Genomic DNA, 56907 nt, shown 5'->3' with positions numbered 1-56907 from the left:
AGGATTCCAGCGTGGCCAACGTCATGCCGCAGACGCGGCGCTTCACCGTGGCCGGCACGTTTGAAATCGGCCACTTCGAGTTTGATTCCGGCATGGCCTTCATCCACCTGCAGGATGCCGAGCAAATCCTGCACGTCAATTATCCGACCGGCTTGCGGCTGCGGATCGCCGACGCCAACCAGGCACCGCAGGTGGCGCGCGAGCTGAAGAACAGCCTCAACGGCGACTACATCGTCCGCGACTGGACCCAGCGCAACGCCAACTGGTTTGCCGCCGTGCAGAGCCAGAAGCACATGATGTTCATCATCCTGACGCTGATTGTGGCCGTGGCCGCCTTCAATGTGGTGGCCATGCTGGTGATGTCGGTGACCGACAAGCGGGCCGACATCGCCATCTTGCGCACGCTGGGTGCGAGTCCGCCGTCGATCATGAAAATCTTCGTGGTGCAGGGGCTGCTGTCCGGGTTGCTGGGCGTCCTGGCCGGCACCATCGGCGGCGTGCTGATCGCATGGAATTTGCCATCGATCGCCAACGGCATCGAACAGCTGTTCGGCATCCACATCCTGGACAAGAACATCTACTTCATCACCTCCGTGCCATCGCAACTGCTGTGGAGCGACGTGGGCGGCGTGGTCGGCGTCGCGGTCGCGCTGTCGTTCCTTTCCACGCTCTATCCAAGCTGGTGGGCAACCCGCACCAATCCCGCCGAAGCGCTGCGCTACGAATAAACTCTGCGGCTTAGATGCCGCGGGTGTATTCGGTGACCCACTCGATGGCGGAGAGCTGGATCGCGTACAGTTCGGCCGGCCGTAAGTCCAGCTGGTGCAGCATCTGCGCCAGGATCTGGCCGTCGCGGCCACGCTCGATGTGTTCGATCAGGCTGAGCATGCTGCCATAGTCGCCGCTGCGGTGCAGCAGCGCGGCTCTCACTTCGTCCAGCACGTTGACGCTTTCCAGTACGTCGCGCATCTGGATCGAGAACAGGGTGTCCATCAGCGACATCACGCCCACCGTGAAGCCGATGTCGGCACTGACGCGCTGCCCTGGCTTGCGGTGTTCGACCATTAATTCCATGGTCTTGCCGCGCGTGGTGGCCAGCTGCAGTAGCGGTGAGGTGAATTCCTGGGTGCCGCCATTTTTCACGTACAGCAGGATCTGCAGCCAGCGCCGCAACTGACGCCGCCCCAGCACCATCAACGCATGCCCCACCGAGTTGATGCGCTGCCGCGCGCCCACCGCCGGCGTGTTCACCAGCCGCAACAGGTTCAACGTGATCAGCGCATCGTGCTTGACGCTGGTTTCGATTTCCTGGTTGCTGGCATCCTTGTCCAGCAATTCCAGCAAGTGCAGCACGCTCATCTGCGAGGGTGAGATTTTTTTGCCGCTCAGGATCACCGGCCGTGCGAAGTAATAGCCCTGGAAGTATTCAAAGCCCAGTTCCATGCACTCTTCGAATTCTTCGATGGTTTCGACCTTTTCGGCCAGCAGCTTCTGCTTCGGGTTCTTCAGTATCCGCGCCAGCGCCGGCAAGGTGCCGGGCCGCATGTCCTTGATGTCGACTTTGATGACATCGCACAGTGGCGTGAACTTTTGCACGTCGTCCGACTGGCCGATCACATCATCCAGCGCGAAGCGGAAGCCGGCCTGCTTGAGCTCGCGCACGCGCTCCAGCACTTCCGGCGTGGCTTTGACGGTTTCCAGGATTTCGAGAATGACTTTGTCGTTCGGCAGGAAGCGGATGAAGTCGCTCATCAACCCGACCGCGTCGACGTTGACGAAGGCCATCTGGTCGCCCACCACCTGCCCCATGCCCAGCTCGGACGCGTGGGCGATAACGGTGGCGGTCGCTTCGGTATCGTCGGTGACATGCGCGCCGTTGTAGGAAGCGGCGTCGCGGAACAGCAATTCATACGCCACCAGCCGCTGTCCCCGATTGAGGATGGGCTGGCGCGCGAGGAAGAAATTATCTGCCAGTCTGGCTGAGGCCGGTGACACAGCTATCATCATGGGCGACTCCCATTGTCTGTCTCCTGAACACCAGCCTATACCCAATTATGTAGACTTGACAATATTTTTCTTGCGGACAGGTGGGCGACGCTCGCCAGTGTTGCGCGCAGCCGTCGCCGGCGTGCCACTCTCCAGCGTAAAGCGGGCGCCGCTGTCCTTGGCCAGCGCTTTCACCAGCCACGGCATGACCTGTTTCAGCATCGGCTCCAGCGTGTATGGCGGATTCAAAATGAACATGCCGCTGCTGTGCAAACCATCGACGCCGTCCGGCATCGGTTTCTTGATGGTCAGCACCACGTTCAGCCAGTCAGAGGCCGGCAGCTGCTTCAGCTTCTCGGCAAAGTTGCGCGATTCGATGCGCTGCAGCAGCGGATACCAGACCGCGTAGGTGCCGCCCGGGAAGCGCTTCAGCGCATCATCCAGCGCATCCTTGGTTTTTTTGTAGTCCTGCTTGTCTTCATACGGAGGATCGATCAGCACCAGCGCGCGGCGCGATGGCGGCGGCAGCAGCGCCTTCAGCGAGGCGAAGCCGTCGCTCTTGGCGATGATCACGCGCTTGCCGCGCACGGTGGGGCGAATCCCCTGCGCCGCAGCATGTTCTTCCAGCTTGCGGAAGTTATCGGCCAACAGCCTGACGTCGGCCGGATGCAGTTCGAACAGGCGCAGACGGTCCTGCTCGCGCGCCACCTGCTCGGCGATGTAGGGCGAGCCAGGGTAGTAGCGCATCTTGCCGCTCGGGTTCATGGCCTTGATCAGGTCAACGTATTCCTTGAGCGGCGCCGGCACGTCGTCCAGCTTCCACAGCGGGCCGATGCCGGTTTCGTACTCGGCGTTCTTGGAGGCGAAGTTGCCGTCCAGTTCGTAGACGCCAGCGCCCGAGTGAGTGTCGATGTAGCTGTAGGCGGTATCTTTCTGATTCAGATACTGCAGCAACTGGAGGGTGATGAAGTGCTTGAGCACGTCAGCGTGATTACCCGCATGAAAGGCGTGGCGGTAAGAAAACATAAGCTGGTGATCCCGATTGATTCAATCCGACATTATCCCTCAGATCCGCCCGCCCACCAAAAAAGCACACACATCGTTTGCATCAAAGTGTGCGCGAATGTGCTGACTAAGATGGAACTGCCGTGCACGCACCCGCGTGCGCGGCATACTTTCATGGAGGAGATTATGGCTTTTAACAACGTAGGGCCGTTGACCTTTCTCGCACCGGGTCAGGCGGTCACCTGGAGTTATACCTACGGCGCCGATCACGGCACGCAGTTCGCTTCGGCGGACGTGAAGACGCCCAACCAGGGTGCGGTTCACCTGGCCGACCAGCAGCGCAAGCGCAAGGACAACAACGGCAACGCCACGTACTTCGTCACCATCCACAACCAGGGCGTGGGTGGTTGCTTTCACAATCTGCAAGGCGGAGGCATGTCATGAAAATGACCATCGTAACGGACGTGGACGGCAATGTGCTGGGCGCCGTCCAGGGGCACTGCCTGTCGGAGCACAAGGATGGTGTCGAGGCCAGCGTGTCGTTCGCGCCCGGCCACGCCACCTACATGGTGGAAGTTGACGACGACATGAGCACCATCGACGATGTCGATGAATTCCAGCAGCGCCTGCGCCATCATCTGCAGCAGCATCAACAGCAAACACAGCAACAACAGCCATAAAAGGCAAGGCCGCAGCGATTGTGTCGCTGCGGCCTCTGGCGCCGGGCAGTTGTCGCCTGCCCCGCACGTTCTGACTGTTGTTGTTCTTAAGCTGCCATACTCAGCGCCGCGTAACCCTTGCGGACCGCGGCAAACTCCTCTTCCTGCAATTCGACATAGGCCGCCATCTGGCGCCGCGCATAGCCATGCGCCAGCTTGTACATGCCATGGTTCAGCGCCTGCGCGCCGGCCAGCGAGACAAACTGGAACTTGTAGCCCATCGCACCCAGCTCTTTCTGGAAGCGGGCGATGGTGGCGTCGTCCAGGTTCTTTTTCCAGTTGAACGCCGGCGAACAGTGATACGCCAGCAGCTTGCCGGGAAAGCGCGCATGCACCGCCTCGGCAAACGCTTGCGCGAACGCCAGGTCCGGCTTGCGCGTCTCGCACCACACCAGGTCAGCATACGGCGCATAGGCCAGCGCGCGGGCGATCGCCTGCTCCAGGCCGCTGCGGACGCGGTAGTGGCCCTCGGCGGTGCGCTCGCCGCTACAGAACGGCTGGTCGAGCTCGTCGACGTCCGAGCTCAGCAAGCTGGCCGCTTCGGCATCGGTGCGGGCGATCAACAACGTTGGCGTGCCCATTACGTCGGCCGCCAGCCGCGCCGCGCTCAGCTTGTCGATGGCGGCGCGAGTCGGCACCAGCACCTTGGCGCCGCCATGCCGGGCCGAGGCCAGTTGATCGTCGAAATGCACCCCGGCGGCGCCGGCATCGATCATGGCTTTCATCAGCTCGTAGGCATTCATTACGCCAACGAAGCCGGCCTCGGCGTCGGCCACCACCGGCGCGTAGTAATCCAGTTCGCCCTCGCCTTCGGCCCACTGCAGTTGGTCGGCGCGCTGCAGGCTGTCATTAATGCGGCGCACCGCCAGCGGTGCCGGCGGATACATCTCGCCGGACACGTACACGGCTTTGAGGCCGGCCTGCACTTGCAGCACTGCCTGGTCGGCGGTCAGCGCTCCCAGCGCGCCGATGAAGGGTTCATCATGCAGCGAGCGCCACAACCGCTCGGCGCCGCGCTGTGCCAGCGTGTGTTCAATGCTGAGAGAGCCACGCAACCGCACCACGTCGGCGGCGCTGTGACGACGGCTGACGCCAACCCAGCGCGGATTGGTGTCCCAGTCGTTTTGCAGGGCGGCGATGTGCTGTTCGCGGATGGCCATGATGTTCTCTTTCATAAGAGAAATCATAGAAGACATAGTGCCGCGCACCAAGAGTCTTGTATAAGACAAATGAGAAATTAAATCTATCTAAATCAATCACTTGTATGACACATGTCATGATGCGGAATAAAGTTTCTTACCGTGAAAGATTTTCACGCTGCGCCCGCACAGGGAATTTCACAATATAAAATCCAAATTCCGCAACATGAAATCAGGCCGCCACCGCCGCCACGCGGCGATTGTTGCCCACGCCCACCGTGGTCAGGATCACCAGCGCCTGGAAGATGCCGACCACCACAAACACGCCGGCCGGATGATGCGCATCCATCAGCGCGCCAAACATCAGCGGTCCAATCGCCAGGCCGCTGTCCAGGCCCGAGTACACCACGCCAAACACGCGACCGGTGGCGTTGGCGGGCGCGGCGGCGCGTATCATCAGGTCGCGTGACGGACCGGCGACGCCGGTCACCAGACCGATCAGTCCCATCAGTACCACCGCCATCCAGGCCGGCACCAGCGCCGCCGCCAGCACCAGCGCCAATACCGCCGCCAAGGCAAACGCCAGCATGATGATGCGGTCGTGATGGCGGCTGCCGGCGCCGAGGAAGCCGCCATACGCCATGCCGGCCGCAGACGCGAACATATAGCAGGTGTAGGCCGAGGTGGCGGTCGCCAGCGACATGCCGTACAGGCTGACCAGGCTGGTGGCGGCAAAAGTCTGAATGCCGGCCAGCGCGATGGCGGAAATCAGGAAGAAGGCAAAGCACATCCACACCACCTTCAGGCGCAGGAAGCTGAACGCGCCCTCGCCCGCTGTCGCAGCCGCCCCGCCGGCCACCGGCACTGCCGCAGGCTCGGGACGCAGCGCGTGGCGGTTCCAGACCAGCAGCGCCAGCACCGTCAGCGGCAGCAAAGCCGCGCCCAGCAGCGCGGTGCGCCAGTCGGTACGGGCCGCCACGAAGGTCAGGAACAACGGCGACAGCGCCCAGCCGATGTTGCCGCTGATGCCGTGCACCGAGAAGCCATGCGCCAGCCGCGCCTTGGACACGCGCTGGTTCAGCAAGGTGTAATCGGCCGGATGGAACACGCTATTGCCGCAGCCGGCCAGGAAAGCACCCAGCATCAGCTGCGCATAGCTGTGTGCGCTCGACAGCATCACCGCCGACACGCCCAGCAGCGCGATGCCGCTGAACAGCACGGCGCGCGCGCCAAACCGGTCCACCACGAAGCCGGCCATCGCCTGGCCGACGCCGGACACCACAAAGAATACCGTCATCAGCAGGCCCAGCTCCGAGTAGCTGAGTCCGAATTCCGGCTTCAGCCATGGAATCAGCGCCGCCAGAATCACGTGATAGAAGTGCGAAGTGCCATGCGCCAGCCCGACCAGGCCGATCACGCGGGCGTCCTGTCGCCATAAAGTCTTGTCGTTCATACTGCTCTCTCCAGGTTATTTCCTAAAGTGTAAGCAATTTGTCCTAGTCTGATTTAAGATAGAAAGACAATCTTTATCGCATTTCCGCCATGGCCATCCCTATCGTCACCCACACCAGCGTCGACTGGCAACGCGCCCATCCGAGCGCCGCGCGGCCGCTGGTCATTTCCGGCCGCGACCTGCGCGCCACCGCCATGCTGCCGCCGCATCGCCACGACTGGGGCCAGCTGACCTACGCGGTCCAGGGTGTGATGCGGGTCGACGCCAACCACAGCAGCTGGATCGTGCCGCCGCAGCGCGCCATCTGGATTCCGCCCGGCGTGGTGCACGCCGTCACCGTGCTGGAAAACACCCATCTGCGGCCGATGTGCGTGTACGCCGGCCGCGCGCCCTTCGCCGGCGACGATTGCAAGGTGCTGGAACTGTCGCCGCTGTTGCGCGAACTGCTGGCGGCGCTGGAAGCGCACGACCGCGCCGAACAATCGCCGCGCGAGCATCTGCTGATGGAAATGATATTGGACGAAGTACCGCGCTGCGCGGTGCGCGCGGTGCGGGTACCGCTACCAGCCGACAAGCGCCTGCAAGCGCTGTGCGACGCCCTGATCGCCGAGCCCGGCGCCGAGATGACGCTGGCCGACTGGGCCGGCCAGGTCGGCGCTTCCGAACGCACGCTGAGCCGGCTGTTCGAACGCGAACTGGGCATGGGCTTCGGCCAGTGGCGCCAGCAAGTGCGGCTGGCGCACGCGGCGCCGCTGATCGCCGCCGGCATGCCGCTGTCGCAAGTCGCGGCCGAGCTGGGCTATACCAGCCAGTCCGCGTTTTCCGCCATGTTCCGCAAAACCTTTGGTTGCTCGCCGTCGGCCTTCTTTAGATAACAACAATCATGACCGATCGTTAAGTTTTTCTATTTTGTGCCGATAACGCATGCTTGGACGAAAGTACGGTACATTAGTGGAAACTCTTCAATCAGAACAACGATATCGCATGGCGGACCTGTCCCTCTTCTCGAACGAACAGATCGCAGCGCTGCTGGCGGCCCTGCCCGACCCGGCCTTCATCCTGACGCGCAGCGGCCGCTATGCCGCCATCTTCGGCGGCACCGACAGCCGCTATTACCATGACGGCAGCAGCCTGGTCGGCAAATCGGTGCACGACGTGCTGCATCCGGAAAAAGCGGCCTGGTTCCAGGCCCAGATCGCCATCGCGCTGGCGTCGCGCGGCTTGCATGTGGTGGAGTACCCGCTGGCGGCGGACGATGTGAAAGGCGTTGGCGGCGCCGGGCCGATGGAAACCATCTGGTTTGAAGGCCGCGTGCAGCCGCTGGAATACCAGGTGATGGACGAGGACGCGGTGTTATGGGTTGCCAGCAACATCACCGCCAGCAAAAAGCTGGAAGCGCTGCTGCGCATGCAAAGCGAAACCGATGCGTTGACCGGGCTCGCCAATCGTCGCAAGCTGATCTGCAGCCTGACCGAACATTTCGAATTATTCGCCCGCTACAAGACGCCGGTGTCAGTGCTGATTTTCGATATCGACCACTTCAAGAGCATCAACGACCAGTACGGCCATCTGGCCGGCGACAAGGCCATCAGCGTCACCGCCGAGGTGTGCCGCCGTGAGTTGCGTGCGGCCGATACTCCGGCGCGGCTGGGCGGCGATGAATTTGTGGTGCTGATGCCGCACACCGGCAGCGAGCAGGCGCTGCCGATCAGCGAGCGGCTGCGCCAGCACATCGCCGACGCGCTGCAAGCGCTGGGCACGCTGGGTGACGGCGCCACCATCAGCGGCGGCCTGAGCGAGATGGTCAGCGGCGACCTGTCCTATGAAGACGTGCTGAAACGGGCGGACGATGCGCTGTACCGCGCCAAGCGCGACGGTCGCAACCGCATCATCCGCCACGAGCCGGTTAGCTGAATACCAGCTCGCCGTCCCGTGTTTCAACGTGGATGGTGTCCTTCGGTCCAAACTTCCCTTGCAGGATCAGCTTGGACAGCGGATTTTCGATCTGCTGCTGGATCGCGCGTTTCAACGGCCGCGCGCCATACACCGGATCGTAGCCCGCCTCGGCGATCTTGTGCAGCGCCGCGTCGGTCACCTCCATGCCAATCTCCAGCTTGGCCAGGCGTTGCTGCAAGGTCGCCAGCTGAATCCGCGCAATCGCGCCGATGTTCTTCTCGTCCAGGCCGTGGAACACCACAATCTCGTCGATCCGGTTGATGAATTCCGGACGGAAGTGGCTGCGCACCTCGGCCATCACCGCCAGCTTGACCACGCCCGGATCGGAATCCTCCATCGACTGGATCTTATGCGAGCCCAGGTTCGAGGTCATGATGATGACGGTGTTCTTGAAGTCCACCGTGCGGCCCTGGCCATCGGTCATGCGGCCGTCGTCCAGCGCCTGCAACAGCACGTTGAACACGTCCGGATGCGCCTTTTCCACCTCATCCAGCAGGATCACGCTGTACGGCTTGCGGCGCACCGCTTCGGTCAGATAACCGCCCTCGTCGTAGCCGACATAACCCGGCGGCGCGCCGATCAGACGGGCCACCGAATGCTTCTCCATGAATTCGCTCATGTCGATGCGGATCAGCGACTCCTCGGTATCGAACAGGAAGCCGGCCAGCGCCTTGGTCAGCTCGGTCTTGCCGACGCCGGTCGGTCCCAGGAACAGGAACGAGCCGTACGGACGGTTCGGGTCGGCCAGGCCGGCGCGCGAACGGCGGATGGCGTCGGCCACGGCGCTGATCGCCTCGTCCTGACCCACCACGCGCTCGTGCAGCTTCTCTTCGATGTGCAACAGCTTCTCGCGCTCGCCCTGCATCATGCGCGATACCGGAATCCCGGTCGCGCGCGACACCACCTCGGCGATTTCCTCTGCGCCGACTTCGGTGCGCAGCAGCTTGGGCTTGGCCTGCTGATCGCCGCCGGCCGCCGTGGCTTTCTCGGCCTGCTTGAGCTGCGCTTCCAGCTCCGGCAAACGGCCGTACTGCAGCTCGGACACGCGCTGCCAGTTGCTCTCGCGGGTGGCCTGCTCCATCTGCTGCTTGATGCGGTCGATCTCTTCCTTGATGTGCGTGCTGCCCTGCACCACCGATTTCTCGGCCTTGAGGATTTCCTCGAAATCGTTCAACTCGCGCGTCAAGCGCGCGATTTCCTCGTTGATCAGCTCCAGACGCTTGCGCGAACCCTCGTCCTTTTCCTTCTTGACGGCTTCCTTCTCGATCTTCAACTGAATCAGACGGCGTTCCAGCTTGTCCATCACCTCCGGCTTGGAATCGATTTCGATCTTGATCTTGGCCGCAGCCTCGTCGATCAGGTCGATTGCCTTGTCAGGCAGGAAGCGGTCGGTGATGTAGCGGTGCGACAGTTCGGCCGCCGCGATAATGGCGGCGTCGGAGATCGCCACCTGGTGGTGCAGCTCGTACTTGTCCTGCAAGCCGCGCAGAATCGCGATGGTGGCCTCGACGGTCGGCTCATCGACCAGAATTTTCTGGAAACGACGCTCCAGCGCGGCATCCTTCTCGATGTACTTGCGGTACTCGTCGAGGGTGGTGGCGCCCACGCAGTGCAGTTCGCCGCGTGCCAGTGCCGGTTTCAGCATATTGCCGGCGTCCATCGCGCCCTCGCCCTTGCCGGCGCCGACCATGGTGTGCATTTCGTCGATGAAGACGATGGTCTGGCCCTCATCCATGGCCAGTTCCTTCAGCACCGATTTCAGGCGTTCCTCGAACTCGCCACGGTATTTGGCGCCGGCGATCAGCGCCGCCATATCCAGCGCCAGCACGCGCTTGCCCTTGAGCGAATCCGGCACCTCGTTGTTAACGATGCGCTGCGCCAGACCTTCGACGATGGCGGTCTTGCCGACGCCGGGTTCGCCGATCAGCACCGGGTTGTTCTTGGAACGGCGCTGCAGCACCTGGATGGCGCGGCGGATTTCATCGTCGCGGCCGACAACCGGGTCCAGCTTGCCCTGGCGGGCGCGCTCGGTCAGGTCGAGGGTGTATTTTTTCAGGGCTTCGCGCTGGCCTTCGGCGTCGGCGTTATCGACCTTGGCGCCGCCGCGCACGGCGTCGATCGCGCTTTCCAGCGATTTGCGGGTCAGGCCGTTTTCGCGCGCCAGCGTGCCGGCGTCCGACTTGTCTTCGGTCAGCGCCAGCAGCACCATTTCACTGGAAATGAACTGGTCGACGCGTTTCTGGGCTTCCTTGTCGGCCAGGTTCAGCACCGCCACCAGCTCGCGGCTGGCTTGCACGTTGCCGCCGGTGCCGGACACTTTCGGCAAGCGCTCCAGCGCCGCCGTCAGCGCCTTGCTGAGGCCGCCAACATTGACGCCGGCGCGCTGCAGCAGCGAACGGGCACTGCCGTCGTTCTGGTTCAGCAGCGCGGTCAGCAAGTGCGCCGGTTCGATATAGGGATTGTCACTGCCCACCGCCAGACTCTGCGAGTCCGACAGGGCTTCCTGGAGTTTGGTGGTGAGTTTGTCTTGACGCATGGTGTTGCTCCGATAGATTTAACTTATCGTTTACATAGGAGCTACTTCCACTTATTCAAGGCCGCGTCGTCACTAACGCGCGCATCGACCCAGCGCGCGCCGTCTGGCGTCTGCTCTTTCTTCCAGAACGGCGCCTCGGTCTTCAGGTAATCGATAATAAATTCGCAAGCCGCGAACGCTTCGCCGCGATGGGCCGAGGTCACCGCCACCAGCACGATCTGATCCTTGGGCTTGAGCGGGCCGACGCGGTGGATCACCAGCGCGCTGAACAGCGGCCAGCGCTGCTTGGCCTGATCGACAATATTGCTGATCGATTGCTCGGTCATGCCCGGATAATGTTCCAGCTCCATTTCCGATACCGTGGCGCCCTCGTTCAGGTCGCGCACCGTGCCGACAAAAGTGACCACGCCGCCGACCTTGGGATGGTCGGCGCGCAATTGGGCAACCTCGGTGGACAGATCGAAATCTTCGGTCTGAATCCGGACTTCGCTCAGACTCATGCACGCTCCGAGGCGCCGATGCGGCGGAACAGCTGCTCGATGCGGCTGGCGGTGCGGGCATCAGCCAGCGCCGGCATCGCGCACAGTTGCAGATAGGCAGCGCTGGCCGACTGCGGCTTCTGGCCGGATTTCAGCGACGATTGCAGCACCTCCACCTGCATCTTCAGGCGCTCGCGGGCGAACTCGGCACCGCTGTCGACGCCGGCCACGATTTCCAGCCGCAGGATTTCATCCAGCAATTTGCCGCGATTGCGTTCCAGTTCGGCGGCGTAATCGCCGCGCTTGCCATCGGCGGCCGCCAGCGCGGCGTTGAAGCGGCCCTGCAGCGCGCGTTCGTAATCATTGCCCAGCGACGGCAGCGCCGCCCACTTGGCTTGCCAGTCGGCGGCATCGATGGCATCGCCATTGCTGGCCAGCGCGCTTTCCAGCGCCTGGCACAGCCTCAGCTTGTCGCGCAGCGCGTTTGCTTGGGCGGCGCCGGCGCGACGCTTGATCGCATCGGCCTGGGCCTGCACCTTGCCAACCGCGTTGTGATAGCGCTGATTGATGCGCGCCTCGGCCGCGCGCGGCACCGTGCCGCCGGCGTTCCAGGCCGTCGCCGCATCTTTCAGCGCCTTGGCGATGGCGGCCAGCTGGGCCTTGTCCTCGCCGCTGAAGGTGGCGTCTTCCAGTTCCTTGCAAATCGCTTCGCGCGCGTGCAGATGGGCTTTGCGCTCGTGATCGGCGGCCTGGGCGCTTTCCTTGCGCTTGGCGAAGATGGCGTCGCAGGCGGCGCGGAAACGCTGCCACAGCGCCTGCTCCACCTTGCGTTCCAGCGGCAGCAATTTAGCCTGCTCCTGCCAGCGCTCCTGCAGATGACGCAGCTTATCCAGCGTGTGACGGTCGGACGGTTGCAGCGCCTCGGCTTCGGCGATCAGTTGCTCGCGCTTGGCGGCCTCGATCTTGCGCTGATCCGACAGCGGCGCCAGCATGTGCGCCAGCGCCCGGTCGAACGCCTGGTCCAGCTTGCGCTTGTCCTTGCGGTCGATGGTGCCGAGGCGGGTCCACATCTGACGCAGACGCTGGCCGGCGGCGGCCACGTTTTTCAGGTCGGCGCCATTGGCGGCGGCTTCGGTCATGGCTTCGGTTTCCGTGATCAGCGCCTGCGCCTTGGCGGCGTTGTTGTGACGCTCGTCGGCCAGTTGCTTGAAATGGGCGGCGGCCGGGGCGTAGGCGCTGGTGCAGGCGGCGTCAAAGCGTTCCCACAGCGCTTTCGGCGCGTGGCCGGAGACGGCGTCCAGCGACTTCCAGCGGTCGCGCATGCTGCCGACTTTCTTGGCCAGCTCGCTCATTGGCAGTTTCTGCGCCGGCAGCTCTTCCACTGCTTTGACCAATTCTTCGCGCGACACATTGCCGCCCCAGCGCGCCCAGTCGCCCAGGCGCTTCAGCTCGGCGCGGACGTGGTTCAGGTGGTCGGTCTGGGCTGGGCTCAAGCGGGTTTTGTGGTCGCGCAGCCATTTGTCGTGTTCGGCGGCGATGTGCAGTTGGCCCTGCTCCAGCGCGGTTTCCATCGCGTCGAGCGTTTCCAGGAATTTCTTGTCGGCTTCCTTAGGTGGCTGCTTGGGCTGTTTGGCTGGCTTGACGGAGGCCGCCGCGTCCGCTGCTGCCTCTGGCGCGGTGGCGCCCGCAGGATCGGCCGACGCATCGGCGGCAACCGCCGGCTTGGCGGCAGCGGCCGGAGCGGCTTCAGGCGCCGGGGCCGGAGCCGGCTTGACCGGCGCGGTCAGCGCGGCGCGCGCCTGCTCGACTGCCTGGGCAAAATCGCTCAGCAGATGGCGTGGCAGCGCATTGTGTTCGGGGGCATTCTGATAATCGCTTTGCGCGGCGGCGTGGCGCTCCAGCGCTTGCAGCGCTTCTTCCGCCGGCAGGCCAGCTTGCGGCAACTTGCGCACGGCGGCCATGGCGTCGATGATGGTGCGCTGCAGAGTAACCTGGGTTTCCAGCCGGCGGGCCAGCGCGGCGCGGGCGCCAGTGTAGTCGTCGACCACGGCACCGGGATTAGCCACCAACAACCATTGGCGATCCAGCTCGGCAACCTGGTTCGGCGTCAGCTTCTCGTCCTGCAACAGGCGTTGCGCCTGATCCAGGCAAACCTGGGCTTTTTGCAGCTCGGTCTGCTGATAGCGGATCGCGTCCAGCCGCCCCTGCATCAGCTTGGCGACGCGGCGGTCGGTATTACGCACCGCCAGCAGCACCTGTTCCAGCGCCGGCGGCGACAGCACATGTTCGGCCGCGCTCAGGCGCACGCCGGCAAATTCGCTCTCCAGTATCAGGGCGACCGCCGCCGCCTCGTTGCCGTTCAGCGCGGCGGCGCGCTGGGTTTGCTCGTCGCGACGGCCGGCAGCGGCCGCTGCGGACGCATCCTGCTCGTGGCCCGCCGCTGGCGCCTGTGGAACGGCCGAAGTCTCGGTTGCACGCTTAAAGAGGAAATCAAACATGGGGCGCTATGGTGATGGCTAAAACCACCATCATAGCAAAGCAGGGGAATTTTGCCCCGCGAGTACGCTATGCAGGCAGTTATTTCATAATGGCATCGTCCCGCGACAACTGTCGCGCGGACCTCGGCACGGGGGGCGCGGGCAAGTCATCCACACGCACCACCGGTAATACTTGCAGGCCAGGAATGGAAATCTGACCGTCATCCACCTCGTTGCCCGGCAGCGCACGGCGGCGCGCCGTCACTTGCGCGGCCTCGGCCGGTGGCAAACCGGAACGTTTCATTTCATCCAGATGTTTGTCATGCATCATCAACTGATTGGCGATCGAGAACCAGGTTTCGCCGGCGATGGCGTTGCGCGCCAGCGCGAACAGTTCCTGCTCTTCTTTTTCCAGCCGCTTCAGCAGCGCGGCGCAGAAGGTGTCGATGCTGTCGCACACTTCGCTGACTTGCTCGTCGCGCACATCGGCCAGCGCGCCCAGCTTTTCCTGCAGCAGCCGGATCGAGGTCAGCGCGGATTGGTTCAGGCGGTTGAGTTCGTCCAGCAGATGGTCGGCGCGCTCGGTGGCGTCGCGCAGCGCCGGGATCAGATACATCTCGGTCTTGCGCCAGTGGCAGGCTTGGTACAGGGTATTGAGGTTTTCGCAAGCATATTCCAGCTGCGACAAGGTCATGCGGTTCTGCTGCATCAAGGTAGTACGCACATACTTCTGGAATGACTGCAGACTAAGCCGGACGCTCGCCTGCTCGACGGATAGTGCTACCAGAGTGTATGTCGCGGTTAACATTCTGACTCCCAAAACGTAGGTGGAAGTAAAAGTGTAAATATTCCCGACACACGCGCTTTGAGCTAGAACAAACCTGCCCCCGCGTGGCGTTACGCCAATATATCGCAAGCTTGCTGCGAATGCTATATCAAAGGTAGTTGTAAACGCACCATTCCTGTTTCAGGATGCGGCAAAACCACGCCGCCGAAATCGCGTATCAGTTTTTGCACGCCGCCATTCTCGGATAAAGCATCGCCAACGATCTCGCGGGTGCCGCGCGCGCGGAAATAATCGACCAGCTTCTGGAACAATATCCGCCCCAGTCCGCGCCCTTTCAAATCGGAACGCACGATGATCGCAAATTCAGCGGACTGATTATCCGGATCGGTCACCGCGCGCACCACGCCCAGCGTTTCCGACTTGCCCTGCGCATTCGGCCGTGTGGCGACAAAGGCCATGGCGCGGTCGTAATCGATTTGCGTCAGCCGCGCCAGCTGCGCCGGCGGCAGCTCGCGCATGGCCGAGAAGAAACGCAGGCGGATATCGTCCGGCGCCAGCGCGCTGAAGAACTGCTGATGTTGCGGCGCATCCTCGGGCCGGATCGGCCGCAGCAGGATTTGCCCGCCGCCCCAGTCCAGCCGCTCCTCCAGCTCCTGCGGATACGGACGAATCGCCAGCCGCGTGCGCCGCCCGTGCGCCTTGGCCAGCTGCATGCGCGCACCCAGCGCCACCGCGCTGCCGCCCAATGCCAGCAAGGGATTCAGATCCAGCTCCACCAGCTCCGGCAGATCAGCCACCATATCGGCCACCTGCACCAGCATGCGGATCAGCGCCTGGCCATCGGCCGCAGTCTGGCCCTGCGCCAGCAAACGCGAGACGCGGGTGCGGCTAACCATGTCCTGTGCCAACGCCAGATTCAATGGCGGCAGACCGGCCACGCGGTCGGCCGCCACCTCGGCCGCGATGCCGCCCTGGCCGAAGAACACCACCGGCCCGAACACCGGATCGTGCGCGATCTGGATGCGCGCCGCCGCCAGCGTGGCGCCGGCTAGCGCGGCCTGTTGCGGTGTCGCCAGCGCGATACCGTACGCCGCCAGCAGCGCACGCGCATCGCTGTCGGACAGCTCGCTGCGGCCGGCCGTCAGCGCCGTCTGCACCAACGCGCGCCCGGCCGAGCGTTCGCGCGCGCCGGTGGTTGGCACGCCGACCGGCACTTCCATCAACAGCTCCTGATTGCGCCGGTACTGGGCGATCTGCAGGAAGCCGTTAACCGCTTTTTCCGGCGTGTCGTAAGTCGGCAGGCCGGCGTCGGCGAACACGCGGCGCGCCTGCGCCACCGAGGCGCCGCCCAACCAGCAGGACAGCACGTTCTTGCCGGCCGCACGCATCAGCGGTGCCACCGCCTCCGCGATCTGCGCGCTGCCCACCATCGCGGTCGGCGCGTGCAGGAACAGCAGCGCATCGGCCTGCGGTTCGCGCAGCAGCGCCTCCACCGCCCGCGCGTACTGTTCGACCGGCGCATCGGCCAGGAAGTCGGATGGATTGGCTTGCGGCGCGCCGGCCTGCGCCAGCTTCTTCAAGGTCTCCGGCGACAGCGTGGCCAGCTGGGCACCGCTGCTGGCCAGCGCGTCGGCCGCGATCATACCGAGGCCGCCGCCGTTGGTCAGCACCGCCAGCCGCTCGCCGCGCTGCGGCTGCTGGCGCGCCAGCGTTTCGACGGCGTCGAACAAATCCTCGGTGGAGTACACGCGCAGCATGCCGGCGCGGCGTATCGCCGCATCGAATACCAGATCGGCGCCGGGCGCCGCGTCACGCCCGACCTTCAGCACGATCACCGGTTTGCCGCGCGCCGCCAGCCGTCCGGCCGACATGAATTTGCGCGCGCTGCTGACCTGTTCAACGCACAGCAGAATCGCTTCGGTTTCGCTGTCGGCCGCCAGGTAATCCAGCAAATCACCGAAATCAACGTCGATGCCATCGCCCATGGCGACAAAGCGCGAGAAGCCGATGCCGCGCTGGCCGGCCCAATCCAGCACCGCTGTGGCCAGCGCCGCCGACTGCGACACGAAGGCCAGCCTGCCACTGCCGGCCGCCATTTGCGTGAAGCTGGCGTTCAGCCCCAGCGCCGGCGATTGCAGGCCGGCGCTACCCGCGCCCATGATGCGCAACAGCCAGGGCCGCGCCGCCTCCAGCATCGGTTGGCGCAGACTGCGGCCGCCGCTGCGGCCTGGATCGGCCGTCATCACCACCGCAGCCTTGCAGCCGGCCTGCCCCAGTTCAGTGATCAGCCCCGCCACCGTGGCCGGCGGCGTGCAGATAATGGCCAGGTCGGGCGCCGCCGGCAGCGCGCTCACGCGCGGGTAGCAGGTCAGGCCATGCACCGTCTGGTGCTTGGGATTGACCGGCCACACACTGCGGCCGCCGCTGCCCGCGAATGGGCCCTCCAGCAGATTGGCCAGCACCTTGGCGCCAATGCGCAGCGGATTGTCGGAAGCGCCGATCACGGCCACCGAACGCGGTTGGAACAGACGGTCGAGATTACGGATACTCATGGTTCACCAGCGCGAGGAGTGGTCTTCGGTCACGCCCATCAGCCGCGTCACCATGCGTTTGGGCTGATCCGGCGCGGCGCGCACCCAGCCGCTGAAGGTGCCGATCGGCTGCAGATAGCGGCTGGCCGCCACCATCATTTTCTTGTTGTCGCGGCGCGCGCCTTCGGGTGTGAAAATCAAGTCCAGCATATCGTCCTCGGTGAAGATGTGCCACTGCGACAGCGGATCTTTTTTATCGTACAGGAAGTGCGCCGGCCCCAGCGCGATCAGGTCGCCGTCCAGCCACAGCGCGTTTTCGTTGGCGCCGAAGTAGCCGGCCTGCAGATTGAAGCCCAGCTCCAGATTGTGGCCCGAGGCCCAACGCCAGTCGGTGTTACGCGCCAGCAGACCGTTGGAATAATCGAAGCTGGCGATGCCGCCATCCAGTTTGTACTCCTCGCGCCAGGTGCGCAACTCGCCGCGCAGCGGCATGGCGGACGATTTCTGCGTGGCGTGCACCGAACCGCGATCGATCGGGCCACTGGCCAGCAGCAGCGGCGAGGGACCGGGGCCGAAGCTGGCGTCGATTTCCAGATAGTCGCTCTGCAGCGTCAGTTGATAGCTGCCGTCGCCAATCGCGTCGACCGCGATGTGGCAGTTGCGCGCCTTGAAGCGGCTGGAGGCGCCGGCATGGTTGGCCAGCCGCGCCGACAGCAGCGGCACGCCCTCCTGCGAGAAGTTGGCCAACATGTCCTCGTCGTTGCGGTCGAAGGCATAGGCGAACACGCTGCTGATCCAGCCCAGATCGACGATGGCGACGGCGGCAAACACCTGTTCCGTGCACAGCGCCACATAATGCCAGCGCTTGTGGTGAAAGCGCCGCCACAACGCGTTGCGCGCGAACGGCTTGGCCAGATGGCTCCAGTCGATGTCGCCGACCTGGCCGGCGTAGCGGCCAAACAGCGGCTGGCCGTCGGCGCCCAGCAGGCTGGCGGGAGCGGCGGGCAAGGTCATGCGGCCTCCTGTTGCGATGCGGCGGCATCCAGCGCGGCCTGCAACTGGCGGCCGAAGTCTGCCGGCATGGCCTGCGTGATCTGCACGCGCGGGCAGGCGTGCCAGTCGGCCAGGCGTTGCAGCGCGCCGGCGATGTCGCGCGTGAAGCGCTCGCTGACGCGGGCCGATGGCTCCAGCACCAGCGACTTCAGTTCGAACACGCCCTCGCGCCGGTGCGCCTTGGCGTCGACCCGGCCCACCAGCGCGCCGCGCCGCAGGATAGGCAGCGTGAAGTAGCCGTATTTGCGCTTGTCGGCCGGCGTGTAGCATTCCAGCCGGTAGTCGAAGTTGAACAGTTCCAGCGCACGGCGTCGGTCCCATACCACCGGGTCGAACGGCGACAAAATGGTGGTCAGCGTCGGTGCCAACGCGCCGGCGGCGGCGTCTTCCAGCAGTTGCGCGTGATCGGGATGGATGTAGATCGGATCATCCCAGTCTTCCACCCAAGCGCGCAGCAAGGCGCCCTGCTCCACCAGTTCCTCGGGGTCGAGACGTGGTGGCCGCGTGCGGAAGTAGTCGCTGATCCAGGCGCCGCGCGCGCAGCCCATAGCCTTCACCGCCTTCAGCACCAGCTCGCGCCGCACCGCTTCCAGCGGCGGAAGCTGGCTGTCGTCCCAGTGCGGCAGCACGCGCTCGGCCAGGTCGTAGATGCGTTGAAAATTGTGGCGCGCGGCGATCATCAGCGCGCCGGTGGTGAACAGCACTTCCAGCGAGCGCTTCTCCGGCTTCCAGCTCCACCAGCCGCCGGCCTGGCCGTCGGTGCGTTCAAAGTCCGACGAACGCGTAGGACCGTTGATGCGGATATGCTCCAGCACCGCTTCAACATCGGCGCGCCGCTCCTTCATCCAGTTGGCCGAATACTTCCAGCCCATCGCCTCCGGGTCCAGCATGCGGTGCCGATACAGGCCGTAATCCTCAACCGGCACGAAACAGGCTTCGTGTGCCCAGTATTCAAACAGCTCGCCGGCCGCCAAAGCCTGCTCCAGCCAGGACTGCGGGTAGTCGCCCAAGCGACTCCACAGCACCAGATAAGGGCTGCGCGCCACCACGTGGATGGTGTCGATTTGCAGCACGCCCATCTGCCGGATCGCGGCCAGCAGGTCGGGCTGGCGCGCCTTGCGGCGGCGCGGCTGCAGCAGTCCCTGCGCCGCCAGATGCAGCGCGCGCGCGGCGGGCAGGCTTAATATCAGTTCGGTCATGCCCGCCATTCTAATCAAGAAATCAACATTGCCTGTATTCCGGCTGTGGTTTTTTTCGCGCCCTATCCTGCAAACCCGCGCCAAAACGGATATTTCCGTGCAGAATAACTGCACCAGCTTCCGACTTGGATCATCGATTGATGCAGGATTTTTTCCGCCGACTGTACCGCGCGATACTGCTGCCCGCCTTCGGCCTGGCTTTGCTCGTCTTTACGTGGCTCGCGGTGGCCTACCAGGTGCGGCAGGAAAAACAAACCGCGCGTTACGAGGCCGCGCTGCACAGTCAGTCGCTGGCGCGCACGCTGGCCGAGCACACCAACCATTTATTAGTACAGACCGACCACGCCACCCAGCTGTTCCGCCTCAAGTTCGAGGAAAGCGGCGGCGCGCTGCGGCTGGCGGAATTCAGTCGCAAAAACGGCCTGCTCGATTCGCTGTTGCCGACCAAGCTGGATCTGCCGATGGCCATCCTCGACCGCGACGGCAATATCGTCGACAGCATCAACGGCTACTTCGCGCCCGATATGAAGCAGCATCAGGTCTTTCTGCGTCACGCCCGCACCGCGACCGACAGCGTGCTGGTGTCGACGCCGGTGGTCGACAGCCGTACCAAGAAATGGCAAATCCAGCTGACGCGCCGGCTGAACCACGCCGATGGCAGCTTCGCCGGGGTGATGGTGATGATGATCGATCCAGCCTACTTCGTCGAGGACTACGACCGTCTGAGCGTCGATCCCGGCGGCGCCGTCATGCTGATCAGCCGCGAAAACGGCATGTCGGCCGGGCGCGTGAACGACCAGGTCATCATCAGCGACAGCATCGACTTCAACGCCGCGCTGCCGAGCGGGCCACGGCTGGCCGAGGAACTGCTGCTCAAGCGTCCGTTCGACGCCACCGAACGCATTTATGGCTATGCCGAGCTGCCGCGCTTCCTGCTGATGGCGGTGGTCGGCAATCCCTACGATACCGCCATGGCCGGCTTTGTCCACCGCCGCAATATGTATTACGGCGCCGCCAGCGTGGCTTCGGCGCTGGTGCTGCTATTCGTCTACCTGCTGGTGCAGCAGGCGCACCGACTGCGGCGCAGCGCCAGCATGGTGATCGAGGCCCAACTGATGCTGCGTGCCGCCTCCGAAGCCAGCCTGGATTCGGTATTTCTGCTGCAAGCCTGCCGCATGCGCGGCGCGCGGCGCGAGATCCTCGACTTCACCATCGCCGACCTGAATGAACGCGCGGCCCAGCTGATGGGCTACCGCAGCGCCGACATCAAGGGCAAGCGCCTGATCGAAGTCATGCCGGAGCTGCACTCCAAGGGTCTGGTCGAACAATTCCGTCATGTGCTGGAGTCGCGCCAGCCGGTGGCGGAAGAAGTCGAAGTCGATTTCCTGCCCAACCGCGACGTCCATTGGCTGCACCACCAGATTGTGCCGATCACCGATGGCGTCGCGGTCACGGTGCGGGACATCACCGAGCGCAAGGAAACCGAACTGGCGGTACGCCAGAACCAGGCCGAACTCGCCGCCGTCAACGACGCCTCGCCGCTTGGGCTGCTGCGCGCCGACGCCGAGGGCCGCTGCACCTACGTCAACCGCACTTTCGAACTGATTACGGGCTTGAGCCGCGAGGAAGCGCTGGGCGACGCCTGGCTGCGCGCGATCCATCCACACGACCGTCCGATGCTGAAAACCGCGCTGGCGCAAGTAAAGGAAACCCGCGTGCCGTATCAGGATACGCTGCGCTGCGTGCACCCGGACGGCATGATGGTCTGGGTCGCGTTCAAAATCGCCGCCATGGTGGTGGACGGCGAAATGTACGGCTACGTCGGCACGGTGGACGACATCACCCACATCCGCAAATCGGTGATGGCGCTGCGCGAAAGCGAGTCGCGGCTGCGCACCATTGCCGACACGCTGCCGGCCATGGTGGCCTATATCGACGCCGGCCAGGTCTACCGCTTCCATAACCTGGCCTACGAACGGGAATTCAACCGCACCGGCACCACGGTGCTGGGTCGCACCATCCGCGACACCATGGGCGAGGAGCGCCATGCCTTCCTCGAACCCTATGTGCTGCGCGCGCTGGCCGGTGAAACCCTGACCTTTGAGGAAGACGACACCAGCGACATCACCGAGCGCACCTACGAAGTGGTCTACATCCCGCAGATGGACGAAGATGGCGAACGGGTGATCGGCTTCCACGTCATGCGCCAGGACGTCACGGTGCAAAAGCGCGAGAAACTGCGGCTGTTGCGGCTGTCGCAGGTGGACGCGCTGACCGGCCTGACCAACCGCGCCGGCTTCCTGCAAAAACTGCACGACACCATGACCGCCGCTCGCGCCAACGGCAATCTGATGGCGGTGATGTATATGGACATCGACCGCTTCAAGCCAGTCAACGACACCTTCGGCCACGCCGTCGGCGACGCCCTGCTGAAAGCCTTTTCGGCGCGCCTGACCCACACCATGCGCGCCAGCGACACCATCGCCCGCCTGGGTGGCGACGAGTTCACCATCATCATGGAGCGCATCCACCGCATCGACGACGCCAACGCGCTGGCGGCCAAGATCGTGGCCGCGATGCAGGCCGATTTCGACCTCGATGGCACCGTGGTCTCAATCTCCACCAGCATCGGCCTGACCTTCTACCGCAACGAGGATATCAGCCCGGCCGAGCTGCTGAACCGCGCCGATATCCTGCTGTACGAGGCCAAACAGGCCGGCCGCAACACCTTCCGCGCCGGCCCGGCGCTGGCGCAACCAACCAGCAACGCGGCATAAATCAACTCGGCCGGCGCCGTCTTGCGCTATATTGAGCGCTTTCCGGCTGTTTCGACCCACTTTACATGCGTTTGCTGCATACCTCCGACTGGCATCTCGGCCAATCCCTACACAATTTTGAGCGCCATTACGAACACCAGCGCTTCCTCGACTGGCTGCTCGACACCATCGTCGCAGAACAGGCCGACGTGCTGCTGATCGCCGGCGACGTTTACGACAACGCCAACCCTTCGGCGGCATCGCAAAAGCAGTTGTACCGTTTTCTGCGGCTGGCCAAGGAGCGTGCGCCGCATCTGAATTTGATCGTCATCGCCGGCAACCATGATTCGCCGGGCCGGCTGGATGCACCCGGCCCACTGCTGGAAGCGCACGGCACGCGCGTGATCGGCGCCGCCCAGCGCAACGCCGATGGCGAGGTGGATGTGGCATCGCTGGTGCTGCCGCTGACCGGCCGCACTGGCGCGGTGGAGGCGTGGTGCCTGGCCGTACCCTTCCTGCGTCCCGGCGATGTGCCGCGCGTGGAGGCGGCGGAAGGCGTCGATCCCTACCTGGCCGGCATCGCGCTGCTCTATAAACAGGCGTTCGAACTGGCCGCCGCGCAGCGCCAGGACGGCCAGGCCATCGTCGCCATGGGCCATTGCCATATGGTGGATGGGCAGATGTCCAGCGATTCCGAGCGCCGCATCGTCATCGGTGGCACCGAAATGCTGCCAGCCGGGATTTTCGATCCGGCCATCGCCTACGCGGCGCTGGGCCATCTGCATCTGGCGCAACAGGTCGGTCAGCAACAGCACATCCGTTATTGCGGCAGCCCGCTGCCGCTGTCGTTCGCGGAGGTGAATTACGCGCACCAGATCCTGCGCATCGACCTTGAAGGCGCCAACGTGCGTGAGATCGTGTCGCTGCCGGTGCCGCGCGCGGTCGAACTGCTGCGCGTTCCCTCCAAACCAGCGCCGCTGACGCAGGTGCTGGAAGAACTGGCGGCATTGGCGCCGGCGGAAGCGCCGGCCGAGCAGCAGCCGTATCTGGAAGTGCGCGTGCTGCTGGAGCAGCCGGAACCCGGTCTGCGCGCACGCATCGAGACGGCGCTGGACGGCAAGCCAGTGCGACTGGCCAAAATCGAAACCTCGACCGCCGCCCGCAACTCGACCATCGATCAGGAAGTGATGACGCTGGACCAACTGGAAAAACTCAAGCCCGATGACATTTTCAGGCAACTGTACCAACAGCGCTTCGGCAATGAAGCACCGGCCGATCAACTGAGCGCGTTTGCGGAGTTGATGCTGCCATGAGAATCCTGAAAATTCGCGGTAAAAACCTGGCCTCGCTGGCCGACGAATTCAGCGTCGACTTCGAGAGCGAACCGCTGGCCTCGACCGGCCTGTTCGCCATTAGCGGTCCGACCGGCGCCGGCAAGAGCACGCTGCTGGACGCACTGTGCCTGGCCCTGTACGACGCCACTCCGCGCCTGCTGCGCGTGGCCGGCCGCAACTACCTGGCCGATGTCGGCAACGAGACCGTGTCCACGCAAGATCCGCGCACGCTGCTGCGCCGGGGCACGGCCGAGGGCTATGCGGAAGTGGAATTCGTCGGCAGCGACGGCGCCCGCTATCGATCGCGCTGGAACGTGCGGCGCGCCCGCACCAAGGCGGAAGGCGCTTTGCAGCCGACCACCATGTCGCTATTGATGCTGCCGACCGAACAGCCGGTAGGCAGCACCAAGACCGAAGTCAAGGCGGAAATCGAGAAGCGCATCGGGCTGTCGTTTGAACAGTTCACGCGCGCGGTGCTGCTGGCGCAGAACGAATTCTCGGCTTTCCTCAAGGCCGAGGACAATGAGCGCGGCGAGCTGCTGGAGACGCTGACCGGCAGCACCATCTACTCCGAAATTTCGGTGCGCGCGTTTGAGCGCAACAAGCTGGAACAGGCGGCGCTGCAAAAACTGAACGCGCGGCTGGCGGACCAGAAGCCTTTCAACAGCGAGCAACGCGCCGAGCTGGAAGCAAAGAACCATGACGCCAGCGTCGCATTGCAGACGCTCGATCAGCAAAAGGCGGAACTGGAGCAGGAACTGCGCTGGCACCAGCAAGCCGAGCGCCTGCAACAGGAGCAGTTGGCGGCACAGGAAGCACTGCAGCGCGCACAAGCCGAAGTGGCGGCGGCAGCGCCACGCCATGCCGCGTTGGCGCGCATCGACGCGGTGCAGCCAGCGCGCCCGCTGGCCGACGATATCCGCCGCATCGATGCCGACATCGCCGCCACGCAAGCAACGATCGTCGCCAGCACGCAGGAAGTGCAGCAGTCCGCTCAAGCGCTGGAACAGGCCAACGCCGCGATGGCGCAAGCCGCCACCAGTCAGCTAGATGCCGAAACCGCGCAACGCGCCGCTGCGCCGCAGCTGGACTTGGCCAAAGCGCTGGACGCGCGCATCGAGACGATGCTACCAGCCTGGCGCCATGCCGCCGCCGCGTGCGAGAAAGCCGAGCAGGCAGACGCTGTCGCCAAGGCCGCGCTGCAAACGCGTCAAAATGAACAAGCGCGCCTGGCGACGCAACAGCAGAACGGCATCGCCTGGCTGCAGCAGCACAAGCACTGGAAGGCGCTGGCACTGCAATGGGAGCGCTGGGATGTGCTGTTCGTGCAGGCCGGCCAGCAAGCCGCAGTGGCCGAGCGGCTGACCTCCGGTCTGTCTCGACTGCAGCGCAACGCGCAGACGCATCGCGAGGAAGAAGCCGACGCCAGCACCAAATTGGCCAACGCCGCCAACGCGCTGCAATCGCTGGAGCAGCAACGCCAACAGGCGACGCAGACCATGGCGGCCTACGATCCCGAACAGCTGCAGGCATCGCGCGGCCGCCTGGAACAGCGGCGCGACCTGCTGGCCGGTGCAGAGAAAATCTGGCTGGAGCTGGAGGCGCGGCAAGCGCGTCACGCGCAAATCGAAGCACAGTCGGTGCAGCTGCGCCAGACCATGTCCAACGCCGAAGCGCAATTGGCTGCGGCGCAGCAGGAAGGCATCGCCATCATGGCGGCATTCTCGCAGGCCGAGCGTTCGCTCAAGCTGGCCGAAGCCGCGTGCGCGGTCAGCGTGGAAACGCTGCGCCAGTCACTGGAAGATCACACGCCCTGCCCGGTGTGCGGCGCACTGGAACATCCCTACCGTCATGCCGACGATAGCCTGCAATCGATGCTGCGCGAGTTCCAGGGCGACGTGCAGCGCTGCCGCCAGCAGATGGAGGCCAACGTCAACCAGCAGGCGGCGCAACGCGCCAGCGCGCAAACCAGCGTCGAACAGTTGAACGTGCTCGCCATCGAGCAGCGCACGGTGCAGCAGACGTTGGAACGCGTGACCGCCGCATGGTCGGCGCATCCACTGGTCGCAGGCGCCACGCTGCCGGCGGAGGCGGAGCGCGGCGCATGGTTTGCCGAACAGTTGAACGAGACGCAGCACGGCCTGCAGACGATCGACCAGCAGCAACGCGCATTGCACGCGGCCCGCACCGCGCGCGATCAGGCGCAAGCCGCATATGACCGTGCTGCTGCCGAGCACACGCGCTTGCAGACGGTGGCCGCCGCTGCCCGCACCGCGCTGGCCGAGGCCAACGCGCAGTACAAAGGGCTGGAAGACCAGCGCATCGAAGTCGCGCTCGCGCTGAGCGCCCTGCTGTCCGATCTGGACGCCGCCTTCAGTGGTGGCGAGATCCCGAGCGAGGAATGGAAGGAAGACTGGAGATCCGGCCCGGCGCGCTTCTACGAGGCGCGTCAGGCCGAGAGCAAGCAATGGCTGGCGTACCGCACCGCATATGACGAGCGAGCCGCTGGCCTGGCCGCGTTCGAGATCGAACTCAAGGCGCTGGAAGATACGCTGGCCCGCACCGGCCACGACGCCCTCGCCGCGCGCGATGCCTTCAATGGCGTCGACGCATCGGTGAAAGTCAGCCAGCAGCAGCGCATGGATATGTGGGGCGGCAAGGAAGTACGCGACGTCGAAACCGCGCTGCAAGCCGCCATCGACGCCGCCAAGGCACGCCACGCCGCCAGCCAGAACGCCGCACAGCAGGCATCGCAACGCCGCATCCGTTGCGACGAAGCGCTGGCGCAGGCCAGCCGCCGTCTGACGGACTTGCAGGCCGCTACCACCGCCGCCGCCGCGCGGCTCGCCGACTGGCTGGCTGCATTCCAGCAGCGCCAGCCCGAAGCCGGCCTGCACGACCTGGAACAGCTGCACGCATTGCTGGCGCATTCGGCCGACGACATCGACGCCGAACGCGCCGCGCTGCAAGCACTGGCGCGCGCCGTCGACCAGGCGTCAACCGTGCTGCAAGAACGCCAGCGCCAGCGCGAACAGCATCAACTGACCGCCCCGCCGCCGCGCGGCGCGTCCACCGCCGACGCCGACGAAGCGGCCGACAAGGCCGAGCCGACGCAGGCTCCCGCCGCCCAAACCGCCGACCTGTGGTCCGCCGCCGCACCGGCGGAGACACCCGAGGTGCCCGCGCCGGCTCCGGAGCCATCACCAATCACCCTGGTCAGCGAAGCGCTGAACGCCCTGCTGGCCGAACGCAAAACCGCCAATGACCACGCCACCAGCCTGCAACTGGCGCTGGCGCAGGACGACGACAAGCGCCGGCGCTCCAGCGCCATGCTGGCCGAAATCGACCAGCAGGAAGCCATCGCCCAGCGCTGGGCGCGCATGGATGACCTGATCGGCTCCGCCGACGGCAAGCGCTTCCGCAACTACGCCCAGCAATTCACGCTCGACGTCCTGCTGGGCTACGCCAACGCCCACCTCAACCACCTGTCGCGGCGCTACCAGCTGGAGCGCATTCAGAACAGCGCCAATCCATCCCTGGCGCTGCTGGTGCGCGACCAGGACATGGGCGGCGAAATGCGCTCGGTGCACTCGCTGTCCGGTGGCGAATCCTTCCTGGTGTCGCTGGCACTGGCGCTGGGACTAGCCTCGCTGTCCTCCAACAGGGTGCGGGTCGAATCGCTGTTCATCGACGAAGGCTTCGGCAGTCTCGATGCCGATACCCTGCGTGTGGCCATGGACGCGCTGGACGGCCTGCAGGCCATGGGGCGCAAAGTCGGCGTTATCTCGCACGTGCAGGAGATGACCGAGCGGATCTCGGCCAAAATCCTGGTCCAGCCCTCGGCCGGCGGCAGGAGCGCGATCAGCGTCGCATAAATAGGCACGCCGATATAAATTTGCTATCATTCAGGCTTCACGAGGTCTGATCATAAGCATCGGCGCCCTATCTGCCAGTTACGCCACCCAGTCACCGGTAAGCAGCCAGCAGACGGTGCAGGTGGCGTCGTCTCCGACGCAGGCGGATACACAGCCGGCGGCCGCCTCCAGCACCACACAGCTCAGCGACGAAGCGCTGGCCATGATCGACAAGCTCAAAGCCCGCGACACCGAAGTGCGCCAGCACGAACAGGCGCACCTGGCCGCATCCGGCGGCCTCGCCACCTCCGGCGCCACCTACACCTACGAACGCGGCCCGGACGGCATCAATTACGCCATCGGCGGCGAAGTCAATATCGACACCTCGCCCGGCGGCACGCCGCAGGAGACCATCGACCGCGCCCGCACCATCCAGGCGGCGGCGCTGGCGCCGGCCGATCCATCGGGACAGGACCGCGCCGTGGCGGCCCAGGCGCAGCAAATGGAAGCCAAGGCCCGCGCCGACCTCGCGCAGCAGCAAACCCAAAGCGCCTACGGCGCCACACCCGCCGCCGCGCCCACGCTGGATGTCTACGCCTGAGTGATAAAATCCCGCTTTTGCCTATTCAAACCCGTACCATGTTAAAAGCACCACGCAGCCTCACCTTCAAATGCGCCAAGTGCGCCAAAGCCGTGCAAGTCCGCCTGCAAAAGGTCTCGGCCTGCTCGCACATCCAGCCTTATTTCGGCGTGTGCGGATGCGGCGAAGTGAAACACCACGCCATCGGCCAAAAAGACGCGGTGGAATCCTACCTGGCCGCGCCAGAAGGCTGGACCCATCACCATTAAGCACCATTAATTAAGCGCCGCGCCCTCAAGTAATCGGCTAGGATACCGTTAAAGAGTTGCAGAAGTACTATCAAACGGAATCCATCATGTCTACCATCTCCAACCTCGGCAACCGCTGGTCCAACCTGTACACCGGTGGCCAGCAGAATGACAGCAAGGCCAATGCCTTGCAAAAACCGCAAAGTGGCACGGCCGCCGCCCTGTCAAGCAACGCGCTGGATCTCAGCAAGCGCGTGGCCGCGGTGGGCAATGCGACGGTGGATTACGCCCAGGACTTCGTCAACAGCTTCACCCAGGCGCTGTTTGGCGATGACGCCAAGGGCGCGACCATCGATTTCGACTCGGCCAGCCTGGACGTATCGTCCGGCTATGCGGCCGGCGTGCAGCAAACGCGCAGCGCCAACGGTGTCTCCACCGCCGCCGCGTTCAGCCTGACCGACAGCTCGCACTTCGTCGGCAAGGGCACCATCACCACCGCCGACGGCCGCCAGTTCGACTTCGAGGTTGAAGTCCAGTACAACTACGAGCTCGATGCGGCAGCCAGCCAGACCACCAATACCTCGTCGGCCGACCAGTCCAGCCAGTCCGGCGACGATAGCACGACCCAGGGTCTGCCGACCGTGCAGTTGCCGAACCTCGACTTCCCCGGCACGCTGGCGGACCTGTTCCAGCTGATCGGCCGCAACCTGCAAACCGCGCTGTCCAGCAACGACAGCAACAACAGCAGCAAAGCCAGCGACGGCATCGACAACAGCGCCTTGCGCAGCCTGTCGCTACGCCTGCTCAACCTGGTGGACAGCAAGGACACCAACACCTATTCGGCGCTCAGCACGACCGACAAGGCCAAAGCCGCAGCGACCAGCACCGATACCGATGCCAGCGATGCCCAGGCCACGAGCACCACGCCCGCCGCCAGCGACGCGGCGGCAGCTGCCTCGCCAGATGCCACCACGGCCACCGACAGCAGCACCGCAGCATCCGACCAGAGCACGTCGGCCTGACGCCCGCCCCCACCGGACAGCGCCCGGTATAATAGCGGCACCTTGCACCGCGCGGCTTCGCGCGGCGCGTCCCTATTCCCTGTCGACTGATCCAACATGCCCGCATCCAGTACCCCCTCCCTTCCGCAGCAACACATCCAATGGGAGGAGAACGGCGAACAGCGCTCCGCGCGCTGGCGTTCCGAAGCCGGCATGCCGCCGCCTAAACGCGTGGTGATCGCCGACGACCGCACCAACGCCGATGTGGCCTACCGCCTGGCCTGCGAAGGCACCGCCCTGCTGTGGCGCGGCGACTTCCAGAACGCGCGCCAGCTGCTGCAAGCGCTGGCGCGTCGCGCCGACCACAAAGGCCGCACCGGCAAGAAAGCCAAGCCGGCCAAGGCGCCATCTTCGACCACCGAAGCCTTTCACCTGCACCGTCAAGCGCAATCGCAGCGCGCCCGCACACTGGCCATGCTGCTGATTCCATTCGACGAGGGCTACACCATTCCACTGCGCCGCGCGCCGGACGTCAAACTGGCCTGCAACGAAGCTTACGGCCGCTATGAAGAACCGTTCATCGCCTCGATGCGCGAACTGCTAGGCCTGATCGGCGCGCACGAATGGCGCCGCACTGGCGTCGAGATTCCAGCGCTGGGTGCGCGCATTCACCCGCACTACGGCGTGTTCTCGCCAGTGCGTGGCGAATACGTGCAGATGGTGGCCGATGCGCCGCTGCCGGCCGGCGTTAATCTGGCGTTCGACATTGGCGTTGGCACCGGCGTGCTGTCGGCGGTGCTGGCCAAACGCGGCATCAAGCGCGTGGTCGCCACCGACCAGGATCAGCGTGCGCTGAGCTGCGCGCGCGAAAACCTGGCGCTGCTGGGCCTCGATCAGCAGGTCGAACTGCGCGAGGCCGACCTGTTCCCCGAAGGACGCGCACCGCTGGTGGTGTGTAATCCGCCATGGGTGCCGGCGCGTCCGAGCTCACCGATCGAATACGCGGTGTACGACCCGGACAGCCGCATGCTGCGCGGCTTCCTCGACGGCCTGGCCGCGCACCTGACGCCGGGTGGCGAAGGCTGGCTGATCCTGTCCGACCTGGCCGAGCACCTCGGCCTGCGTCCACGCGAACAGCTGCTGGAATGGATCGCCAGCGCCGGCCTGAAAGTCGTCGACCGCATCGACGTCCGCCCAGTCCACCCACGCGCCAGCGACGCCACCGATCCCCTCCACACCGCCCGCGCCGCCGAGGTTACTTCGCTGTGGCGCCTGGCTGCGGTATAACGCCGCATTGATTCATCTCAAAACTATGAGGTGTGGCCTTTGACTCCGCCCGACCGGCAGCGCAAACTTTCTGCAGGAGGCCACACCATGCAATCAAATGAGTTATTAAAAACAGTCCAAGGACTTCTGCCGCATGACTACGCAAGTCTCGGCACGATACGCGAGACCATCAACTCGCTCATCAATCGCATTGAGCGGGGCGAAGCGAAACAGGCGCTGGATCTCGACTTCCGCATCGACGACCAACTCGTTAAACTCTGCGCAGCCCTCCGCAACACCTACCGTCAAACTTCGGATACCGCCACCAAAAATGCCGCACGAGCCGCCTTCGCTGCCGCCGCGTCGCTGCAATGGGCTATAGCCGACCAAGATATCCTCTTCTCTCGACGCAAATCTGGCTATGAAGCCAGCACTGTGGAAGAAGTGGAAAAAGTGTTGGACCGAATTGAGTCCGAAGAATGAGTTCCGGCCGCGTTATCCGAAAGCTCAACTATGACGAGCCTCGGTTTCAAAATAGTTTCAAGAAACTTAAACCGGACATCAAACTTGCGCAATTACGGCCTCCATGACGACGTAGACAAAGCGCCATGAAATCACCTCTGTGAAAGCCGACTTGCGCTGCGCGTCGAACATGTATATAATTATGGCCTCAGACGCGGGGTGGAGCAGTCTGGCAGCTCGTCGGGCTCATAACCCGAAGGTCACAGGTTCAAATCCTGTCCCCGCAACCAGAACACAGCAAGCCGTTGATTCTTCAAAAGAATCAACGGCTTTCGCTTTTCTGGGTACGTGAAGTTTGGGCGGCCGCGTCGGCCCGTAGCAATCCCCGCAACATGCTAGGCTGCATGCCCGACGATGTGTTGAAGGATCGGGTCATGTGGGACAGGTCGGAGTAGCCCTCCTCTACGGCGATGGTGGTGAGGCTGTCGCCAGAGCCCAGCCGGTCGGCCGCTCGCAGCATGCGCGCGGCTTGGCGCAATGTCTCGGCGGTCACGCCCTCGGCTTTGAGCTTGCGCTCCAACGCGCGCTGGTGGCATCCGAGCCGCCGAGCCAACTCACCCACGGACATGGAACCTTCGGCTTCAAAAATCGCGGACGCCTCCGCCGCCGCCGAGTTGCGAACGCCCAGCAGCTCCGCGACAGTCCCCAGGCTTCGGCGTGGCGGCGCTCCGAGGCAGGCGCTCTTCTCCACTAAACCCAGCAAGCCCTCGAACATTGCCAGAGTGCCCTCGCGGCAAGGGCCAGGGTCCGCCGCGCCGACCAGCATGCGGCGCTGCGCCACAACCGCGCGCGCGTCATGCCCGTCGCCCGGCAGCGACACGCTGGTCCTGACCGCGATTTTGGCGGAGCTGTTGTAGGCGTTATAGGCCGCCACCACGACTTCCGGACTCGACAACATGCTGGTCGTTTTCACGCCGACGGACAGGTCGGTGACAAGGAATTCACGAACGGCGCGCTCGATCTGGCCTTCCGTGACACCCTCGGCGGCCCGTGCCCGGCCTGCGGCGTTGTAGCGCAGGTATGGGAGATGCCCATCGATGACGTGGGCCACAGTCGCGACGAAGCGCGACATCGGCGTCCATCCGGCCCGCCCTTCAAGGGCGTGAACCACGACATGGTAGGCGAGTGAATTCATGCAGGCGTTTGAGCTCTCTCAGTTTGATCCAATCGGCAGTTCGGCCCACGGTTAATCGCTGCCCAAACCAAGGCCAGCCCCAACGCGAGCAGTACCCAAGCGGAAGGCTCGGGAACCGGCGTCGTGGGGAATTCTAACGCAGCGACGGCCATCGGGCTGCCGGGAATCAGCGGCATGAGGTCGTAGCCGAACGTGGCCGCTGCGAAGTAGTAGTCAGTGGTGAGCAGCCCAACGGTGGTGGCCTGGAAGGCTGTCGCTTGGATGCTGGAGAATGTCGAGGAGATCAGAAAGCCCGACAGCGTGGCGTGAGGCACCAGGGCGGACGAAGTCGACACGGCGGAGAAGATCAATGTGCCGGCCCCGTGACCGACATTCAGCAGGTCGTCGGAGACGATCTGCCAAGTCCAGCCGGTCGGGGCAGAAATCGCGGCGTGGGAGTCGGAAAAATACGGCAATACGAGCGTGGTGAGCGCGCCGTCAAAGGCGGAGATTCCGGCCGGGCAACCGCCGGCATTGACCGCGATATCGATGGTGAACAGGCCGCCGGCGCTGGTCTGGGTCGAGACGAGCGAGGGAGCATCCGGCGCGCAGTAGCCCAAGCCGGCATAGCTTGGGGCACATGCACACAGCAAGACGGCGGAAACCAGGAGCCGGCGGAAGACTTGGAGAGCTTTCATGTTGGTTGCCTTTTAGATATCAAGAAGCCCATTGTGGACGCTTTGCGCCGCCCCGTCTTGAATCTACGCGACACCATGCCCAGGGTTATCAAATCCCTTCCCTCCTCAAAAGGAGTAGTCGCTTCTGGAAGATAGAGGGATGAGGACTGACACAGGCTATCGTAGTATCTCCCAGCCATTTATTACTCCGGGAGATAGTCATGAAGTATTCCGCACTTGCCTGCGCCGCCGCGCTGATGATCGCTGGCATTGCTAGCGCGCATGAAGTCATTTCCACCAAAGCGGCGCCGGAGGCCATCGGTCCGTACTCGCAGGCCATCAAGTCCGGCCAGACCTTGTATTTGTCCGGCCAGATTCCAATCGATCCGCAGACCGGTCAGTTGATCGCAGGCGGCGTGGAAGAACAAACTCAACGGGTACTTGAGAACCTGAAAGCGGTGTTGGCCGCCAACGGCATGTCCTTCGACGACGTGGTCTCCACCACCGTGTACGTCAAGGATCTGAACGACTTCGCCAAACTCAATGCCGTCTATGGCCAGTATTTCCGGAACCAGCCGCCAGCGCGATCAACCGTGCAAGTTGCCCGTTTGCCCAAGGACGCCCTGCTGGAAATTTCCGCCATCGCCATCAAGCCTTGACGGCGAACTGGCTGCCGCCACTGCTCGGCCGACGTGCAGGTTGCGCCCGGCGTACGTGCCGATCACCGCCATCACCACGCCCAGCGCGGCGCACAGGCTGAGTGGCGCTTGCCAGTTGCCCGCGATCTCATTGGCCTTGCCGATCAACGGCGGACCAGCGGCGGCAAAGAAGTAGCCGATGCACTGCGCCATGCCGGACAGCGCCGCCGCTTCAATCGCATTGCTGGTGCGCAGACTGATCAGAGCCAGCGCCAGGATCAGGCCGCCACCGGCGCCGATGCCGAAGAACACAATCCACAACACCGCATGCATCGGCGCAAGCACAAAGCCCAGCAGGCCAACCGACATGCTCAAGGCCAGCACGGTGGCCACCGCGCGCTGATCGCGCAGCTTGGGTGCCAGCGGAATCAGCACCAGGCCGGGCAGCGCGGTCGACAGCAGCAGCACGCCGTGCAACGAGGCGGCTTGGGCCGCGCTATAGCCGGCCGTATCGCGCAGGATGGCCGGCAGCCAGCTGACGCCCACGTAATACAGGAAGCAGTCCAGCCCCAGGTAGGCCGTGACCTGCCAGGCCAGCGGCGAGCGCAACATCGACACCGGCGTTTCACCTGACGCGAGCTTGTGGACAGCCGGCACATGCGGCCGGCGGAGTTGGGGCAACCACACCAGCGCGGCCAATACCACCAGCAGCAGCGGCAGGCGCGATACCAGATGCCAGTCCGCATGCAGCGCGGTCGAGAGCGGGATCACCAGCGCCGAACCACCGGCGGCGGCGATGCCCATGGTCAGCACATACATCGCGGTCAGCGGCGCGACTTTGTCGTGGAAGTCGCGCTTGAGCAGGCTGGGAAGCAGCACATTACCCAGCGCGATACCGCTGCCGATAATGACCGTGCCAACATACAGCGGCGCGACGCCGCCGCTGGCGCGGAACAGCACGCCGACCGCAATCACCATCAGCGCGCCAAACAGCGTGCGCTCGGTGCCCCAGCGTCCCGCCAGGCCAGCGGCAAACGGCGCAATCGCCGAGAAGGCCAGCAACGGCCCGGTAATCAGCAGCCCGACCTGCGTGGCGCTGAGCCCGTAACCCGACTGGATGTCCTCCAGCAGCGGGGCAATGATGGTGAACGGCGCGCGCAGCGTCGTGGCGACGAGCAAGATGCCCGCCAACAGCAAGAACCGATTCGGATGTTTCATGGCTCACCTATGGAAAAAGTGTCGATGAGACAGCTTAGCGCTGGATCGTCCGACTGAATTTAGCTATCCTGACCAAATATCACTAAATTCGGACAACACTCATGTCAGCTCTCGCCGCCATGCGGGCCAATAACGATCTCGATGCGATCCCGCAGCCGGCCATCGCCTTGCGCGCCTACGCGGCCGGCGAAGACCGCGACCCGCTGATGCACCACCATCGCAAAGGGCAGTTGGTGGTGGCGCTGCGCGGCAGTGTCATTTGCGAAGTGCCGCACGGTTACTGGATGGTGCCGCCGCAGTGCGGCGTGTGGATTCCCGGCGGCATGGCGCACCTGATGCGCGCCAGCGCCGATACCGACCTGTGTCTGCTGTGCGTGGAGCCATCGGCGGCGCTGATGCCGCCGGACTGCTGCACACTGGCCATCACGCCGATGCTGCGCGAAATGATGCTGCATCTGTCGTCGCTGCCGCAGGACTACGCGGAAGGCAGCAGCACCGCGCGGCTGGTCGGCGTGTTGCTGGAAGAGCTGGCGCAGATGCGCGTCGAGCAGCTTTATTTCCCTGTCTCCAGCCATCCCAAACTGCGGCGCCTGGCCGACCAGTTGCTGCAGAGTCCGTCAGACCGCCGCACCGCGCGCCAATGGGCGGACGCGCTCGCCATGAGCGAACGCACGCTGGCACGGCTGGTGCTGCAGGAAACCGGCATGACTTTTGGCCGCTGGCGCCAGCAACTGCAAATCATCGTCGCCTTGCGCTGGCTGTCGGCGGGCGTGCAGGTGCAGCGCATCGCCGAAGACCTCGGCTACGAATCGGTCAGCGCCTTCATCACCATGTTCAAAAAAGCCTTGGGCGCGTCGCCGGCACGCTATCTCGGCAACCAGGCTAAGGCGATGTCGAGAAGCGAATCACACCCGCGCTGACCCGCTGGCCGTCGCGCATGCCGCCGAATAGTCCGTAGCTGCCGCCGCCGAACGGCACCAGGCCGCGAAAGTCCATGCCAGCTTGCGGCAACGGCGCATGGGTCTGCCACAGGCCGCGCGCCGGATCGTAGCTGAATACGCTGGCCGATGGTTCGGCCGGCAATTTGTCGTAGCCGATGCCGTTGTAGTTGTACGGACGTCCGCTGCCGCCGGCAAACACGATGCGGCCGTCGTCGCCAACCGCGCCGGCGCGATACAACGGCTTGCCCGGATGCGCGGGCAGTGGACGCCAGCTGATCTGGGTTGGCTGTTGCGTGTCCAGCGTGCCCTGCCAGCAGGCGTTGCTGATGGCGAAGACATTCTTGCCGTCCGCCCCTTTGTCGGCGGTGACGCCGTCGCAGATCACCATGGTGTCACCGACCAGGCCGCCTGCATGGCCGAAGACCGGCTGACCGGGGAATGGCGTGGCGCTGAGCCAGCGGCGGGTTTGCGTGTCGTAGATCTGGACGTCGGTGACGTTGGCCTTGTCGTGCCAACCGCTGACCAGCACAATCCAGCGGTCGCGCCAAGCCAGGGCGACGCTGTCGTCGACCGCGATCGGCATGATGGTCTCGGTTTCGAAGCGCGCGCTGTCAGGCAGGAAGCGCATCACTTCGGGCGTCGACACTTCGTCGCCCTGGGCCGACACGGTGTAGCCGCCGATCAGGTAGACCTGGCCGCCGACGGTAAGCGCGGCGCTCGCCAGGCGACCTTGTGCGACCGGGATGTCGCCCGCCTTGCGCCAGCTGCCGTCACGCAAATCGAGCACGTACACGTCCCGCTGGATATCCGCGTAGGTCTTGCCCGGCCCCAGGCCGAAGAAGGTGTACACCTGCTCGCCAGCGCGCGCAACCGCCCAGTTGGTCCGCGCCACTGGCGCGTCGGTCTGCGCCAGCGCGGTTCCGGAGGCCAGCGCCGCCAGTAAAAGTAGGGATTTCATCATGGCGGGATTATGGCAGTTCAACGGCAAAAGATAATCCGTCGAAAGAGTAGGCGCAAACGCATACCGCCCGCGCCATTTCGATGTCTATTTGCCTATTCCTTCAGTAGGATTAAATATCTCTTGCGATACTATCGCATGCGCTTTAATATACACACATCGGGCAACAACGCCCAACCAACAACCTCAAGGAGCCAGATCATGAAAAACTTCATCGCATTGTCCATCGCCGGCATCGCTTTCGCTGCCATCACCGCGTCGGCCCAGGAAAGTATCGAATATTCCGGTTACAACGGCTTCACATCCACCACCACCCGCGCCCAGGTAAAAGCGGAAACCCGCCTGGCGTTGCAGCATGGTGAGATCAGTGATGGCGAACAGTATCCTAACGTCCCGGTGCAACACGCCCCTGCCGCGAAGACCCGCGCCGAAGTGAAGGCCGAATTGAGCGCCTACCGCAAGACCCATCCAGAAGTGTCCGACGATGTCAGCGTCGTTCAATAGTTTATTAAATTACTCGCATCCGCTTAAATAGCAAACAAATCACATCCCAAGGAACATTACCATGAAAAATATCGCCATCGCCCTGTCCGTCGCTACCGCTCTGTTCGCTTCGGCTGCAGCCTCCGCCCAGGTCAGCGAGGAATACTCTGGCTACACCGACTTCGTATCGACCAAGACCCGCGCCGAAGTGCGCGCGGAAACCCTGGCGGCAATCCAGCGCGGTGAAATCCGCTACGGCGAGCAATATCCAGATTTCTCCGCCGATGAAGCGCCGGTGGCGGCGAAAACCCGCGCCGAGGTCAAAGCTGAACTTGCGGCCTATCGCAAAACGCATCCAGCCGTATCCGCCGATATCGACGTGGCCAGCGCCACCTAATGCGGCCAACACGCGGGGCCGGCCTGACGGTCAGTCGCCCCCGATGCCATCTACCTATCCGGAGGATTCCAATTGAAGTCAGTCATCTTATCCATCTTGCTTGCCGTCGCCGGCCTTGCTCAGGCAGCAGATAATGCGTCACCAATCTACGGCGTGACTTTGCCGGACGGTTACCGCAAGTGGGAATTCATCGCTCCCGCCCATGAAAGCCCGCCACTTGACGAGTTGCGCGTGGTGGTTGGCAATCCGATTGCCATCGCCGCCATCGAGAAAAATCAGCTGCCCTTCCCTGACGGCACCGTACTGGTCAAGCTGGCGTGGAAGCATGTGCAGTCGCCCGAGTCGCCGCCGGCCTTTGTGCCGGGTAAAGCGAGCACGGTGCAGGTGATGGTCAAGGATTCGAAAAAATATGCGTCCACCGGGGGCTGGGGCTTTGGCCGCTTCGTCAACGGCAGGCCGGCGGATGAAGCGCAGCATCAGACCTGCTGGGGCTGCCACCAGGCGCTGGTGAAGGACCATGACTTTGTGTTCACCCGTCTGGCGCCCTAACCATCCACGCACTTTGAGGCCGAGATTATTGTGCTATAGTCAAGTTTCCACACAGTACATCCCTATCAGATGAAGAATATCCGGTCCATACTCCGTGGACGTTGTCGCACGCTCTGCCTGCCCGCCTTCATCCTGATTCAAGTACTAATCACCGCAAATGCCTGGGCACTTGACCCGCTGGTCAACCTGCAGGATTACCGTCACGATACCTGGCGCAAAAAAGACGGCGCGCCAGGCAATCTTTCCAGCATGGTGCAAACCAGGGATGGTTGGCTGTGGCTGGGGAACTCCAACGGCCTCTACCGATTTGATGGACTGACCTTTGAACGCTTTGTCTCGCCAGCCGGCCGCAGGTTACGCGGGCTACGCATCAGCACCATGTATGCGGCCGAAAATGGCGACCTGTACGTCGCTTATTATGAAGGCGGTTTCGACCTCATCCGCAATGGCGAATTGCAGGTGTTGCCCAACGCCGATAAGGCACCGCCCGAAATCGTGTTTGCGCTCGCGCCGGACATCGACAATAGCGTCTGGGTGGCGACCACCAAAGGTCTGATGCGGTATGCCGACAACGGTTGGCAACGCAGCGCCGACGGTTGGGGGCTGCCGGCGAAGATGACCGAAGTCATCGTGCTGGATAACGCTGAATTATGGGCGCTGGTGACCGGAACCTGGTATCGATTTGACCGGACGAGCAAGCGCTTCCGCGCGACCGACAGACCGGCGGAAACCGATTTCTTTTACGCGCCGAACGGCGATCTGTGGCAAGTGGCGGGCGATGATGTGGTGCGGTTGCCGAAGGCACAGCGGGGTGTGCTGCGGCCAGGCTTTGCGGCGCACAGCAATGCCAACGCGTCGGGAAAAGCGATGTTCGATCGGGATGGAAACTTGTGGCTGCTCGCCAGTCCGAACGGCATCGCCCGTATCCGCAAACAGGACATTCCATCAAGCGACAAGTTCACGCCCTCAAAGTTACCGGCCCAACGTCTCGACCAGGCGTGGCAGTTAAGCAGCCTGACGACCGACAGCATGCTGGAAGACCGCGAGGGGAATATCTGGGTCGCGACCAGCACCGGCCTGGAGAAATTTTCGCATCAGAACATCCGCACGATGCCGCTGCCGGCGGACGCCAGTCTTGCGGTACCTGTCGCCGACTGGGCTGGCGACATCTGGATCAGTGCCGGAAATATGGAGCGGCCCTGGAACGTGTCGGCTGGCGCACGCCCGCCGCCTATCGTCAATATGGCGCACAGCGTTGCAGTGCGCGGCCATGGTGGCGCTTTCGTCACCAATACCCCGACCGCGATTGAACGCCGGTATGCCGATCACACCGAAGTGCTGCCGATGCCAAGCTGTGGCACCTCCAGCAAGGTCAGCGCCAACATTCTGGTCGAAGATAAAACCTCCACCTGGGTCACCGCGATGCCATGCGGGACTTACCGTTACGTAGATGGCAAATGGCATAACGCCAGCGAGTATGAGATGCCGCCAACCACACGCAACTATGCGGCGGCGGCCGATGGCGCGGTTTGGTTCATCACCCAGCAAGGAACCGCCTGGCGTTTTCAGAATGAACGCATGCAGCAGTTGGCAACCGCCGACGTCGGCGCGGCGCGCTTTATCGATGTCCAAAAAGATGTGCTGGTTTCAGGCTCTTCCGGCACCGCAGTGCTGAAGGGCTCGCGTTTCGAACGGCTGCGGGCACAAGATCCCGATGCCTTGCGCTATCTCGCCGGGATTATGATTACGGCCAACGGCGACCGCTGGCTGCACGGCCTGGCCGGATTAATGCTCGCGAAATCGGCCGACTGGGAAGCAAGCGTGCGCGATCCGCAGATTCCGCTACGCCTGGAAACGTTCGGCGCGCGCGATGGTTATCCCGGCGATGCGACGCTCAGTCTGGCTGCCAACGGTGCGATCGACAGCAAGGGCAAACTATGGTTCGTCGGCACCGAGGGGATCGGTGTGCTTGATCCCAACCAGCTGTACCGCAATACCGTCGCGCCGGTCGTCCAGATCACCAGCTTCAAGGCCGATGGCCGTCCGCTTCAGTTGGGCAACCAGCTGCACCTGGGAGACGCGGCATCCAAGGTTGAAATCCATTTCGCCGCGCTCAGCCTGACCGCGCCGGAACAGATGAAGATCCTGTATCGCCTGGAGGGCAATGAAAGCGAATGGCAGGATGCCGGGCGCATGCGGCAAGCCAGCTACACCAATCTGGCGCCCGGCAGCTATCGCTTTCATGTCAAGGCCGCCAACGCCGATGGCGTTTGGAGTGAACAGGACGCCGTCGTGAGGTTCGACCTGGCGCCACGCTTCACCCAGACCATCTGGTTTTATCTGCTGTGCGCTGCCGGCGTACTGGCGCTGGGATATTTGCTCTATGTGCTGCGCATGCGCCAGGTCGTCGGCCGTCTCAACGCTTTGCTTGGCGCCCGGTTAATGGAGCGTGAGCGCATCGCGCGCGCATTGCACGACAGTTGGCTTCAGGAGGTGCATGGACTGGTGCTGAATTTCTCCAACGTCAGCAACACCTTACCCGCCGAGAGCACGTCGCGGCAACGCATGGAAGAATTACTGCTCCGCGCCGATGGCGTGTTGATCAACGGACGCAGCGCGGTCATGGGCCTGCGCGCGGCGGCCGTCCGCAGCAGCGACATGGAGCGCGCGTTTGACAGTCTGGGCGAGCGATTGCAGCACGAGCATGGCCCCTTGTTCTCGTTACGGCTGCGGGGCGCGGTGCGTTTGCTGGACAACACCGCCTGGGAGGAGATTTACTTCATCGGATACGAAGCGCTGCAAAATGCCTATCGCCACGCCCAGGCGCAACGCGTCACCATGACGCTGGACTATGGGGTCGAGAAATTCACCCTGATGGTACGCGACGATGGTGGCGGCATGCCGCCGCAAGTGCTGCACGATGGCGCGCTTGAAGGCCACTTCGGCCTGGTCGGCATGCGCGAACGGGCCGAGATCGTGGGCGGGATAATCGAATTGCGCAGCCCGAACGCGCGGGGCACGGAGGTCTGCTTCAGCATACCGTCCGAGCAGGCATATGCGGTCGGCACCCAGGCCGGCTGGCTCGCCCGGCTGCGTGCCAGCTTGCGTGGACTATTACGGCGCGGTCGCTAAGCGCGCGCGGCGTTCACAGCCGCAAGCCCGGCGGCAGCCGGCCGCTGGCGCCCATGCTGATAATGCCGCGCTGCATCGCCAGCAGCACCGCATGGGTGCGGTCCTTGGCCTGCATCTTGGCCAGCACATTTCTCATGTGGGTCTTGATCGTGCCTTCCGACAGGCCCAACTTGTCGCCTATCTTCTGGTTGGTGTTGCCCACCGCCGCCAAGCGCAGCACTTCGATTTCGCGCGGGCTCAAGGCATCGGTATGCATCTGCTCCGCCAGTGCGCAAGCCACCGACGGCAAGATGCGGCGCCGTCCGGCGTGCACGCTGCGTATGGTTTCCTCCAGGTCGTGGCGTACCGCGCTCTTCAGCATATAACCGGCGGCGCCGGCACGGATCGCCTGCGATGCGTGGGCGTCGCCCTCATAGGTGGTCAGCACGATCACGCGCGCGCCCGGCGCCTGGCTGCGGATGGCGCTGATGGCGACGCTGCCATGCATATCCGGTAGCTGCAAATCCATCAGGGTGACGTCGGGCTTGAGCAGGCCATGTAGCTCGATCGCCTGCTGGCCGTTGCTGGCGCAGCCCACCAGCTGCATGCCATCCATGGCGTCCAGCGCACTCGCGACCCCATCCAAAAAGATAGGGTGATCATCTACCATCAGTACAGTGATTGGTGCAGACCTCATGTGCAGCTACCTTTCGCTAGAGGTGTAAAAGCGCTACTTTGCCACAGATCGCAAATCCCCTCACCTACCCGATCGGACGATAGAACGCTATCGATATGTGAGGATTCGGGATGTTCTTGCCGCTTTTACACTGTCCTCGCTGTCTTTTCTTCCACTCGACACCGAGGAGTACACCATGAAACATAGCAATACCGCCCTGGCCGCCGCTTTGGCCCTGTCCCTGGCCGCCCTGGCTGGCAGCACCCACGCCGCCGAAACCAAAGCGGAAGCCAAGGCCGAAGCCAAGAAGCCCACCGAGAAATGCTTTGGCGTCTCCAAGGCCGGCCAGAATGATTGCGCAGCTGGCGCCGGCACCAGCTGCGCCGGCACCGCCAAGAGCGACTACCAGGGCAATGCCTGGGTACTGGTCGACAAAGGCACTTGCACCAAGATCAAGACGCCAAAAGGCTTCGGTTCGCTGACGCCGCGCTAAGCATCGCGATGAAGCTGGCCGAATTACAACGCGATTTCGGCGCCTGGCTGGTGGCACCGGATGCTGCGCTTGCGCAGCGTCTGGGCCCGGATGCGCGGCTGGCGGTGTACCAGAACAATTACCGCAGTCAACTGACGGCTTGCCTGGAACATTCCTTCCCGCTGCTGCGCGGCTGGATGGGGTCCGACGCCTTTCTGGGCATGGCGGTACGCCACATCGATGCTTGCCCACCGCATGGCTGGACGCTGGACGCTTACGCCGACGGCTTCCACCAAACGCTGGAAGCAGCCTATCCCAACCATCCAGACCTACGCGAACTTGCCTGGATCGAGCACGCGCTGAACACCGCCTTCGTGGCGGCCGACGCCACGCCGGTCAGCGTCGATCAGCTGACCACGCTGGACTGGGACCATGCCGTGCTGCGGCTGACGCCGTCTTTGCAACTACGCGCGGCCACCACCAACGCTGAGGCGATCTGGAGCGCGCTGTGGGAACAGCGTCCGGCGCCGGAAGGCGAAATGCTCGCCACTCCGGGCGGCTACATCGTCTGGCGTCGCGGCAGCAACAGCATGCTGCGCATGGCCGAGGCGCTGGAGTACGCGGCACTGCTACAAGTAAGCCGCGACGGCCGCTTCTCCGCGCTGTGCGATTGGCTGGTGGAGCAATGCGGCGAGCAGGATGGCATCGCCCAAGCCGGCGCGCTATTCGCCCATTGGCTGGGCGCGGAATTAATCACCGGTATCGACACTCCGACACAAGGAACTTTATGAACACACTCAATCAGCATCACATCGCCCAGCCGCGCATCAGCGCCTGGTTGCGACGCGCACTGCCGGAAAACCTGCTGTTGCTGATCGCCCGCCTGGGCATAGGCGCGGTGTTCTTCCTGTCCGGCCGCACCAAGGTGGAAGGCTTCCTGACCATCAAGCCCACCACCTACGACCTGTTCCGCAGCGAATACGCACTGCCGCTGATCCCGCCCGAAATCGCGGCGCAGATGGCCACCGCCGCCGAGAACTTCCTGCCGATTCTACTGTTGCTGGGCCTGGCGACGCGACCGGCAGCGTTAGGCATGTTCTGCATGACGATGGTGATCGAGATCTTCGTCTACCCGGACGCCTGGCCGACGCACCTGAGCTGGGCCGGCCTGCTGCTGCCGCTGATCGCGCGTGGCGCCGGCGCCTGGTCGCTGGACCGCGTGCTGTGGCGCCGTTTTCAATCTTCCCACCCAACTGGAGTAAACCAATGAAACGCATCCGCACTCTGGCGGCCGCGCTGGCCCTGGCCAGCGCACCAGCCCTGCACGCCACCGCCGCCGAACCGGTCAAGAACATCGTCATCGTCAGCGGCTCCTTCGTTGACGGTTCCGGCTGGCGCGTGATCCATGACATCCTCACGCAGAAAGGCTACAAAGTCACCATCGCGGCCCAGCCGCACACCAGCCTGGACGACGATATCGCCGCCACCCGCGAAATCCTGGATCAGCAAATCGGGCCGGTGGTGCTGGTGGGCCACAGCTCGGGCGGCGCGGTGATTTCCGCCGCCGGTGAACGCGACAAGGTGAAAGCCCTGGTCTACGTGTCGGCGCTGCTGCCGGACGTCGGTGAAAGCCTGGCGCAGGTGATCGGCTCGATGCCGTCGCCAAGCAATAGCGTGAAGCCGACCCAGGATGGTCATCTGTTCGTCGATCCGGCGCAGTTCCATGCCGACGTCGGCGCCGACCTGCCGGAAAACCGCACCAACTATATGGCGATCTCGCAAGTGCCCGCCACCATCGCCACCTTCAACACGCAGATCTGGGCCGCCGCCTGGCACCACAAACCCAACTACGCGATCTTGTCCACCGACGACCGTGCCCTGAGTCCGGACCTGCAGCGCTGGATGTACCAGCGCGCCGGCGCCAAGGTCACCGAAGTCAAGGGCAGCCACCTGACCTACATCTCGCAACCGGACCAGGTGGCGAAGGTGATTGAAGACGCGACTTACATCCGCTAATTATTTTTCAACCAAGGAGAACACCATGACTCAGAACACCACTTCCCGTTCCGCCCGCGCCGCCGCTTCGATGCTGCTGGCCCTCAGCGCCCTCGGTGCAGCCGCGCACGTCGACGCCGCCGACAAACCGGCCGCCGCCGCCGAGCCCAAAGGCCGCTGCTACGGCATCAACACCTGCAAGGGCACCAGCCTGTGCGCCACCGCCAAGAACGATTGCAAAGGCTTGAACAACTGCAAAGGTGAAGGCGTCCTGGTCAAGACCAAGAGCGAGTGCCTGGCCGCCGGCGGCACGCTGACCGAGCCGAAGAAAAAATAACTCCCACGTCCGCCCGGTCCGCAAGCATGTGCGCCGGGCGGTTCCTCATTTTTCCAAGACCACGCGATGAGCACCTTTTCCGGTTTCGGCCTCGGCCTGCGCAAGGAGCACTACAGTGACTTCCTGAACGCGCAGACGCCGGTGGCGGTTGATTTTATCGAAGTCATTTCCGAGAATTTCATGGTGGCTGGCGGTCAGCCGCGCCATATCCTGCGCCAGGTGCGCGAGCGCCATCCGGTGGCACTGCACGGCGTGTCGATGTCGATCGGCTCGGCCGACGGCATCCGCGCCGACTACCTGCAGCGATTGCGCGCGCTAGTCGACGAGATCGAGCCGCTGTTCGTTTCGGACCACCTCAGCTGGTCGCGCATCAACAACTTCAACTCGCACGACTTGCTGCCCCTGCCCTACACGCAGGAGGCACTGAACATCGTCTGTAACAATATCGACCGCGCCCAGCAAGCGCTGGGGCGAACCATGCTGTTTGAAAATCCGTCCAGCTACCTGTTGTTTGAGCCAGCCGAGATGAGCGAATGGGAATTCCTTGCCGCCATGTGTCAACGCACCGGCTGTAATCTGCTGCTGGACGTGAACAATATGTATGTCAGCGCCATCAACCACGGCTATCAGCTCAACGATTACCTGAACGGCCTGCCGTTCGAGCGCGTGCGGCAAATCCATCTGGCCGGCCACACCCCCGGCGAGATTCTGATCGACACGCACGACCAAAGCGTGAGTCCCGCCGTGTGGGCTTTGTACGCGCAAGTGATGACGCTGGTCGGACCAGTCGCCACCATGATCGAACGCGACGCCGACATTCCCCCTTTAGCCGAGCTGATGCGCGAACTGGACATAGCGCGTCGGCTGGCGCCCTCATCATCAGAAGGAATTCCTGTATGAACACATTGAAACGCCGCCGCTTCCTGCTGGGCGCGGCCGCTGGTGCCGCTGCGGGCTTATCGCTGGACAGCCTGGCCCTGGCGGCCGTGACACCTCCCGCGTCGAAAAAACTGGTCGTCATGCCGACCAAGCAAGTCGAAGCCGGCGTGCTGGAGGTGGGCTATCACGAAGCGGGACCGGAAGACGGCCATCCCATCATACTGTTGCACGGCTTCCCATACGACATCCACAGTTTTGTTGAGGTGGTTCCCAAGCTTGCCAAGCAAGGCTACCGCGTCATCGTGCCGCACCTGCGCGGCCACGGCAGCACCCGTTTCCTTGACGATGCCACGCCGCGCTCGGGCCAGCAAGCCGCCATCGGCCAGGACTTGATCGACTTGATGGACGCGCTGCACATCCCGGAAGCAGTGCTGGCCGGCTACGACTGGGGCGGCCGCGCCGCTTGCGTCGCGGCCGCGCTCAAGCCCAGCCGCTGCGTCGGCCTGGTCTCGGTCAACAGCTATCTGATCCAGGACATCAGCAAGGCCAACCTGCCGGCGCCGGCGTCGGTGGAAGCCGGTTTCTGGTATCAGTTTTACTTCCTGACCGAGCGCGGCCGCGCCGGCCTGAGCGCCAACCGCAAGGACATCGGCCACATCATGTGGAAAGGGAATTCGCCAACCTGGCATTTCGACGAGCCGACCTTCAACCGCTCGGCGCAAGCCTGGGACAATCCGGACTATGTGGAGGTGGTGCTGCATTCCTACCGCCACCGTCTCGGCCACGCGCCGGGCTATCCCGATTATGAAGAGACCGAAGCCTTCCTCGCCACGCTGCCCAAGATTGCCGCGCCCACCATCACCATCGATGGCACGGCCGATGGCGTGATCAAGGCCACCGACGGCACCGCCTCCGCCGCCAAGTTCAGCGGGCCACGCCAGCACCGGCAGCTTGCCGGCGTCGGCCACAACCCGCCACAGGAAGCGCCGCAAGCGTTTGCGGATGCCGTGCTGGAACTGGCGCGCAAGGGCAAATGGCGCACCTGATGCTGGGCCGGACTAGGGCTTGCTATCGCTGTTGGCCGGGGCGCGCCAGGTTTGGGTCTGGCCCATCACGCGGGAGCCAACGAAGCCGTCCTTGCTCAACTGACCTCCAACGCCGAAACTGAGGGCGCAGTTGTAGTTTTCGCGGTCTTCGCGGACGCCAAGATTGCGGTTCCAGGCGTCGCGCTGCGGTTCGGTGCGGCGCAATTCTTCGCGCAAGCCGCCCGCTGCCGGCTTTTCTTCGGGCGCGGCGGCCGCCAATGTTTTGAGCGATACGCCACTCGCGCCGCACAAGCCATTTGCGCAAGCGTTCTCGGCCGGCGCCGCCCAGGCGGGCAGCGTCAGGCTCAATGCAATCAGGTAAAGAATTTTCATCACGGACTCCTTTAGTGCGTTAAAAGCACGATAACACTCATGCGATTATATCGCAATCGATAAATATTTTCGCCAAGTGAATCTGGTTTCAGCGCATACCCAATCCTCTGCAAAGCTGTCACAATTGGATTTTTAGTTTTCCCAGAGAGGCCCGCGTGAAGGATCAAGAACAGCTAGCAGAACAACAGGCACACGATGATGCCCCAGCCAATCCTTCGCGCCGCCGCATCTTCCAGGCAGCCGGCGCCGCCGGCCTGGCCACCACGCTGCCAACGCTGGCCGAAGCCGCGCCAGCCAAGCCCGCAGCGACAGGCTCGCTGGACGAGAAGATCAAAGCCAACATCAAGAACGTGGTGGTGATCTATCTGGAAAACCGCAGCTTCAACAACCTGTTCTCCAACTTCCCCGGCACCGCCAACCCGCTGTCGTCGGCGCCGGCCAGCGCCTGCGTGCAGCGCGACCGCGATGGCTCGGTGCTGCCGGCGCTGCCCAAGGTATGGGGCGGCATCGTGCCCAATACCCAGGACATCGGCGGTAAACAATACGTACTCAAAGAGGACGACATCAAAGGTCTGCCAAATGGCCCGTTCAAGCTGGTCGACACCGAAGGCAAACCGCTGCCGGAGGGCTTGATCACGCGCGACCTGTGGCACGTGTTCTATCAAAACCAGCTGCAGATCAACGGCGGCAAGAACGATGGCTTCGTGGCCTGGGGCGACTCCGGCGGTCTGGTGATGGGCCACTACGGCGAAACCAGCAAGAACCTCGGCCTGTGGAAGATCGCTGAACAGTACACGCTGTGCGATAACTTCTTCATGGCGGCCTTCGGCGGCTCTTACCTGAACCACCAGTTCCTGATCTCCGGCCGCGTGCCGGAATACTTCAACGCCAAGGACACTGCGGCCAAAAAGAAAATCGCGGTGCTGGACGACGGCCCGACCGGCATTCGCCTGTCGGTAGCCAAGGAATCGCCGGCATCGGCCATGGACGGCAAGCCGCACTTCGTCAACAACGGCGCCATCACGCCGGACGGTTACGCGGTCAACACCATGGCCCCGCCCTACCAGCCGAGCTACATCCGCGCGGCCTATGACGGCGATCCGCTGCACGCCGATCCGAAAGACGCCAGCACGCTGCCGCCGCAAACCTATGACACCATCGGTGATCTGCTGTCGCGCAAAAAGATCAGCTGGGCGTGGTACGGCGGCGCGTGGCAGGCCGCGCTGGACGCGCGCGGCGGTGGCGAGAAGCCTAACTTCCAGTACCACCACCAGCCATTCAACTACTTCCAGCAGTTCGCACCGGGCACCAAGGCGCGCGAAGAGCATCTGCGCGACGGTGGCCTGGGCGATAGCCCGATCTCGAATAAATTCATCGCCGACGCGGTGGCCGGCAAGCTGCCGGCCGTGGCGTTCTACAAGCCGCAGGGGAATCTGAACCTGCACGCCGGCTATTCGGACATCGAATCCGGCGACGCCCACATCACCAACGTGATCGAGCACTTGAAGAAGTCCCCACAGTTCAAGAACATGCTGGTGGTGATCACCTTCGACGAAAACGGTGGCTGGTGGGATCACGTGGCGCCGCCCAAGGGCGACCGCTGGGGTCCGGGTTCGCGCATTCCGGCCATCGTCATCTCGCCGTATGCGAAGAAGGGCCATGTCGACCACAGCTTCTACGACACCACCTCCATCATGCGCTTCATCAGCCGCCTGCACGACCTGCCGTTGCTGGAGGGTCTGAAGCACCGCAATGAAGCCTTCGCCGCCCGCCACGCCTCGCCTCCGGGCGATCTGACCGGGGCGCTGAGCTTCCGTTGAGTTTGCGCTTTGTGTTACACTGCGCGCATTAAGTAATACTAACGAAGCCCGACTAACACAGCCGGGCTTTTGTTTTTTGCCCAATGAGAGATAAAAAAGATAACGCTACGTTCGACCTGCCCGGCTTTGAACCGGCCGCGCCGCTCGAACCGGAAGCAAAGCGTCCGCCGCCGCCGCGCGCCCGGCGTCCCTCGCTCAAGCAAGAGCAAATGCTGCTGCTGGAGCCAACCGACACCACCGGGCTGCCGATCTGGGTCCGCGACGATAATCTCGACCTGACCGGTCTGCCGATCTGGAAGCGTGACTGATACGGCACAGCAGCCGTACAGCTTCCACACACCACCAGCACAGTGGGCCAGGCTACCATTAGCCTGTTAGACTGTGCCCACATCCTTTTATAACAGGGTCCGCCACCATGACTTCCACCTCCTTCGCCAGCCTGCCGCTGAATCCCGACTTTTTGGCCAACCTCGACTCGCTCGGCTACAAGGAGATGACCACGATCCAGGCGCAAAGCCTGCCGTCGGTGCTGGAAGGCCGCGACCTGATCGCCCAGGCCAAGACCGGCAGCGGCAAAACCGCCGCTTTTGGCATCGGCATTCTGGCCAAGCTGAATCCGGCCTGGTTTGCGGTGCAGGCGCTGGTGCTGTGTCCTACCCGCGAACTGGCCGACCAGGTGGCCAACGAATTGCGCCGGCTGGCGCGTTCCACCGGGAACGTCAAGGTGCTGGTGCTGACCGGCGGTTCGCCGATGCGGCCGCAGATCGCTTCGCTGGAACACGGCGCCCACATCATCGTCGGCACCCCGGGCCGCGTGCGCGACCACCTGGGCCGCAACACGCTGGACCTGTCCAAGGTGAGCACCCTGGTGCTGGACGAGGCGGACCGCATGACCGACATGGGCTTTTACGATGAAATCGCCGGCATCGTCAGCGCCTGCCCGAAACGCCGTCAGACCTTGCTGTTCTCGGCCACCTACCCGGACGATATCCGCCGCGCCACCGACGACTTCCTGGCCGATCCGGTCGAAGTCACGGTCGAAGCGCAGCATGACAACAGCAAGATCGAACAGCTGTTCTTCGAAATCGGCTTCGACCAGCGTAACAGCGCCGTGGCGCGTCTGCTGGGCCACTACAAGCCGGTATCGGCCATCGCCTTCTGCAACACCAAGGTACAGTGCCGCGAACTGGTGGAATCGCTGCGCGAACAAGGCTTCTCCGCACTGGCACTGTACGGCGAACTGGAACAACGTGAGCGCGACGAGATACTGATCCTGTTTGCCAACCGTAGCTGTTCTGTACTGGTGGCCACCGACGTCGCCGCGCGCGGCCTGGATATCCCGAATCTGGAAGCGGTGATCAACGTCGACGTCTCCAAGGACACCGAGGTCCACATCCACCGTGTCGGCCGCACCGGCCGTGGTGGTGAAAGCGGCATGGCGCTGTCGCTGTGCGCGCCGAACGAGAAGAAGTGGGTCAAGCTGATCGAGGAATATCAGGGCCAGCCGGTCGAATGGTACGACCTGGATAGCCTGGATGAGGAAGGCCATTACGCCGTCGATCCGGCGCCGATGATGACGCTGGTGATCTCCGGCGGCAAAAAGGACAAGGTACGCCCAGGCGACGTGCTGGGCGCCCTGACCGGCGACGCGGGCCTGACCAAGGAACACGTGGGCAAGATCAACGTGACCGAATTCCAGACCTACGTCGCCATCGACCGCCGCGTCGCTTACGATGCCTTTGATAACCTCAGCAAAGGCAATCCGCTGGGCGGCGACTTTGGCACCATCAAAGGCCGCAACTTCAAAATGCGCTTTATCGACGCCTGATGCTTATTTGTGCTGCTGCTCGATATGCGGCAGCAGCACCGTCAGGATGCCCAGCAGCGGCAGGTAGGAACACAGGTTGTAGACATAGCCGATGCCGTTGATGTCGGCCAGATGGCCCATCGCCGCCGCGCCGATGCCGCTGACGCCAAACATCAGACCAAAGAAGATCCCCGCCACCATGCCCACCTTGCCCGGCATGAGTTCCTGCGCAAACACCACGATGGCGGAAAACGCCGACGAAATCACAAAGCCGATCACCACGCTCAACACCGCGGTCCAGAACAGGCCAACGTAAGGCAGCGCCAGCGTGAACGGCGCCGCGCCCAGGATCGAGATCCAGATCACGCGCTTGCGGCCGATGCGGTCACCAATCGGGCCACCCATGAAGGTACCGGCCGCCACCGCCGCCAGGAACAGGAACAGATACATCTGCGCGTTCGACACCGACACGCCGAATTTGTCGATCAGGTAGAAGGTGTAGTAGCTGGTCAGGCTGGACATGTAGATGTATTTGGAGAAGACCAGCAGCGCCAGCACCGTCAGCGCGCCATACACGCGCCCCTTGGACAACGGCGAGGCCACAACGGCGGCCGCCTTCTTCGGCTGCGCCAGATGATGCGTATGCCAACGGCTCACGTACACCAGCACCGCGATCGCGGCCGCCACGCCCACCGCGAACCAGGCGATATTGCCCTGGCCACGGCCGATGATCACCGCCGCCGCCAGCACCGGACCAAGCGCCGAACCGGCGTTACCGCCCACCTGGAACAGCGATTGCGCGAAGCCGAAACGGCCGCCGGACGCCGCCCGCGCCACGCGCGAAGCCTCCGGGTGGAAAGTCGAGGAACCGACGCCGATCAGCGCCGCCGACACCAGCAGGCCGGGGAACGAAGACGCGAACGACATCATCAACACGCCGATCAGCGTGGCCACCATCCCCATCGGCAGCAGGAAAGGCATCGGGCGCTTGTCGGTGTAAAAGCCGATCCACGGCTGCAGCAGCGAGGCAGTGCACTGGAAGGTCAGCGTGATCAGGCCGACCTGGGTGAAGCTGAGGCCAAACTCGGACTTCAGCATCGGATAAATCGAAGGCAGCATAGCCTGGGTCAGATCGTTCAGCAGGTGAACCAGCGCGACCGCGCCAAGAATCTGCATAACGGTTTCGCCGTGAGGACGGCTGATAGCGGCAGTAGTCATGATGTTTAATCTTTATTTTGGGACGATTGAGTGTAATATGGTTGGCAAAGCTTGATATTCCAACTTTCGTCGAATAAGTGACAATGCCAACCCCACAACGCAGCATCGACCACCGCGACTATCAGCGCGTGCCGCGCGTGGTCACCGCCCTCGCCCGCGATGAGGAACACGGCGTCACCGCCAAGCCGCACAGTCACGAGCGCGCGCAGCTGCTGTACGCCACCCAGGGGCTAATGCGGGTGAAGACCGACTTCGGCATGTGGATACTGCCGCCGCGCCGCGCGCTGTGGATACCGTCCGGCGTGGTGCATCACTGGACTTCGATCAGCAAGGTCACCATGCGCACCATCTATGTCGAGGCGGCGGCGGCCAAGGCATTTGGCGACAGCTGCCGTGTGATCGAAGTCAGTCCGCTGTTGCGCGAATTGATTGTGGCGCTGCTGGAGGAGCCGATTGAATATCCGTTGCCCGGTCGTGGCGAGCATCTGGCGATGCTGATCCTGTCCGAACTGGCGGCTGCTGCGACGGTGCCGATCGCGATTCCCTGGCCGCGTGACCGGCGCCTGGTGGCGGTGTGCGAGGCCATCATGGCCGATCCGGGTAGCCCGCGCAATATCGAGCAGTGGGCGGATGACGTGGGCGCCAGCGCGCGCACGCTGATACGGCTATTCCCGAAAGAGACCGGGCTGCATTACCGCCAATGGGTGCAGCAGGTGCATCTGGCCGAAGCCTTCGGCCGGCTGGCGCAGGGTGACAGCGTGGGCGAGATCGCAGCGGCGCTGGGCTACGCCAGCCCGAGCGCGTTCAGCGCCATGTTCCGCCGCATCCTCGGCAAAACGCCGCAGCACTATCTGACCGAGTGGCGTCAGCCGCTTACGCAGCGTCCAGCGTAAAGCGGAACACCGCGCCCAGGCCAGGTTCGCTCACAAGGTCGATGCGGCTGCGATGCAGTTGCAGGATGCGGTTGACGGTCAACAGGCCCAAACCACCGATGCGGTATTCGCCCTGCAGTGCCACCGGACGGCGGAACAGATTGTCGCGCAGCGCGGCCGGCACGCCGGGGCCGGTGTCGCTGACCGTGACTTCCACCCTGCCCTGCGCCGCCGGCTGAACGGCGATTTCCACTTCGCCGCCGGACGGCGTGTGACGGATGGCGTTATCGAACAGATTGGTCAGCACCCGTTCGATCATGCCAAGGTCCGCGCGCACCATCGGCGCCGGATGCGGCAGCGTCGCCATCAGGCGCACCTGACGCTCGCTGGCCTGCAGTTCGAATTTCTGGAACACGTCCTGAATCAGGTCCGACAGCGAGAACGGCTCCAGCTCCGGCTGCACCGAGCCATGCTCCAGCCGCGCCAGTTCGAACAAGCCCTGCGCCAACCGGCCCACCTTACGGCTTTGCGATAGCGCGATCTCCAGATAGCGCTGACGCTCGGCCGCGTTCAGCGTGGCATCCTTCAGCGACAAGGTCTCCAGATAGCCATGCAGCGAGCCGAGTGGCGTGCGCAAGTCGTGCGAGATATTGGCCACTACTTCGCGCCGGTCGTTATCCAGCTGGCGCATGGTTTGCCATTGATCGTTGATGCGCTCCGCCATGTCGCCAAATGCCTGTTCCAGCACCGCGATTTCATCACGCGGACCGCCGGGATGCGGCGCCGGCAGCGTCAGTTGATCGGCGCGCGTGTCCACCTGCTGCATGGTGGCGGTGAGCTTGCGCAGCGGCCGCGTGATGAGGCGGAACGCGATCAAGCCGGCCACAAGCACCAGCGCCGCCACCACCGCCATCGACCACAAGGTGGTGCGCAGCACCGAGCTGGCGGTGGCGCGCGCCGCCAGCCTGTCATGCTCTTCGCTTTGCAGGATGACGTAGATATAGCCCACCTTCTGCTCACCGGAGCGCAGCACGGCGGCGCTGAACACCTTGCGACCGCGCTCGCTGCGCGGATCGTCGCCCTGGATAGGCAACGGCTCGTTATTCAGGAAGCGGTGGATGTATTCCAGGTTGACGTGGTCGCGCTTCAGGTGGCCCTGAGGCGCGGCGTGGCCGACGATGCGGCCGTCCATGTCGAGCAAATACACTTCCACACTGGGATTCACCGACATCAATTTGCTGAACAGGCGGCGCACTGCGGCCGGGCCGAGGCCATCGCTGGCCGCGCCTTGCGGCGCGCCGCTTTCTTCGTCGGCCTGCATCAGCTGCGCATCGAGGGCGATGCTGCGTGCCAGGTCGCGCGACAAGCCTTGCACCACTTCCTTCTCGTGCATGATGTTGGCGCGGATCTGCAGCCACGCGGACGCGCCGCAGCACACCAGCAGCAACAGGCAGAACGCCAGCGACAGCCGCTGCGACAGGGTCAGGTTCATGCGGCCGGCCCGCTTGCGTAACGGTAGCCCTTGCCCCACACCGTGAGAATACGCGCCGGATCGGCGGGATCGGATTCGATCTTGGCGCGCAGGCGGTTGATGTGGGTGTTGACCGTGTGTTCGTAGCCGTCATGCTGATAGCCCCACACCTGGTTCAACAGATCCAACCGCGAGAACACTTTTTCGGGATGCTTGAGGAAGAAGTACAGCAGATCGAATTCGCGTGGCGTCAGGTCCAGCAGGCTACCTTGCAGATGCGCCTGACGCGTCAGCGGATCGGCGCGTACGCCATGCAGTTCCAGCACGCCGGCCGCCGCGGCCTGGTTGCGTGACATGGCGGCGGCGCGGCGCAACAGCGCTTTCACGCGCGCCACCAGTTCCAGTACCGAGAATGGCTTGGGCAGGTAATCGTCCGCGCCCAGCTCCAGGCCGAGGATGCGGTGCACCTCGCTGGAACGCGCGCTGGTGATGATGATCGGCGTATAGGTGGTCATCGCGCGCGCCTGACGGCAGATCTCCAGGCCGTCCACGCCCGGCAGCATGATGTCGAGAATGAGCGCATCCCAGCCACCGGCGCGCACTTGGGCCAGCCCCTGCGTGCCGTCTGCACAATGGGTGACCTGATACCCCTCGTCCTGGAGGTGTAAGCGCAGCAGGTCTGCGATATGAATGTCATCTTCGACGATGAGGACTCGTTTTGCGGTTTCCATGTTCGGTATTGTGCAGGATTCCGGGGCTGAAAAGTATCACAATTAGTTTAAGTTTACGTGAGGATTTTGTCAGCATTGCGGGCGCAGAATGGTTCCATCGTTATTCCACTTTGGAGGCAACCATGACATCCCGACGTTCTTTCATGCTGACCAGCGGCGCCGCTCTGCTGGCCGGTCTCGCCTATCGCAGCACGATGGCCACACCGGCCGCCGCGTGGGAAGTCACCCATACCGACGCTGAATGGCGTTCGCTGCTGACGCCTGCCCAGTACGAGGTGCTGCGCAGGCATGGCACCGAGCGGCCATTCACCAGCCCTCTCTACAAGGAGCACCGCGCCGGCAAGTTCCAGTGCGCGGCTTGCCAGAATCCGCTGTTCTCGTCGAAGAACAAGTTCGATAGCGGCACCGGCTGGCCCAGTTTCTGGAAGCCGCTGGATCGCGGTGTGCTGACCAGCCGTACCACTTCGCTCGGCCTGTATGGCGTTGAGGTGCAATGCCGCCGCTGCGGCAGCCATCTGGGCGATGTGTTTGACGATGGTCCGGAGCCGACCGGTCTGCGCTACTGCATCGATGGTGTGGCGCTCAACTTTGTCCCTGGCGACGCTTAAGGAGAATCGATCATGTTACTGATACTGCTTTCCTATCTCGGCGGGGCGTTGACGATACTGAGTCCCTGCATTCTGCCGGTGCTGCCGTTTGTGTTTGCGCGGACCGGGCAGCCTTTTGTGCGTAGCGGTTTGCCGCTGTTGGTCGGCATGGCGCTGACGTTTGCGCTGGTGGCGACGCTGGCGGCGGTCGGTGGTGGCTGGGTGGTGCAGGCCAACCAGTATGGCCGCTGGATTGCGCTGGTGTTGATGGCGTTCTTTGGCGTGACCTTGATGCTGCCGCATCTGGCGGATCGTCTGACCAAGCCGTTGGTGGCGTTGGGCGATAAGTTGTCCAGCAAGGCGCAGGATGGCGATGCCTCTGCGGCTGGCGGTGCGCGTTCGTCGCTGCTGCTGGGCGTGGCCACCGGTTTGCTGTGGGCGCCGTGCGCGGGGCCGGTGTTGGGTCTGGTGTTGACCGGTGCGGCGCTGAATGGCGCCAGCGTGGGCACCACCTTGCTGTTGCTGGCCTATGCGGCGGGTGCGGCAACTTCGTTGGCGTTGGCGCTGCTCGTGGGTGGTAAGGTCTTCAGCGCGATGAAGCGTTCGCTGGGCGCGGGTGAGTGGATTCGTCGCGGTCTGGGCGTGTCCATGCTGGCTGGCGTGGCGGCGATTGCGACTGGTGCGGATACCGGCATCCTGACCCGCGTGTCGACCGTCGCCACGGCGGGCGTGGAGCAAAAGCTGATCGATACGTTGGCGCCGCGCGGCGAGCCGCAGCAGACCGACGCGCCAGCGGGCGGCGCGATGATGCGTAGCGCTGCCGCCGCACGCGATGAGGCTCAGGCCGACGCGCCGGCCGGTGGCGCGATGATGCGCAGCGCGGCGGCGGCGCGGGACGGTGCGGCTGATGCGCTGCGGCCAGCTGAAGGCGGCGGCCCCGCCATGATGTCCCGCGTCGCGCTGACGCAGGGCGCGGCCGGTCCTACACTGCCAGTCGAAGGCAAGCTGCCGTCGCTGAACGGCGCGGTGGAATGGCTGAACACCGCCCCGCTGACGGCCGAACAGCTGAAAGGCAAAGTGGTACTGGTCGATTTCTGGACCTACTCCTGCATCAACTGCCTGCGCAGCCTGCCCTACACCAAAGCCTGGGCCGACAAATACCGCGACCAGGGCCTGGTGGTGATCGGCGTACACGCCCCCGAATTCGCCTTCGAGCGCAACGTCAACAACGTGCGCAAAGCGGTGAAAGACCAGGGCATCACCTTCCCGGTCGCGATCGACAACGACTACGCCATCTGGCGCGCCTTCAACAACCAGTACTGGCCGGCGCACTACTTCATCGACGCTCAGGGCCGCATCCGCTACCACCACTTCGGTGAAGGCGAATATGCGCGCTCGGAACAGGTGATCCAGCAACTGCTGGAAGAAGCCGGCCACAAAAACGTCAGCAGCTCGGTGGTCAGCGCCGAAGACGCCAAAGGCATACAACAGCAGTCCGACATGGGCCAGGTCGGCTCGCCCGAAACCTATCTGGGCTACGAGCGCACCGAAAACTTCGCCTCGCCGGAACGCCAGGCCGCCAACGCCGCCCGCCAGTACACGGCGCCCGCCAAGCCAGCGCTCAACCAGTGGGGACTGGCCGGCAACTGGCTGTCGC

General features: G+C 63.8%; 52 protein-coding genes and 1 tRNA gene (2 of these 53 only partly in view). 33 read left to right on the top strand and 20 right to left on the bottom strand.

The features are described 5' to 3' along the window. Positions 1 to 728: the 3' portion of a lipoprotein-releasing ABC transporter permease subunit gene (locus tag GJ699_RS24850; protein WP_154381412.1), read on the top strand. 526 nt of this gene lie to the left of the window's left edge; 728 of the gene's 1254 nt are visible here — the last part of the coding sequence; its start codon lies off the left edge, out of view; it ends in the stop codon at positions 726 to 728. 10 nt (positions 729 to 738) lie between these two features. Here the strand turns inward: GJ699_RS24850 and GJ699_RS24845 are convergent, their stop codons facing one another. Both GJ699_RS24845 and GJ699_RS24840 read right to left on the bottom strand, forming a co-directional pair. Beyond that, entirely contained in the window at positions 739 to 2007 is a 1269-nt protein-coding gene (locus GJ699_RS24845; RefSeq protein WP_154381410.1) for an EAL and HDOD domain-containing protein, read from the bottom strand. A gap of 45 nt (positions 2008 to 2052) precedes the next feature. Then, the gene (locus tag GJ699_RS24840) at positions 2053 to 3012 is read right to left on the bottom strand and encodes a 23S rRNA (adenine(2030)-N(6))-methyltransferase RlmJ (protein WP_154381408.1); all 960 of its coding nucleotides are present in this window, start codon (positions 3010 to 3012) and stop codon (positions 2053 to 2055) included. Positions 3013 to 3177: 165 nt separating this feature from the next. On the opposite strand from GJ699_RS24840, the gene GJ699_RS24835 reads away from it, so the two are divergent. Beyond that, a complete protein-coding gene (locus GJ699_RS24835) occupies positions 3178 to 3435 on the top strand; it encodes a hypothetical protein (RefSeq protein ID WP_154381406.1) in 258 nt (85 codons plus the stop codon). Continuing rightward, positions 3432 to 3671: a hypothetical protein gene (locus tag GJ699_RS24830; protein WP_154381403.1), complete on the top strand. Its 240-nt coding sequence runs from the start codon at positions 3432 to 3434 to the stop codon at positions 3669 to 3671. The genes GJ699_RS24835 and GJ699_RS24830 overlap by 4 nt, the downstream gene beginning before the upstream one ends. 86 nt (positions 3672 to 3757) lie before the next feature. On the opposite strand, the gene GJ699_RS24825 is transcribed toward GJ699_RS24830, so the two are convergent. Beyond that, positions 3758 to 4870, bottom strand: coding sequence for an isocitrate lyase/phosphoenolpyruvate mutase family protein (locus tag GJ699_RS24825; protein WP_154381531.1), 1113 nt, complete (start codon positions 4868 to 4870; stop codon positions 3758 to 3760). Between the two features lie 211 nt (positions 4871 to 5081). Further along, positions 5082 to 6302 (bottom strand): MFS transporter, encoded by a 1221-nt coding sequence (locus GJ699_RS24820; RefSeq protein ID WP_154381401.1) that lies wholly within the window; start codon positions 6300 to 6302, stop codon positions 5082 to 5084. 89 nt (positions 6303 to 6391) lie between these two features. On the opposite strand from GJ699_RS24820, the gene GJ699_RS24815 reads away from it, so the two are divergent. After that, positions 6392 to 7177: a helix-turn-helix transcriptional regulator gene (locus GJ699_RS24815; RefSeq protein WP_154381399.1), complete on the top strand. Its 786-nt coding sequence runs from the start codon at positions 6392 to 6394 to the stop codon at positions 7175 to 7177. Positions 7178 to 7286: 109 nt separating this feature from the next. Further along, on the top strand, positions 7287 to 8216 hold the full coding sequence (locus GJ699_RS34725) for a GGDEF domain-containing protein (RefSeq protein ID WP_154381397.1): 930 nt from the start codon (positions 7287 to 7289) through the stop codon (positions 8214 to 8216). Here the strand turns inward: GJ699_RS34725 and clpB are convergent. The 7 genes from clpB to GJ699_RS24775 all read right to left on the bottom strand — a co-directional run bounded on the left by clpB (position 8209) and on the right by GJ699_RS24775 (position 19320). Next, on the bottom strand, positions 8209 to 10794 hold the full coding sequence (gene clpB / locus GJ699_RS24805) for an ATP-dependent chaperone ClpB (protein ID WP_154381395.1): 2586 nt from the start codon (positions 10792 to 10794) through the stop codon (positions 8209 to 8211). The two genes, GJ699_RS34725 and clpB, sit on opposite strands and share 8 nt — an antisense overlap. A 41-nt stretch (positions 10795 to 10835) precedes the next feature. Continuing rightward, positions 10836 to 11294, bottom strand: a complete 459-nt coding sequence (gene moaE, locus GJ699_RS24800; protein WP_154381393.1) for a molybdopterin synthase catalytic subunit MoaE — start codon at positions 11292 to 11294, stop codon at positions 10836 to 10838. Further along, positions 11291 to 13771: a DUF349 domain-containing protein gene (locus GJ699_RS24795; RefSeq protein ID WP_154381391.1), complete on the bottom strand. Its 2481-nt coding sequence runs from the start codon at positions 13769 to 13771 to the stop codon at positions 11291 to 11293. The genes moaE and GJ699_RS24795 overlap by 4 nt, the downstream gene beginning before the upstream one ends. Positions 13772 to 13850: 79 nt before the next feature. Beyond that, positions 13851 to 14474 carry a hypothetical protein gene (locus tag GJ699_RS24790; RefSeq protein WP_371867658.1) on the bottom strand — a complete coding sequence of 208 codons (624 nt, stop codon included), beginning with the start codon at positions 14472 to 14474 and terminating at the stop codon, positions 13851 to 13853. A 206-nt stretch (positions 14475 to 14680) separates the two neighbouring features. After that, a complete protein-coding gene (locus GJ699_RS24785) occupies positions 14681 to 17089 on the bottom strand; it encodes a bifunctional acetate--CoA ligase family protein/GNAT family N-acetyltransferase (RefSeq protein WP_154381389.1) in 2409 nt (802 codons plus the stop codon). Between the two features lie 3 nt (positions 17090 to 17092). Continuing rightward, a complete protein-coding gene (locus GJ699_RS24780; protein ID WP_154381387.1) occupies positions 17093 to 18082 on the bottom strand; it encodes a DUF2804 domain-containing protein in 990 nt (329 codons plus the stop codon). Continuing rightward, entirely contained in the window at positions 18079 to 19320 is a 1242-nt protein-coding gene (locus tag GJ699_RS24775) for a winged helix-turn-helix domain-containing protein (protein ID WP_154381385.1), read from the bottom strand. Before GJ699_RS24775 ends, GJ699_RS24780 begins: the two co-directional genes overlap by 4 nt. Before the next feature lie 140 nt (positions 19321 to 19460). On the opposite strand from GJ699_RS24775, the gene GJ699_RS24770 reads away from it, so the two are divergent. The 9 genes from GJ699_RS24770 (at position 19461) to GJ699_RS24730 (ending at position 31111) form a co-directional block, all read left to right on the top strand. Then, entirely contained in the window at positions 19461 to 22097 is a 2637-nt protein-coding gene (locus GJ699_RS24770) for a sensor domain-containing diguanylate cyclase (RefSeq protein WP_154381383.1), read from the top strand. 65 nt (positions 22098 to 22162) lie between these two features. Further along, positions 22163 to 23389 (top strand): exonuclease SbcCD subunit D C-terminal domain-containing protein, encoded by a 1227-nt coding sequence (locus tag GJ699_RS24765; protein WP_154381381.1) that lies wholly within the window; start codon positions 22163 to 22165, stop codon positions 23387 to 23389. Continuing rightward, the gene (locus GJ699_RS24760; RefSeq protein ID WP_154381379.1) at positions 23386 to 27285 is read left to right on the top strand and encodes an AAA family ATPase; all 3900 of its coding nucleotides are present in this window, start codon (positions 23386 to 23388) and stop codon (positions 27283 to 27285) included. The genes GJ699_RS24765 and GJ699_RS24760 overlap by 4 nt, the downstream gene beginning before the upstream one ends. Positions 27286 to 27310: 25 nt before the next feature. Beyond that, positions 27311 to 27865: a putative metalloprotease CJM1_0395 family protein gene (locus GJ699_RS24755; protein ID WP_371867667.1), complete on the top strand. Its 555-nt coding sequence runs from the start codon at positions 27311 to 27313 to the stop codon at positions 27863 to 27865. 38 nt (positions 27866 to 27903) lie between these two features. Continuing rightward, positions 27904 to 28113, top strand: a complete 210-nt coding sequence (locus GJ699_RS24750; RefSeq protein ID WP_154381375.1) for a hypothetical protein — start codon at positions 27904 to 27906, stop codon at positions 28111 to 28113. Between the two features lie 86 nt (positions 28114 to 28199). Continuing rightward, complete coding sequence (locus tag GJ699_RS24745) at positions 28200 to 29114, top strand: hypothetical protein (RefSeq protein WP_154381373.1); 915 nt, start codon at positions 28200 to 28202, stop codon at positions 29112 to 29114. A 96-nt stretch (positions 29115 to 29210) separates the two neighbouring features. After that, a complete protein-coding gene (locus tag GJ699_RS24740) occupies positions 29211 to 30380 on the top strand; it encodes a methyltransferase (RefSeq protein WP_154381371.1) in 1170 nt (389 codons plus the stop codon). Between the two features lie 87 nt (positions 30381 to 30467). After that, a complete protein-coding gene (locus GJ699_RS24735) occupies positions 30468 to 30842 on the top strand; it encodes a hypothetical protein (protein ID WP_154381369.1) in 375 nt (124 codons plus the stop codon). 192 nt (positions 30843 to 31034) lie between these two features. Next, positions 31035 to 31111, top strand: a tRNA-Met gene (locus GJ699_RS24730). A 32-nt stretch (positions 31112 to 31143) separates the two neighbouring features. Here GJ699_RS24730 and GJ699_RS24725 read toward each other — a convergent pair. Then, on the bottom strand, positions 31144 to 32016 hold the full coding sequence (locus tag GJ699_RS24725; protein WP_154381367.1) for a helix-turn-helix domain-containing protein: 873 nt from the start codon (positions 32014 to 32016) through the stop codon (positions 31144 to 31146). After that, positions 32013 to 32693 carry a PEP-CTERM sorting domain-containing protein gene (locus tag GJ699_RS24720; protein WP_154381365.1) on the bottom strand — a complete coding sequence of 227 codons (681 nt, stop codon included), beginning with the start codon at positions 32691 to 32693 and terminating at the stop codon, positions 32013 to 32015. Before GJ699_RS24720 ends, GJ699_RS24725 begins: the two co-directional genes overlap by 4 nt. 200 nt (positions 32694 to 32893) lie before the next feature. Between GJ699_RS24720 and GJ699_RS24715 the strand changes: the two genes are divergently transcribed. Beyond that, a complete protein-coding gene (locus GJ699_RS24715; protein WP_154381363.1) occupies positions 32894 to 33331 on the top strand; it encodes a RidA family protein in 438 nt (145 codons plus the stop codon). Here the strand turns inward: GJ699_RS24715 and GJ699_RS24710 are convergent. Continuing rightward, positions 33260 to 34528, bottom strand: coding sequence for an MFS transporter (locus GJ699_RS24710; protein ID WP_154381361.1), 1269 nt, complete (start codon positions 34526 to 34528; stop codon positions 33260 to 33262). The genes GJ699_RS24715 and GJ699_RS24710 overlap by 72 nt on opposite strands. Positions 34529 to 34629: 101 nt before the next feature. Between GJ699_RS24710 and GJ699_RS24705 the strand changes: the two genes are divergently transcribed. Then, positions 34630 to 35448 (top strand): AraC family transcriptional regulator, encoded by an 819-nt coding sequence (locus GJ699_RS24705; RefSeq protein WP_154381360.1) that lies wholly within the window; start codon positions 34630 to 34632, stop codon positions 35446 to 35448. Here GJ699_RS24705 and GJ699_RS24700 read toward each other — a convergent pair. After that, positions 35411 to 36430 (bottom strand): Kelch repeat-containing protein, encoded by a 1020-nt coding sequence (locus GJ699_RS24700; RefSeq protein WP_154381358.1) that lies wholly within the window; start codon positions 36428 to 36430, stop codon positions 35411 to 35413. The genes GJ699_RS24705 and GJ699_RS24700 overlap by 38 nt on opposite strands. Before the next feature lie 198 nt (positions 36431 to 36628). Between GJ699_RS24700 and GJ699_RS34250 the strand changes: the two genes are divergently transcribed. The 4 genes from GJ699_RS34250 (at position 36629) to GJ699_RS24680 (ending at position 40988) form a co-directional block, all read left to right on the top strand. After that, a complete protein-coding gene (locus tag GJ699_RS34250; protein ID WP_195763643.1) occupies positions 36629 to 36931 on the top strand; it encodes a DUF4148 domain-containing protein in 303 nt (100 codons plus the stop codon). Between the two features lie 61 nt (positions 36932 to 36992). Further along, positions 36993 to 37307: a DUF4148 domain-containing protein gene (locus GJ699_RS24690; protein WP_154381354.1), complete on the top strand. Its 315-nt coding sequence runs from the start codon at positions 36993 to 36995 to the stop codon at positions 37305 to 37307. Between the two features lie 84 nt (positions 37308 to 37391). Further along, positions 37392 to 37856 (top strand): cytochrome P460 family protein, encoded by a 465-nt coding sequence (locus GJ699_RS24685; RefSeq protein ID WP_371867666.1) that lies wholly within the window; start codon positions 37392 to 37394, stop codon positions 37854 to 37856. 69 nt (positions 37857 to 37925) lie between these two features. Continuing rightward, positions 37926 to 40988: a sensor histidine kinase gene (locus tag GJ699_RS24680; protein WP_154381350.1), complete on the top strand. Its 3063-nt coding sequence runs from the start codon at positions 37926 to 37928 to the stop codon at positions 40986 to 40988. Between the two features lie 13 nt (positions 40989 to 41001). Here GJ699_RS24680 and GJ699_RS24675 read toward each other — a convergent pair whose 3' ends face one another. Beyond that, complete coding sequence (locus GJ699_RS24675) at positions 41002 to 41637, bottom strand: response regulator (RefSeq protein ID WP_267877740.1); 636 nt, start codon at positions 41635 to 41637, stop codon at positions 41002 to 41004. 202 nt (positions 41638 to 41839) lie between these two features. On the opposite strand from GJ699_RS24675, the gene GJ699_RS24670 reads away from it, so the two are divergent. The 7 genes from GJ699_RS24670 (at position 41840) to GJ699_RS24640 (ending at position 46372) form a co-directional block, all read left to right on the top strand. Next, the gene (locus tag GJ699_RS24670; protein WP_154381346.1) at positions 41840 to 42136 is read left to right on the top strand and encodes a BufA1 family periplasmic bufferin-type metallophore; all 297 of its coding nucleotides are present in this window, start codon (positions 41840 to 41842) and stop codon (positions 42134 to 42136) included. Between the two features lie 8 nt (positions 42137 to 42144). After that, positions 42145 to 42906 carry an HvfC/BufC N-terminal domain-containing protein gene (locus GJ699_RS24665; protein WP_154381344.1) on the top strand — a complete coding sequence of 254 codons (762 nt, stop codon included), beginning with the start codon at positions 42145 to 42147 and terminating at the stop codon, positions 42904 to 42906. Continuing rightward, positions 42903 to 43385, top strand: a complete 483-nt coding sequence (locus tag GJ699_RS24660) for a DoxX family protein (protein WP_154381343.1) — start codon at positions 42903 to 42905, stop codon at positions 43383 to 43385. Before GJ699_RS24665 ends, GJ699_RS24660 begins: the two co-directional genes overlap by 4 nt. Continuing rightward, positions 43382 to 44131 carry an alpha/beta fold hydrolase gene (locus tag GJ699_RS24655; RefSeq protein WP_154381341.1) on the top strand — a complete coding sequence of 250 codons (750 nt, stop codon included), beginning with the start codon at positions 43382 to 43384 and terminating at the stop codon, positions 44129 to 44131. Before GJ699_RS24660 ends, GJ699_RS24655 begins: the two co-directional genes overlap by 4 nt. 25 nt (positions 44132 to 44156) lie before the next feature. Beyond that, positions 44157 to 44447: a BufA2 family periplasmic bufferin-type metallophore gene (gene bufA2 / locus GJ699_RS24650; RefSeq protein WP_154381339.1), complete on the top strand. Its 291-nt coding sequence runs from the start codon at positions 44157 to 44159 to the stop codon at positions 44445 to 44447. A 66-nt stretch (positions 44448 to 44513) separates the two neighbouring features. Then, the gene (bufB, locus tag GJ699_RS24645) at positions 44514 to 45347 is read left to right on the top strand and encodes an MNIO family bufferin maturase (protein ID WP_154381337.1); all 834 of its coding nucleotides are present in this window, start codon (positions 44514 to 44516) and stop codon (positions 45345 to 45347) included. Beyond that, on the top strand, positions 45344 to 46372 hold the full coding sequence (locus GJ699_RS24640; protein ID WP_154381335.1) for an alpha/beta fold hydrolase: 1029 nt from the start codon (positions 45344 to 45346) through the stop codon (positions 46370 to 46372). The genes bufB and GJ699_RS24640 overlap by 4 nt, the downstream gene beginning before the upstream one ends. Positions 46373 to 46384: 12 nt before the next feature. On the opposite strand, the gene GJ699_RS24635 is transcribed toward GJ699_RS24640, so the two are convergent. Next, positions 46385 to 46744: a hypothetical protein gene (locus tag GJ699_RS24635; protein WP_154381333.1), complete on the bottom strand. Its 360-nt coding sequence runs from the start codon at positions 46742 to 46744 to the stop codon at positions 46385 to 46387. A 155-nt stretch (positions 46745 to 46899) separates the two neighbouring features. On the opposite strand from GJ699_RS24635, the gene GJ699_RS24630 reads away from it, so the two are divergent. The 3 genes from GJ699_RS24630 (at position 46900) to dbpA (ending at position 50392) form a co-directional block, all read left to right on the top strand. Beyond that, the gene (locus GJ699_RS24630) at positions 46900 to 48564 is read left to right on the top strand and encodes an acid phosphatase (protein ID WP_371867657.1); all 1665 of its coding nucleotides are present in this window, start codon (positions 46900 to 46902) and stop codon (positions 48562 to 48564) included. Between the two features lie 83 nt (positions 48565 to 48647). Then, positions 48648 to 48872, top strand: a complete 225-nt coding sequence (locus tag GJ699_RS24625) for a hypothetical protein (protein WP_154381329.1) — start codon at positions 48648 to 48650, stop codon at positions 48870 to 48872. 107 nt (positions 48873 to 48979) lie between these two features. Beyond that, positions 48980 to 50392: an ATP-dependent RNA helicase DbpA gene (gene dbpA / locus GJ699_RS24620; RefSeq protein WP_154381327.1), complete on the top strand. Its 1413-nt coding sequence runs from the start codon at positions 48980 to 48982 to the stop codon at positions 50390 to 50392. A gap of 3 nt (positions 50393 to 50395) precedes the next feature. Here the strand turns inward: dbpA and GJ699_RS24615 are convergent, their stop codons facing one another. Continuing rightward, the gene (locus GJ699_RS24615) at positions 50396 to 51547 is read right to left on the bottom strand and encodes an MFS transporter (protein WP_154381529.1); all 1152 of its coding nucleotides are present in this window, start codon (positions 51545 to 51547) and stop codon (positions 50396 to 50398) included. Positions 51548 to 51672: 125 nt separating this feature from the next. Here GJ699_RS24615 and GJ699_RS24610 point away from each other — a divergent pair, with 125 nt between their 5' ends. Then, positions 51673 to 52482, top strand: coding sequence for an AraC family transcriptional regulator (locus tag GJ699_RS24610; protein WP_154381325.1), 810 nt, complete (start codon positions 51673 to 51675; stop codon positions 52480 to 52482). Here GJ699_RS24610 and GJ699_RS24605 read toward each other — a convergent pair. Both GJ699_RS24605 and GJ699_RS24600 read right to left on the bottom strand, forming a co-directional pair. Next, complete coding sequence (locus GJ699_RS24605; RefSeq protein ID WP_154381323.1) at positions 52463 to 53953, bottom strand: sensor histidine kinase; 1491 nt, start codon at positions 53951 to 53953, stop codon at positions 52463 to 52465. The two genes, GJ699_RS24610 and GJ699_RS24605, sit on opposite strands and share 20 nt — an antisense overlap. Further along, the gene (locus tag GJ699_RS24600; RefSeq protein ID WP_154381321.1) at positions 53950 to 54663 is read right to left on the bottom strand and encodes a response regulator transcription factor; all 714 of its coding nucleotides are present in this window, start codon (positions 54661 to 54663) and stop codon (positions 53950 to 53952) included. Before GJ699_RS24600 ends, GJ699_RS24605 begins: the two co-directional genes overlap by 4 nt. Before the next feature lie 122 nt (positions 54664 to 54785). On the opposite strand from GJ699_RS24600, the gene msrB reads away from it, so the two are divergent. Continuing rightward, positions 54786 to 55271 (top strand): peptide-methionine (R)-S-oxide reductase MsrB, encoded by a 486-nt coding sequence (msrB, locus tag GJ699_RS24595; protein ID WP_154381319.1) that lies wholly within the window; start codon positions 54786 to 54788, stop codon positions 55269 to 55271. A 12-nt stretch (positions 55272 to 55283) separates the two neighbouring features. Beyond that, positions 55284 to 56907 carry the 5' portion of a cytochrome c biogenesis protein DipZ gene (locus tag GJ699_RS24590; RefSeq protein WP_154381317.1) on the top strand. The gene runs 302 nt beyond the window's last position, so the window shows 1624 of its 1926 coding nt (coding positions 1–1624); it begins with the start codon at positions 55284 to 55286; its stop codon lies beyond the right edge, outside the window.

The organism is Duganella guangzhouensis (assembly GCF_009674535.1).
GTDB classification, from domain to species: Bacteria; Pseudomonadota; Gammaproteobacteria; order Burkholderiales; family Burkholderiaceae_D; genus Rugamonas; species Rugamonas guangzhouensis.
Note: the sequence above shows the minus strand (reverse complement) of the source record. Positions and strands in the feature narration are given on the sequence as shown.

Coding starts and splice junctions, on each gene's coding strand:
- GJ699_RS24845 (WP_154381410.1), bottom strand. CDS start 2,007: ATGATGATAGCTGTGTCACCGGCCTCAGCCAGACTGGCAGATAATTTC.
- GJ699_RS24840 (WP_154381408.1), bottom strand. CDS start 3,012: ATGTTTTCTTACCGCCACGCCTTTCATGCGGGTAATCACGCTGACGTG.
- GJ699_RS24835 (WP_154381406.1), top strand. CDS start 3,178: ATGGCTTTTAACAACGTAGGGCCGTTGACCTTTCTCGCACCGGGTCAG.
- GJ699_RS24830 (WP_154381403.1), top strand. CDS start 3,432: ATGAAAATGACCATCGTAACGGACGTGGACGGCAATGTGCTGGGCGCC.
- GJ699_RS24825 (WP_154381531.1), bottom strand. CDS start 4,870: ATGGCCATCCGCGAACAGCACATCGCCGCCCTGCAAAACGACTGGGAC.
- GJ699_RS24820 (WP_154381401.1), bottom strand. CDS start 6,302: ATGAACGACAAGACTTTATGGCGACAGGACGCCCGCGTGATCGGCCTG.
- GJ699_RS24815 (WP_154381399.1), top strand. CDS start 6,392: ATGGCCATCCCTATCGTCACCCACACCAGCGTCGACTGGCAACGCGCC.
- GJ699_RS34725 (WP_154381397.1), top strand. CDS start 7,287: ATGGCGGACCTGTCCCTCTTCTCGAACGAACAGATCGCAGCGCTGCTG.
- clpB (WP_154381395.1), bottom strand. CDS start 10,794: ATGCGTCAAGACAAACTCACCACCAAACTCCAGGAAGCCCTGTCGGAC.
- moaE (WP_154381393.1), bottom strand. CDS start 11,294: ATGAGTCTGAGCGAAGTCCGGATTCAGACCGAAGATTTCGATCTGTCC.
- GJ699_RS24795 (WP_154381391.1), bottom strand. CDS start 13,771: ATGTTTGATTTCCTCTTTAAGCGTGCAACCGAGACTTCGGCCGTTCCA.
- GJ699_RS24785 (WP_154381389.1), bottom strand. CDS start 17,089: ATGAGTATCCGTAATCTCGACCGTCTGTTCCAACCGCGTTCGGTGGCC.
- GJ699_RS24780 (WP_154381387.1), bottom strand. CDS start 18,082: ATGACCTTGCCCGCCGCTCCCGCCAGCCTGCTGGGCGCCGACGGCCAG.
- GJ699_RS24775 (WP_154381385.1), bottom strand. CDS start 19,320: ATGACCGAACTGATATTAAGCCTGCCCGCCGCGCGCGCGCTGCATCTG.
- GJ699_RS24770 (WP_154381383.1), top strand. CDS start 19,461: ATGCAGGATTTTTTCCGCCGACTGTACCGCGCGATACTGCTGCCCGCC.
- GJ699_RS24765 (WP_154381381.1), top strand. CDS start 22,163: ATGCGTTTGCTGCATACCTCCGACTGGCATCTCGGCCAATCCCTACAC.
- GJ699_RS24760 (WP_154381379.1), top strand. CDS start 23,386: ATGAGAATCCTGAAAATTCGCGGTAAAAACCTGGCCTCGCTGGCCGAC.
- GJ699_RS24750 (WP_154381375.1), top strand. CDS start 27,904: ATGTTAAAAGCACCACGCAGCCTCACCTTCAAATGCGCCAAGTGCGCC.
- GJ699_RS24745 (WP_154381373.1), top strand. CDS start 28,200: ATGTCTACCATCTCCAACCTCGGCAACCGCTGGTCCAACCTGTACACC.
- GJ699_RS24740 (WP_154381371.1), top strand. CDS start 29,211: ATGCCCGCATCCAGTACCCCCTCCCTTCCGCAGCAACACATCCAATGG.
- GJ699_RS24735 (WP_154381369.1), top strand. CDS start 30,468: ATGCAATCAAATGAGTTATTAAAAACAGTCCAAGGACTTCTGCCGCAT.
- GJ699_RS24725 (WP_154381367.1), bottom strand. CDS start 32,016: ATGAATTCACTCGCCTACCATGTCGTGGTTCACGCCCTTGAAGGGCGG.
- GJ699_RS24720 (WP_154381365.1), bottom strand. CDS start 32,693: ATGAAAGCTCTCCAAGTCTTCCGCCGGCTCCTGGTTTCCGCCGTCTTG.
- GJ699_RS24715 (WP_154381363.1), top strand. CDS start 32,894: ATGAAGTATTCCGCACTTGCCTGCGCCGCCGCGCTGATGATCGCTGGC.
- GJ699_RS24710 (WP_154381361.1), bottom strand. CDS start 34,528: ATGAAACATCCGAATCGGTTCTTGCTGTTGGCGGGCATCTTGCTCGTC.
- GJ699_RS24705 (WP_154381360.1), top strand. CDS start 34,630: ATGTCAGCTCTCGCCGCCATGCGGGCCAATAACGATCTCGATGCGATC.
- GJ699_RS24700 (WP_154381358.1), bottom strand. CDS start 36,430: ATGATGAAATCCCTACTTTTACTGGCGGCGCTGGCCTCCGGAACCGCG.
- GJ699_RS34250 (WP_195763643.1), top strand. CDS start 36,629: ATGAAAAACTTCATCGCATTGTCCATCGCCGGCATCGCTTTCGCTGCC.
- GJ699_RS24690 (WP_154381354.1), top strand. CDS start 36,993: ATGAAAAATATCGCCATCGCCCTGTCCGTCGCTACCGCTCTGTTCGCT.
- GJ699_RS24680 (WP_154381350.1), top strand. CDS start 37,926: ATGAAGAATATCCGGTCCATACTCCGTGGACGTTGTCGCACGCTCTGC.
- GJ699_RS24675 (WP_267877740.1), bottom strand. CDS start 41,637: ATGGTAGATGATCACCCTATCTTTTTGGATGGGGTCGCGAGTGCGCTG.
- GJ699_RS24670 (WP_154381346.1), top strand. CDS start 41,840: ATGAAACATAGCAATACCGCCCTGGCCGCCGCTTTGGCCCTGTCCCTG.
- GJ699_RS24665 (WP_154381344.1), top strand. CDS start 42,145: ATGAAGCTGGCCGAATTACAACGCGATTTCGGCGCCTGGCTGGTGGCA.
- GJ699_RS24660 (WP_154381343.1), top strand. CDS start 42,903: ATGAACACACTCAATCAGCATCACATCGCCCAGCCGCGCATCAGCGCC.
- GJ699_RS24655 (WP_154381341.1), top strand. CDS start 43,382: ATGAAACGCATCCGCACTCTGGCGGCCGCGCTGGCCCTGGCCAGCGCA.
- bufA2 (WP_154381339.1), top strand. CDS start 44,157: ATGACTCAGAACACCACTTCCCGTTCCGCCCGCGCCGCCGCTTCGATG.
- bufB (WP_154381337.1), top strand. CDS start 44,514: ATGAGCACCTTTTCCGGTTTCGGCCTCGGCCTGCGCAAGGAGCACTAC.
- GJ699_RS24640 (WP_154381335.1), top strand. CDS start 45,344: ATGAACACATTGAAACGCCGCCGCTTCCTGCTGGGCGCGGCCGCTGGT.
- GJ699_RS24635 (WP_154381333.1), bottom strand. CDS start 46,744: ATGAAAATTCTTTACCTGATTGCATTGAGCCTGACGCTGCCCGCCTGG.
- GJ699_RS24625 (WP_154381329.1), top strand. CDS start 48,648: ATGAGAGATAAAAAAGATAACGCTACGTTCGACCTGCCCGGCTTTGAA.
- dbpA (WP_154381327.1), top strand. CDS start 48,980: ATGACTTCCACCTCCTTCGCCAGCCTGCCGCTGAATCCCGACTTTTTG.
- GJ699_RS24615 (WP_154381529.1), bottom strand. CDS start 51,547: ATGCAGATTCTTGGCGCGGTCGCGCTGGTTCACCTGCTGAACGATCTG.
- GJ699_RS24610 (WP_154381325.1), top strand. CDS start 51,673: ATGCCAACCCCACAACGCAGCATCGACCACCGCGACTATCAGCGCGTG.
- GJ699_RS24605 (WP_154381323.1), bottom strand. CDS start 53,953: ATGAACCTGACCCTGTCGCAGCGGCTGTCGCTGGCGTTCTGCCTGTTG.
- GJ699_RS24600 (WP_154381321.1), bottom strand. CDS start 54,663: ATGGAAACCGCAAAACGAGTCCTCATCGTCGAAGATGACATTCATATC.
- msrB (WP_154381319.1), top strand. CDS start 54,786: ATGACATCCCGACGTTCTTTCATGCTGACCAGCGGCGCCGCTCTGCTG.